General features: G+C 41.4%; 58 protein-coding genes (1 of these 58 running past the window's edge). 43 read left to right on the forward strand and 15 right to left on the reverse strand.

What is annotated here, in order from left to right; genetic code table 11:
- The 4 genes from T344_RS31025 to T344_RS0114425 form a co-directional block, all read left to right on the forward strand.
- A partial coding sequence (locus T344_RS31025; RefSeq protein ID WP_242842088.1) for a deaminase occupies positions 1 to 1,103 on the forward strand: 1,103 nt, incomplete at its 5' end.
- Positions 1,104 to 1,123: 20 nt separating this feature from the next.
- Positions 1,124 to 1,552 (forward strand): hypothetical protein, encoded by a 429-nt coding sequence (locus tag T344_RS0114415; RefSeq protein ID WP_027629298.1) that lies wholly within the window; start codon positions 1,124 to 1,126, stop codon positions 1,550 to 1,552.
- A gap of 556 nt (positions 1,553 to 2,108) precedes the next feature.
- Entirely contained in the window at positions 2,109 to 2,396 is a 288-nt protein-coding gene (locus tag T344_RS28355; RefSeq protein WP_051571895.1) for a hypothetical protein, read from the forward strand.
- A 37-nt stretch (positions 2,397 to 2,433) separates the two neighbouring features.
- Positions 2,434 to 2,769, forward strand: a complete 336-nt coding sequence (locus T344_RS0114425; protein WP_027629299.1) for a hypothetical protein — start codon at positions 2,434 to 2,436, stop codon at positions 2,767 to 2,769.
- Between the two features lie 294 nt (positions 2,770 to 3,063).
- Here T344_RS0114425 and T344_RS0114430 read toward each other — a convergent pair whose 3' ends face one another.
- Positions 3,064 to 4,320, reverse strand: a complete 1,257-nt coding sequence (locus T344_RS0114430) for a glycosyltransferase family 2 protein (RefSeq protein ID WP_027629300.1) — start codon at positions 4,318 to 4,320, stop codon at positions 3,064 to 3,066.
- 165 nt (positions 4,321 to 4,485) lie between these two features.
- Here T344_RS0114430 and T344_RS0114435 point away from each other — a divergent pair, with 165 nt between their 5' ends.
- The 4 genes from T344_RS0114435 to T344_RS0114450 all read left to right on the forward strand — a co-directional run bounded on the left by T344_RS0114435 (position 4,486) and on the right by T344_RS0114450 (position 9,171).
- Positions 4,486 to 6,420 carry a glycoside hydrolase family 15 protein gene (locus tag T344_RS0114435; protein WP_027629301.1) on the forward strand — a complete coding sequence of 645 codons (1,935 nt, stop codon included), beginning with the start codon at positions 4,486 to 4,488 and terminating at the stop codon, positions 6,418 to 6,420.
- A 183-nt stretch (positions 6,421 to 6,603) separates the two neighbouring features.
- Positions 6,604 to 7,983 (forward strand): DNA repair protein RadA, encoded by a 1,380-nt coding sequence (radA, locus tag T344_RS0114440; protein WP_027629302.1) that lies wholly within the window; start codon positions 6,604 to 6,606, stop codon positions 7,981 to 7,983.
- 92 nt (positions 7,984 to 8,075) lie between these two features.
- Positions 8,076 to 8,564 (forward strand): GNAT family N-acetyltransferase, encoded by a 489-nt coding sequence (locus T344_RS0114445; protein WP_051571897.1) that lies wholly within the window; start codon positions 8,076 to 8,078, stop codon positions 8,562 to 8,564.
- Between the two features lie 70 nt (positions 8,565 to 8,634).
- Positions 8,635 to 9,171, forward strand: a complete 537-nt coding sequence (locus tag T344_RS0114450; protein ID WP_027629304.1) for a cysteine hydrolase family protein — start codon at positions 8,635 to 8,637, stop codon at positions 9,169 to 9,171.
- Positions 9,172 to 9,273: 102 nt separating this feature from the next.
- On the opposite strand, the gene T344_RS0114455 is transcribed toward T344_RS0114450, so the two are convergent.
- Positions 9,274 to 9,669: a hypothetical protein gene (locus T344_RS0114455; RefSeq protein ID WP_027629305.1), complete on the reverse strand. Its 396-nt coding sequence runs from the start codon at positions 9,667 to 9,669 to the stop codon at positions 9,274 to 9,276.
- A 406-nt stretch (positions 9,670 to 10,075) separates the two neighbouring features.
- Here T344_RS0114455 and T344_RS0114460 point away from each other — a divergent pair, with 406 nt between their 5' ends.
- Genes T344_RS0114460 through ispD form a run of 3 tightly spaced genes read left to right on the forward strand, consistent with a single transcriptional unit; the run spans position 10,076 to position 12,367 of the window.
- Entirely contained in the window at positions 10,076 to 10,555 is a 480-nt protein-coding gene (locus tag T344_RS0114460) for a CarD family transcriptional regulator (RefSeq protein ID WP_027629306.1), read from the forward strand.
- 29 nt (positions 10,556 to 10,584) lie between these two features.
- A complete protein-coding gene (locus T344_RS0114465) occupies positions 10,585 to 11,622 on the forward strand; it encodes a PIN/TRAM domain-containing protein (protein WP_027629307.1) in 1,038 nt (345 codons plus the stop codon).
- Between the two features lie 34 nt (positions 11,623 to 11,656).
- Positions 11,657 to 12,367: a 2-C-methyl-D-erythritol 4-phosphate cytidylyltransferase gene (gene ispD, locus T344_RS0114470; RefSeq protein WP_027629308.1), complete on the forward strand. Its 711-nt coding sequence runs from the start codon at positions 11,657 to 11,659 to the stop codon at positions 12,365 to 12,367.
- A gap of 46 nt (positions 12,368 to 12,413) precedes the next feature.
- On the opposite strand, the gene ispF is transcribed toward ispD, so the two are convergent.
- Positions 12,414 to 12,884, reverse strand: a complete 471-nt coding sequence (ispF, locus tag T344_RS0114475; RefSeq protein WP_027629309.1) for a 2-C-methyl-D-erythritol 2,4-cyclodiphosphate synthase — start codon at positions 12,882 to 12,884, stop codon at positions 12,414 to 12,416.
- 223 nt (positions 12,885 to 13,107) lie between these two features.
- Here ispF and proS point away from each other — a divergent pair, with 223 nt between their 5' ends.
- Both proS and T344_RS0114485 read left to right on the forward strand, forming a co-directional pair.
- A complete protein-coding gene (gene proS / locus T344_RS0114480) occupies positions 13,108 to 14,544 on the forward strand; it encodes a proline--tRNA ligase (protein ID WP_027629310.1) in 1,437 nt (478 codons plus the stop codon).
- A 282-nt stretch (positions 14,545 to 14,826) separates the two neighbouring features.
- Complete coding sequence (locus T344_RS0114485; RefSeq protein ID WP_027629311.1) at positions 14,827 to 15,705, forward strand: CAP domain-containing protein; 879 nt, start codon at positions 14,827 to 14,829, stop codon at positions 15,703 to 15,705.
- Positions 15,706 to 15,768: 63 nt separating this feature from the next.
- On the opposite strand, the gene T344_RS0114490 is transcribed toward T344_RS0114485, so the two are convergent.
- The 4 genes from T344_RS0114490 to T344_RS0114505 form a co-directional block, all read right to left on the reverse strand.
- A complete protein-coding gene (locus T344_RS0114490; protein WP_027629312.1) occupies positions 15,769 to 16,674 on the reverse strand; it encodes an RluA family pseudouridine synthase in 906 nt (301 codons plus the stop codon).
- Between the two features lie 24 nt (positions 16,675 to 16,698).
- Positions 16,699 to 19,176 (reverse strand): mannose-1-phosphate guanyltransferase, encoded by a 2,478-nt coding sequence (locus T344_RS0114495; RefSeq protein ID WP_027629313.1) that lies wholly within the window; start codon positions 19,174 to 19,176, stop codon positions 16,699 to 16,701.
- Between the two features lie 195 nt (positions 19,177 to 19,371).
- On the reverse strand, positions 19,372 to 19,635 hold the full coding sequence (locus T344_RS0114500; protein WP_027629314.1) for a hypothetical protein: 264 nt from the start codon (positions 19,633 to 19,635) through the stop codon (positions 19,372 to 19,374).
- A gap of 101 nt (positions 19,636 to 19,736) precedes the next feature.
- Positions 19,737 to 20,144: a GtrA family protein gene (locus T344_RS0114505; protein ID WP_004627233.1), complete on the reverse strand. Its 408-nt coding sequence runs from the start codon at positions 20,142 to 20,144 to the stop codon at positions 19,737 to 19,739.
- 137 nt (positions 20,145 to 20,281) lie between these two features.
- Between T344_RS0114505 and T344_RS0114510 the strand changes: the two genes are divergently transcribed.
- The 5 genes from T344_RS0114510 (at position 20,282) to T344_RS0114530 (ending at position 25,580) form a co-directional block, all read left to right on the forward strand.
- Entirely contained in the window at positions 20,282 to 20,965 is a 684-nt protein-coding gene (locus T344_RS0114510) for a DUF2238 domain-containing protein (RefSeq protein ID WP_027629316.1), read from the forward strand.
- A 57-nt stretch (positions 20,966 to 21,022) separates the two neighbouring features.
- Positions 21,023 to 21,985: a UV DNA damage repair endonuclease UvsE gene (gene uvsE, locus T344_RS0114515; RefSeq protein WP_027629317.1), complete on the forward strand. Its 963-nt coding sequence runs from the start codon at positions 21,023 to 21,025 to the stop codon at positions 21,983 to 21,985.
- 118 nt (positions 21,986 to 22,103) lie between these two features.
- Entirely contained in the window at positions 22,104 to 22,241 is a 138-nt protein-coding gene (locus T344_RS31030) for a hypothetical protein (protein WP_004627266.1), read from the forward strand.
- 139 nt (positions 22,242 to 22,380) lie between these two features.
- A complete protein-coding gene (locus T344_RS0114525) occupies positions 22,381 to 24,534 on the forward strand; it encodes a Tex family protein (RefSeq protein ID WP_027629318.1) in 2,154 nt (717 codons plus the stop codon).
- A gap of 158 nt (positions 24,535 to 24,692) precedes the next feature.
- Positions 24,693 to 25,580 carry a hypothetical protein gene (locus T344_RS0114530; RefSeq protein WP_004627310.1) on the forward strand — a complete coding sequence of 296 codons (888 nt, stop codon included), beginning with the start codon at positions 24,693 to 24,695 and terminating at the stop codon, positions 25,578 to 25,580.
- Here T344_RS0114530 and T344_RS0114535 read toward each other — a convergent pair.
- The 4 genes from T344_RS0114535 to T344_RS0114550 form a co-directional block, all read right to left on the reverse strand.
- Positions 25,577 to 25,942: a hypothetical protein gene (locus T344_RS0114535; protein ID WP_004627252.1), complete on the reverse strand. Its 366-nt coding sequence runs from the start codon at positions 25,940 to 25,942 to the stop codon at positions 25,577 to 25,579. The two genes, T344_RS0114530 and T344_RS0114535, sit on opposite strands and share 4 nt — an antisense overlap.
- 41 nt (positions 25,943 to 25,983) lie before the next feature.
- A complete protein-coding gene (locus tag T344_RS0114540; RefSeq protein ID WP_027629319.1) occupies positions 25,984 to 26,400 on the reverse strand; it encodes a hypothetical protein in 417 nt (138 codons plus the stop codon).
- A 190-nt stretch (positions 26,401 to 26,590) separates the two neighbouring features.
- Entirely contained in the window at positions 26,591 to 26,908 is a 318-nt protein-coding gene (locus tag T344_RS0114545; RefSeq protein WP_004627307.1) for a hypothetical protein, read from the reverse strand.
- A gap of 162 nt (positions 26,909 to 27,070) precedes the next feature.
- Positions 27,071 to 27,265 carry a hypothetical protein gene (locus T344_RS0114550; protein ID WP_004627199.1) on the reverse strand — a complete coding sequence of 65 codons (195 nt, stop codon included), beginning with the start codon at positions 27,263 to 27,265 and terminating at the stop codon, positions 27,071 to 27,073.
- 165 nt (positions 27,266 to 27,430) lie between these two features.
- On the opposite strand from T344_RS0114550, the gene T344_RS0114555 reads away from it, so the two are divergent.
- Both T344_RS0114555 and T344_RS0114560 read left to right on the forward strand, forming a co-directional pair.
- The gene (locus tag T344_RS0114555) at positions 27,431 to 28,309 is read left to right on the forward strand and encodes an NAD(P)/FAD-dependent oxidoreductase (protein ID WP_027629320.1); all 879 of its coding nucleotides are present in this window, start codon (positions 27,431 to 27,433) and stop codon (positions 28,307 to 28,309) included.
- Positions 28,310 to 28,503: 194 nt separating this feature from the next.
- Positions 28,504 to 29,340: a GerMN domain-containing protein gene (locus T344_RS0114560; protein ID WP_027629321.1), complete on the forward strand. Its 837-nt coding sequence runs from the start codon at positions 28,504 to 28,506 to the stop codon at positions 29,338 to 29,340.
- A gap of 98 nt (positions 29,341 to 29,438) precedes the next feature.
- On the opposite strand, the gene T344_RS0114565 is transcribed toward T344_RS0114560, so the two are convergent.
- Positions 29,439 to 29,654 carry an FmdB family zinc ribbon protein gene (locus T344_RS0114565; protein WP_027629322.1) on the reverse strand — a complete coding sequence of 72 codons (216 nt, stop codon included), beginning with the start codon at positions 29,652 to 29,654 and terminating at the stop codon, positions 29,439 to 29,441.
- 166 nt (positions 29,655 to 29,820) lie between these two features.
- Between T344_RS0114565 and ku the strand changes: the two genes are divergently transcribed.
- The 3 genes from ku to ligD are packed head-to-tail and all read left to right on the forward strand — an operon-like array spanning position 29,821 to position 32,653.
- Positions 29,821 to 30,780 (forward strand): non-homologous end joining protein Ku, encoded by a 960-nt coding sequence (gene ku / locus T344_RS0114570; protein WP_027629323.1) that lies wholly within the window; start codon positions 29,821 to 29,823, stop codon positions 30,778 to 30,780.
- Positions 30,777 to 31,751, forward strand: coding sequence for an ATP-dependent DNA ligase (locus T344_RS0114575; protein ID WP_027629324.1), 975 nt, complete (start codon positions 30,777 to 30,779; stop codon positions 31,749 to 31,751). Before ku ends, T344_RS0114575 begins: the two co-directional genes overlap by 4 nt.
- On the forward strand, positions 31,751 to 32,653 hold the full coding sequence (ligD, locus tag T344_RS0114580; RefSeq protein ID WP_027629325.1) for a non-homologous end-joining DNA ligase: 903 nt from the start codon (positions 31,751 to 31,753) through the stop codon (positions 32,651 to 32,653). The genes T344_RS0114575 and ligD overlap by 1 nt, the downstream gene beginning before the upstream one ends.
- On the opposite strand, the gene T344_RS0114585 is transcribed toward ligD, so the two are convergent.
- Entirely contained in the window at positions 32,654 to 33,847 is a 1,194-nt protein-coding gene (locus T344_RS0114585; protein WP_027629326.1) for a helix-turn-helix domain-containing protein, read from the reverse strand.
- Between the two features lie 323 nt (positions 33,848 to 34,170).
- Here T344_RS0114585 and galE point away from each other — a divergent pair, with 323 nt between their 5' ends.
- The 4 genes from galE (at position 34,171) to T344_RS0114605 (ending at position 37,723) form a co-directional block, all read left to right on the forward strand.
- Positions 34,171 to 35,184, forward strand: coding sequence for a UDP-glucose 4-epimerase GalE (galE, locus tag T344_RS0114590; RefSeq protein ID WP_027629327.1), 1,014 nt, complete (start codon positions 34,171 to 34,173; stop codon positions 35,182 to 35,184).
- Positions 35,185 to 35,259: 75 nt separating this feature from the next.
- Complete coding sequence (locus T344_RS0114595; RefSeq protein WP_027629328.1) at positions 35,260 to 36,195, forward strand: nucleotidyltransferase family protein; 936 nt, start codon at positions 35,260 to 35,262, stop codon at positions 36,193 to 36,195.
- Entirely contained in the window at positions 36,188 to 37,300 is a 1,113-nt protein-coding gene (locus tag T344_RS0114600) for a phosphotransferase enzyme family protein (protein WP_051571901.1), read from the forward strand. Before T344_RS0114595 ends, T344_RS0114600 begins: the two co-directional genes overlap by 8 nt.
- Before the next feature lie 159 nt (positions 37,301 to 37,459).
- Complete coding sequence (locus T344_RS0114605; protein ID WP_004627242.1) at positions 37,460 to 37,723, forward strand: zinc-ribbon domain containing protein; 264 nt, start codon at positions 37,460 to 37,462, stop codon at positions 37,721 to 37,723.
- Between the two features lie 133 nt (positions 37,724 to 37,856).
- Here T344_RS0114605 and T344_RS0114610 read toward each other — a convergent pair whose 3' ends face one another.
- Entirely contained in the window at positions 37,857 to 38,882 is a 1,026-nt protein-coding gene (locus tag T344_RS0114610) for a LacI family DNA-binding transcriptional regulator (protein WP_027629330.1), read from the reverse strand.
- A 497-nt stretch (positions 38,883 to 39,379) separates the two neighbouring features.
- Between T344_RS0114610 and T344_RS0114615 the strand changes: the two genes are divergently transcribed.
- From T344_RS0114615 to T344_RS0114630, 4 genes are all read left to right on the forward strand, one after another.
- Positions 39,380 to 40,480 (forward strand): Gfo/Idh/MocA family protein, encoded by a 1,101-nt coding sequence (locus T344_RS0114615; protein WP_027629331.1) that lies wholly within the window; start codon positions 39,380 to 39,382, stop codon positions 40,478 to 40,480.
- Positions 40,481 to 40,521: 41 nt separating this feature from the next.
- Positions 40,522 to 41,400, forward strand: coding sequence for a carbohydrate ABC transporter permease (locus tag T344_RS0114620; RefSeq protein WP_027629332.1), 879 nt, complete (start codon positions 40,522 to 40,524; stop codon positions 41,398 to 41,400).
- A 1-nt stretch (position 41,401) separates the two neighbouring features.
- A complete protein-coding gene (locus T344_RS0114625) occupies positions 41,402 to 42,265 on the forward strand; it encodes a carbohydrate ABC transporter permease (RefSeq protein WP_051571903.1) in 864 nt (287 codons plus the stop codon).
- 178 nt (positions 42,266 to 42,443) lie between these two features.
- Positions 42,444 to 43,847, forward strand: coding sequence for an ABC transporter substrate-binding protein (locus T344_RS0114630; protein ID WP_027629334.1), 1,404 nt, complete (start codon positions 42,444 to 42,446; stop codon positions 43,845 to 43,847).
- Between the two features lie 24 nt (positions 43,848 to 43,871).
- On the opposite strand, the gene T344_RS31750 is transcribed toward T344_RS0114630, so the two are convergent.
- Positions 43,872 to 43,994 (reverse strand): hypothetical protein, encoded by a 123-nt coding sequence (locus T344_RS31750; protein WP_278246159.1) that lies wholly within the window; start codon positions 43,992 to 43,994, stop codon positions 43,872 to 43,874.
- A gap of 252 nt (positions 43,995 to 44,246) precedes the next feature.
- On the opposite strand from T344_RS31750, the gene T344_RS0114635 reads away from it, so the two are divergent.
- From T344_RS0114635 to T344_RS0114690, 12 genes are all read left to right on the forward strand, one after another.
- A complete protein-coding gene (locus tag T344_RS0114635) occupies positions 44,247 to 44,876 on the forward strand; it encodes a carbohydrate-binding family 9-like protein (RefSeq protein WP_027629335.1) in 630 nt (209 codons plus the stop codon).
- A 427-nt stretch (positions 44,877 to 45,303) separates the two neighbouring features.
- On the forward strand, positions 45,304 to 45,834 hold the full coding sequence (hpf, locus tag T344_RS0114640; protein ID WP_027629336.1) for a ribosome hibernation-promoting factor, HPF/YfiA family: 531 nt from the start codon (positions 45,304 to 45,306) through the stop codon (positions 45,832 to 45,834).
- 277 nt (positions 45,835 to 46,111) lie between these two features.
- Complete coding sequence (locus T344_RS0114645) at positions 46,112 to 47,062, forward strand: ROK family protein (protein WP_027629337.1); 951 nt, start codon at positions 46,112 to 46,114, stop codon at positions 47,060 to 47,062.
- A gap of 94 nt (positions 47,063 to 47,156) precedes the next feature.
- Positions 47,157 to 49,040 (forward strand): LTA synthase family protein, encoded by a 1,884-nt coding sequence (locus T344_RS0114650; protein WP_027629338.1) that lies wholly within the window; start codon positions 47,157 to 47,159, stop codon positions 49,038 to 49,040.
- 1 nt (position 49,041) lies between these two features.
- Complete coding sequence (locus T344_RS0114655; protein ID WP_242842089.1) at positions 49,042 to 49,572, forward strand: shikimate kinase; 531 nt, start codon at positions 49,042 to 49,044, stop codon at positions 49,570 to 49,572.
- Positions 49,573 to 49,704: 132 nt separating this feature from the next.
- Positions 49,705 to 52,110: a DNA helicase PcrA gene (pcrA, locus tag T344_RS0114660; protein ID WP_027629340.1), complete on the forward strand. Its 2,406-nt coding sequence runs from the start codon at positions 49,705 to 49,707 to the stop codon at positions 52,108 to 52,110.
- A gap of 441 nt (positions 52,111 to 52,551) precedes the next feature.
- Positions 52,552 to 54,870 carry an alpha-xylosidase gene (gene yicI, locus T344_RS0114665; RefSeq protein ID WP_027629341.1) on the forward strand — a complete coding sequence of 773 codons (2,319 nt, stop codon included), beginning with the start codon at positions 52,552 to 52,554 and terminating at the stop codon, positions 54,868 to 54,870.
- Positions 54,871 to 54,997: 127 nt separating this feature from the next.
- Positions 54,998 to 55,567, forward strand: a complete 570-nt coding sequence (locus T344_RS0114670; protein WP_027629342.1) for an RNA polymerase sigma factor — start codon at positions 54,998 to 55,000, stop codon at positions 55,565 to 55,567.
- A gap of 51 nt (positions 55,568 to 55,618) precedes the next feature.
- Complete coding sequence (locus T344_RS0114675; RefSeq protein ID WP_051571906.1) at positions 55,619 to 56,095, forward strand: anti-sigma factor family protein; 477 nt, start codon at positions 55,619 to 55,621, stop codon at positions 56,093 to 56,095.
- Positions 56,096 to 56,119: 24 nt separating this feature from the next.
- Positions 56,120 to 56,824 carry a DUF2953 domain-containing protein gene (locus T344_RS0114680; RefSeq protein ID WP_027629344.1) on the forward strand — a complete coding sequence of 235 codons (705 nt, stop codon included), beginning with the start codon at positions 56,120 to 56,122 and terminating at the stop codon, positions 56,822 to 56,824.
- Positions 56,794 to 57,174: a GerW family sporulation protein gene (locus tag T344_RS0114685; protein ID WP_004627323.1), complete on the forward strand. Its 381-nt coding sequence runs from the start codon at positions 56,794 to 56,796 to the stop codon at positions 57,172 to 57,174. The genes T344_RS0114680 and T344_RS0114685 overlap by 31 nt, the downstream gene beginning before the upstream one ends.
- A gap of 248 nt (positions 57,175 to 57,422) precedes the next feature.
- Positions 57,423 to 57,671 carry the 5' portion of a DUF5695 domain-containing protein gene (locus T344_RS0114690; protein ID WP_027629345.1) on the forward strand. The gene runs 3,828 nt beyond the window's last position, so 249 of the gene's 4,077 nt are visible here — the first part of the coding sequence; the start codon lies at positions 57,423 to 57,425; its stop codon lies off the right edge, out of view.

Consider the following 57,671-nt stretch of genomic DNA (forward strand, 5'->3'; position numbering starts at 1 on the left):
TACAAGGCATAATGAAACCCCTGGAGGGACCTGTAAAAACAGTGGGAGGAATGATAGACCAGGTCACAGACCAGACAACAGGAATGGTGGACAGTGCCGAGAAAACAACATTATCCAGCATGGGCAGCGGAGCCAAACTCATGACAGCCATGGGAATAGGCGGCCAGAGCAAAAACGAAAGCAAAGCAGGCGGCAAGGAAACCGGACAGGCCCAGGGAGGCAGTAAAGCAGAAGGCGGAGGAGACATCTTCGGAACCGTCAGGAGCGGCATACATAATAACCTCATGACACTAGGCCTCATAAACCTTAAGAAGCTTGGAATGCAGATATTGGCAGCAGGAGCAGCCAAAATATCAGGAGCCATACGGAAAATGCTCACTCCGAAGGTCAAATTCAAGCTGGGCAGCGAAACCCATGAACTGTGGGTGGAACAGGATAAAACCAGAAACTCAGTAATGATGGCCAGCACAAAAGGAACAGAAGTTGAAGAAAATTCAAAAGCGAGCAGGATTTTGGCAGAAAGTGGAGAATTAAGAGATAAGCTGGAAAAAACCAAGAAAAAGCAGAATGAATCACAGGCTAACGCAAATCTTCAAGATCTTGCTCAGGGTATACAAGCGGCTGGTCAGGGAGAAAGTAAGGCTGCTAACAATGGTCCTTGGGAAGAGATTGACCGTTTTAGGAGTAAGACAAAAGGGTTGGAACCCCTTGGGGATAGAATTCCAGAACGGTCAGATGGATTAGGTACAGTAGCATATGTGGAACTAAATGGTACAAAAGTGTTTGGAGTGAATTCATCTGTTTTAAGTGATGAATCTAAGGATTTAGGTCGTGAGTTTTTGAAATCTATGCAAGCTAAAGGCTTTTTAAATGAAGTTAAAAGTTATGGGCAAGGCCATTCTCAAGTGCTGACACATGCTGAAGGACATGCGTTAATGAGGGCTTGGAAAAAAACAGGAGGGAATTTAGGTAGTAATGTTGTTATTTATGTTGATAGGTTAACTTGTGGAATATGTCAAGAAAATTTACCTAAAGTTAAAGAGTTTATGAATATAAAGACATTGCAGGTAATATGCAAAAATGGAACGAAATTTACATTTTAGTTTATTAGGAGGGGTAGAGTGTGCACAGAATAGTTTTTCAATCGCCAAGTGGCTTAGAAATTGAAAATCCAGAGATGAAGCAGCTAATGGGGTATATTATAGAACAATTTCCACAATATTGGCACCAAGGGCATGGAGGTGGGATTGTTGATTTTTACGATGGAAACAATAGACATTTGCGATTGCTTATTTTACCACACGATGAATATGGTATATACCTTCAGTATGTGAAAAAAGGTATCAATGAGGAAACTTGGCTTTCACTATTCGACCATATGAAATTGAATACTACTGCTGAATGTGGTGATGAATTATATGCTTCAATAGGGCTGTTCTTACCCAAGGAAAAAGCATGGCTAGCGGTTGAAGAATTCTGTAAAACAGGGGAAAGAACAGAAAAGATAGATTGGGTTAGTCCAAGTGATATACCAGAAGGTGGCAATTGGTAATGTGTTATAAAAAGACTAAAGTAGGTTGTTAATAGATATTGGAAAGATCTACAGGATAGGCAGACTAACCATACAACTTACACACAAGGGCGGTTATCTCAATATAGGTAGCTGCCTTTCTTCATGCTTTTATGGGTTGAAGCATATTATCCGAAAAGGTGTACCTTTCCGAGTATATTGATTAAAAGCGAAAATGTATATTCTTTGTATTCGTAAAAGCCTGAAAATATATACGGTTATATACAGGTATCAGTGATGACCACCTTGTCACCTCTTGGCAAATGCAGTAATTCTAAGACCGAATACAGGCCGTTTAAAAAGTTGGTAGATTGATGTTGTTTGAATTGTCATTATGGTAAAATAGAGTTGTAAAAAATGTAAATAAGCTTCTGTAAGGAGGCTTCATATAGAGCGTGATTTTCAGGGGGTAAGGAAAACAGCAGGATAACAATAGAGTATAGAGCTTCTATAATTCGGGAGTAAGTAAGACTATACCAATAAAAAACTATACTGAAATCAGTGAAAGTGCAGCACATAATGGATATAGCAATAAAGTATGCTTGGAAAATATGATGGTGGGGGTTCTAATAGTTATGTTCAAAAAGTAAAGGATGGAGGATATAGTTACTTTGATTTAGGTGAGGATTGGGGCATAATAAAGACAAAATACAATTTAACTGATGATGATATGTTCAAAGTATTTAATGAGCCATTCCTAGATGATGGGATTAACGGAGGAAAATCGTTTACATTTTCTCATAATCCTGTCGGAGATACTGGAGCATTAGACAAGGAATATAATTATCAAAACAAAACGGTTATGTATATAATTCGAGTACAATGACCATGACTCCTAAAGAGTAAACGAATGAGGTGAAACAATGGATATTAATAAGCTATATGATTTGGTAGAAACTTTTTTTGGATACAAGGCAAATATGTTGTATTTAGATACAGAGAAAAAAGAAGTGGCATGCATATTATATAATGCCTTCTTGTTTAAGTGTAATTTAGATGACCGATATGGGAGATTTGGAGCTGAAATTGTATTTGGAATTCAAGAAGCTACTATAACAGAGTTTCTTGGAAAAAGATGTTCTCTTAATAGTGATGAAAAATCAATTAGAGATAGTCTACAAATAGTCGATGATTATTGTAGATTACGGTTACCTGATAAATTTTTAGAGGCATATAATAAAGCATATTTTACAAATTAATGCGAAGAAAGTAGAACATAAAGTAATAAAAACTTGTAGAAAACCAAAATGATTTAACTAATGGGTCGTATAGTTTCGGCTGATGTGGCCCTTATTTATGTTTTCAAAGTATGGTAGATTGACACTGGCGCAACTGGCGAAATAGGGAAATTACCGGTGAAGAACGGCATATGTTTTAAAAAACAGGCTCCGACAGTAGATATCCAGGTTATAGTAATTTTTTCAGTGAGATATATGGAAAACGGCAGGCATTTCTAAAGGACCTGCCTATTAAAAAAAATGTTCAGTTAGGTTCTAATTCCCATTTTCCACATCGCCTATACTTAGCTGCCTGGTGTGGGCCGTATGACTCCACTCCTTGTTGTTCCTTTCCAGGAACCCCTGTAACGCTATGGGTGCCCAGGTGAGGCAGTAAAACGGGTAGATCACGAAGCCTAAAAGAACCTTTATATTAAATTTCTTCTCAGCCAAAATAACAAGAGGTCCATAGAGTATATCAAACAGCCCCATCACATACCAGACCTGTACAGGGAATACATATTGTACGCTGAATAAAGGAAACTCAGGATAAACTGTCTGAATCCACATCATTATTGTCATCATACCTACAAATATCAGGCGTATTGGCTGAAAAAGGTAAAGGGCACAGTCAAGAGCTATTAAATCTCCCTGGGAAAAAGCCTGCCTGAAAAGCGGTCCCAGATATTTGGAGGCGCAGTCGGCATGGCCTTGCATCCAACGCTTCCGCTGTCTCCAGGATTGTTTAAGAGTAATAGGTTTCTCATCATAGACTACGGCCTTATGGGACCAGGCTATTTTAATTCCGTTAAGAGCCAGTTTCATTGTATATTCCAGGTCTTCCGTGAGGCAGGTTGCACCCCACTTCAACTCGCTGAGTACATTTGTATCCACACAGAAACCTGTTCCGCACAAACCGCAGCTAAGTCTGAGATAATATCTGGGCAGCTGGAAAATACGGTTGGAAAGCCAGAAAGCAATGGAATAGGAACAGGTAATCCAGCTGTCAAAAGGATTTTTGCTGTCAATATAGCCCTGAACTACCTTATGACCGCGGCAAAGCTGGATATTCATTTCAGAAAGAAAATTCGGAGATACCAGATTATCGGCATCAAAAACAGCAATGGCATCATATCTGATATCCATTTCGAATATTCTTTCAAACATCCACTCAAGAGCATGGCCTTTACCTCGTTTTGCAGTATTCTCACGGATATGTACCTTGGCACCATGGGCTTCTGCAATCTTAGCGGTATTATCGGTACAATTGTCGGCAATTACAAATACGTCAAACAATTCACCGGGATAATTCTGTTTAAAAAGACTGTCGATTATATGGCTTATGACCAGTTCTTCGTTATGGGCCGCCACAACCACCGCAAATTTTTTTTCAGGTTTTATATCCGAAACGTTATCTTTTTTCTTGATCCAGCCGAATATTGATATTCCGAAAAAATAACAGCCGGCTATGAATATAATTACCTGAATCAATTCACTGAAATAAAATATTGTGTAATATATAATAGTTTCCATTTGATCATCCCTTCCCAGATAGTTTGTACAAAATCGAATAAAAATATTTATTTTGATCTAATTTGACCGAAACTTAATATGCTATAATAAAAGTTATTAAAAAGATTATTGACCGGGTATTTAACAGTTAGAAACGGCGAGGAAATATTCAACTCCGGAGGGTATATGCAAAAGTCCTACTATAACAATGCTATAACAGGCAATTCAGCCATGCTGGCCACTTTCAGCGACAGGGCGGAATTGCTCAGGCTGTTCTGGCCCAATATTGATTTTATTCAGCAATTTGATAAACTGCTTTGCGGAATCTATATAAAAAACATTAACGGCAGTACCGTATGGCTTAACGATCACAGGTGTGATCACAGCCAGGAGTACCTGCCCGATACAAATATAATAAAAAGTACTGTTACCAATTACTTTGACGGTTACAGGACAGTGATATATGATTTTGTTCACCCTGACAAAGATGTACTGGTCAGAAAATGTGAAATTGAAAATTTGTCAAATGAGCCCAGGGAACTGGGGTTTGTCGTTTTTTCAGCCTCAGCCGATGCCAATCCCGATGTAGCGGGAGTTATGTTTGATTTTAAAAATGAAGCACTGCTCCACTATAGGAACAACAATTACATATCCGTTTATTCAGATATACCCGTATGTGGGTTTCAGCTGGGAAGCAATGCCAATGACGCTGCTGTCAGCACATATCTCTTTGGCAAGGATCATATAGGGATGATGAAGGATGCGGCAGTATGCTGGGAATTGGGCAGTTTTACAAAAAATCAGGTAAAAGCTTTCAATTTGTTTATATCAGCTGCTCACAGCCTGAAAGAAGGCAAAGCTCTGGTCAGAGACTGCAAAAATCTCGGAGCGGCACAACTTTTCAGCGCCGCCCAAAAATACTGGAGGGAATATATTAATGGCGCGAGGCAGGTCAATACCGGCAACGGTTTGCTGGACGACCTTTATAAACGGTCTCTGCTGGTATTCAAATTAATGTATGATAAAAAAAGTGGAGGTTTGATGGCAGCCCCCGAACTTGACGAATATTTTACCAAATGTGGAAGATACGCTTACTGCTGGGGCAGGGATGCTGCCTTTATTACCGAAGCCCTTGACAAGGCAGGCTTAAATGCTTGTGTGGACAAATTCTATAACTGGGCGGTGGCGGTACAGGATGAGGACGGAAGCTGGCACCAGAGATATCATATGGATGGAAACCTGGGGCCATGCTGGGGACTTCAAATCGATGAGACGGGTACCATATTATGGGGTATGCTCAATCATTACAATTACATAAAAAAGACCGAATTTTTTCATCAAGTATGGGATAGTGTCAAGGCAGGCGCAGAGTTTTTAAAGCAATTTCTGGATACCGATACAGGTTTGCCAAAACCAAGTTTTGACTTGTGGGAGGAAAGGCTGGGGGAACATGCATATTCTTCGGCGGCGGTACTTGCAGGACTTGAAGCTGCTGCGGAAATAGCCCGGATACTCGGTAAGGAGGATGAAAACAGTCAGAGCTGGAAAAAGACCGCTGATAATATTAAGCAATCTATAATTAACTGCTTCTGGAAGGAAGATTTCAACAGATTTATCAGAAGTGTGAGAGTGAAGCTGAATGGTTATGGAGAGGAACCTTCACAGCATACGGTTCAGCTTGAGGTAAATGAGAAAGGCTATGTCCGGGATTTCACCCTTGAAGATTGGATAGTCGACGTCAGTCTGGTTGGGCTCTGTGTTCCATTTGAAGTATTTTCCGCCGATGATGAAAGAATGAAAAACACGGTGGAACTGGTTGAGCAAACGCTGACCTCACATGGGACAGGCGGCATCAAACGCTATGAAAATGACAGTTATATCGGCGGCAATCCATGGGTACTTACAACTTTATGGGTTGCGCTATACCATGTAAAAACAGGTAATTACGGCAGGGCAAAAGAATACCTTTTCTGGGCAGCCAACTGTAAAACAGAGCTGGGGCTGCTGCCTGAACAGGTAAATAAGGAGACAGGCAGGCCTGAGTGGGTCATTCCGCTCACCTGGTCACATGCCATGTTCGTTCAAGTACTTTTAGAGCTTATCGATGCTGGAGTGCTTTGAGTTTAAAATAGTTGTAATACTAATTCCATGGTTGACCATGAGATTAAGATAAAATAACATTTTCTTAAGCCTTGAAACCATATTGATCTCCCAAACACCTTTGTTGACTTTACGTCCCAATACTAATATAGTATGAAAATCCAGTCATAATGTGTGAATCTTAAATAACAGGAGTTGATTAAAATTAAGAGCAAAACCATATATAAATGCGGCAACTGCGGCTATGAGGCGTCAAAATGGGTTGGGCGCTGTCCTGATTGTAGCAACTGGAATACGCTTGAGGAAGTTTTGGTGGAGGCTAAAAAAAGCGGAAGAGCGGCTGCACCCCGCGCAATAAAAAAAATAGCCCGGCTGAAAGAGGTAAAAGCCAGCAACAGTGACCGCATTGTCACCGGAATAAATGAATTCAACAGAGTTATGGGCGGTGGGATTGTAAGGGATTCCATAACAATTATTACCGCCAAGCCCGGCGCCGGAAAATCGACACTGCTGCTGCAGGTTGCCGCCGATGTTGCTGCCGGCGGTTTAAAAGTATTGTATGTATCCGGCGAGGAAAGTGAAAGTCAGATCAAAAGCAGAGCCGACAGGCTTTTTGAAAGTATAGAGACCGGAGTATGGGTATATTCCGATAACAGCATGGATAATGTCCTTGAGGTTGTGGGACAGATCGACCCTGATCTTCTGATTGTTGACAGTATCCAGACCTTTGTGCTTGAGGGCTTTCCAGGTTCCCGTGCAGGATCTCCCACCCAGACAATGGAGTGTGCAAATGAACTGCTTAAACTGGCAAAAGATCCGTCGAGACCACGCGCGGTCTTTTTGGTGGGGCAGATGAATAAAAACGAGGAAATCGCCGGCCTGCGTTCCCTTGAGCATCTTGTGGATGCAGTATTGATACTGGATGGAGACAATGAGGAGGAACTCAGGGGCTTGTCGGTGTCCAAGAACAGGTTTGGAAGCACCTGGGAGAGAGGATATTTCTCAATGACCGAGAGCGGATTGATTTCTATAGACAATCCCTCGGAGTTCTTTATGACCGTCAGGGACAAAAACGAGCAGGTCTCAGGAAGCGCACTGACCGTGGTAAAGGATGGTTCCCGGCCTATAATAGTCGAAATAGAAAGTCTTGTATCAAAAACCTTCACTCCTTTCCCTTCGAGAATCGGCGAATGTGTACGCAGGGAACAGCTGAGTACTTTGATATCCATTCTGGAGCAGAGAGGGAAGATCTCCCTGTATGATAAGGACGTGGTGATAAAGACCACAGGAGGCCTGAAGTTTAAAGAGCCGGCGGTAAATCTGTCAATCATAATGAGTATTGTGTCTTCCGTGTATGACAAAGACATACCCAATAGCACTGTGTTTATATCAGATGTGGGCCTGACCGGTGAATTAAAAAAGGTACCTTCTCTTGAGCTCAGAATACGAGAGCTGGACAGAAGGGGTTTCAAACAGGTTTACATAGCCAGGAATGCGCTGTTAAGATCCCAGGATATTAAGAACATAGAAATAGTTGAATGCAAATCGCTCCAGGAAGTGATAAGGCGCGTTTTTCAAAAATAGCGGATATACGTTTTAGATGATACATGCCATTAGCTTCACCAATGTAAGAAAACGGAGCACTTAATTCATATAATTTTCAGAGAGGTGAATATATGCCCGGTGATTTAAAGCCCGAGCTGTACATATCCAAGGTGGACAGCAGTGACGGTGAATTTCTTAAACTGATAGCCCTGCTGGACAGGGACCTGCAGGAACGGAACGGGGAAGAACAGCAGCGATATGATAAATATAACAAGGTTGACTATATAAAGGATGTCATATTAATCTATTCCGGCGTTTCTGCCGTGGGCTGCGGAGCTTTCAAAAAATTTGACGGCGGCACAGTGGAATTGAAGCGTATTTTTGTCAGGAAAGAATATAGAAAACAAGGCATTTCCAGATTGATTCTGAAAAGCCTGGAACAGCTCGCAGAGACCCAGGGATACAAGGCCTGCGTCCTTGAGACCGGCTTGAGGCAGGTGGAAGCCATAAATCTATACAGGAGCAGTGGTTATCAAATCATAGATAATTACGGTCCCTATATAGGTATGGAAAACAGCCTGTGCATGAAAAAGGACCTGGAAATTTCAACTGAAGGTTGAGTTTTTACAAATATAAAATGCATAGGCACGCAATGAATAAAATTTTAGCACAAAGATTGGAGGGAGAAATATGAAAGAAACAGCACTGCTGATTATAGATGTGCAGGTTGCCATGTTCTCATATGAAAATGAGTATCCTCATAATGGAGATGCAGTTTTGAACAACATCAGGGAAATGCTTTTCAAAGCCAGAGAAAACAACATCCCGGTAATTTTTGTTCAGCACACTGCGGCAGATGAATACCAAAAAGATACGGCAACCTGGCAGATATGCCCTGAAATAACGCCTTTAGAGCAGGAATATGTGGTACAAAAAACTCAAAGGGATTCGTTTTATAACACAAATCTGAAAGAAATACTGGATGGGCTGGGAATCACAAAATTGATTATAGCGGGCATGCAAACAGAGTTTTGCGTTGACACCACCTGCAGGACAGCCTATTCGGCCGGATATGAACTTACTCTTGTCAGGGATGCCCACACTACCTTTGACAGCCCGGTACTGCCGGCAGAACAAATCATCAGTCATCATAACGGTGTATTAAAAGGAATAGCCGGTCTTAAAACTACAAAGGAAATCCTTCAGCAAATGGCAGAAATTGATTAATAAAGTCGGATGTGATGTAAAAGTGATTTGAATTAAATTTGTTGAATTAATAAAAGGATTGGATAAATAAAGGCCGGCGAATATAAGCCGGCCGGCCTCGAATCATCTCAGGTTATACTTCCCAAGCATACGGATTCTATCATTTTCTTTTAAAATAATATCATATAGGTTTAAGTCAAGTGCATTACACAGGGATGCCAGATAAAAAACATTTCTGCCCATGTCTCTTTCTATAGCGTCACGGCAATTTTCACAAAGGGTTCCGTCAACATGTGCGTCGGCAGAACTTTTCATCTCATCGAAACTGGCATCCTCCGGGATATCCTGTTTATGCGCCGATATAGTCAGACAGCCACATTGAGTAACTGACTTAATAATTGCTCTGTTTACTCTGGAATTTGAATCTTGAAATTTTGTAATCAAATCAAGAATACTTTTATTTCTAACCAACAACTCCTGTGCAGTATATTGAAAATCATCAATAAGTATATCTTTCATGCGATTCACCTCAATATTTGGATGTCTATTTTTATTATACTTTCATTTACAAGATACTGTCAAACAAAAACAAGAAAATTGGAAAAATTAAATTTTATTCCCTGGAGCTTTTGACAAGGCCTATCGTTTGTAGTATACTTGTCCTTAAGAGAATTTAATATTGAAAAGGACAATCAAACGCACTCAACACATTATGGTGCGTTTTTAGTATTTTACCATTAATAATGAACAATTTTTTGAGAATTGTAACATAGAATGAACGATTTTTTTAGAATTGTAACATAAGAGGAATTTCCAAAAATATTACCGGGAATTGAAAGCGGTAGCCATTCAATTCAAAGTTTTAGTTTCCATACTGGATATACAAAAGACAAATATTATTTGCATTGGTTTTTTGGAGGTTACTATGTATAACGTAGGAGACAAAATTGTATATCCTATGCACGGTGCAGGAGTTATTGAGTCAATAGAGGAGCGGGAGATACTTGGTAAGAAATGCAGCTATTATGTGATGAAAATACCTATTGGTGATCTGAAAGTAATGATACCCACCAATAATGTCAATGATATCGGCATCCGTGATGTTATAAGCATTTCCGAGGCCGACAGGGTTTTCAGTGCTCTTGGGAGCAGCCAGCATGAATTTTCCGCAAACTGGAACAAACGTTACAGAGAGAATATGGTAAAAATAAAAAGTGGAGATATCTTTGAAGTTGCCGACGTTGTCAGGTCTCTTATGCAGAGAGAGAAAGAAAGAGGACTTTCTACCGGTGAGAGGAAGATGTTAACAAGTGCAAAACAGATATTAATAAGCGAACTGGTTCTTGCAAAAGGATTGAATCAGCATGAAGTTGAGAACAAGATTCAGGAATATCTTTATGGCTGAGTAAAAATACCTTTTGAAGGAGATTTAATGTGCTGAACAGGATTATAAAAATTTCTTTTTCTATTCTAGGTGCTGTTACCGGTTTTACAATATTACGAACAGTTTTATTAAGTAATCACATTGCCATGAGCGAAAATTTAAGAATTTTGATTTTCGTTTTATTTTCATTGGCATTTTGTACACTATTTTATTTTATGGCCTCTAAAATCATTGAATTTGTCGGAGTTTTTATTGACAGGATAGAAAACGGGATTCAGAATATTACATTGTCCGAAATGCTGCTGGGTGCGCTAGGCCTTATAGTGGGCCTGATTGTGGCAAATCTCATAAGCATACCCATAATCAAAATTCAAATAATCGGGGTACCCTTTGCCGTAATAATAAATATTTTATTTGGTTTTACAGGTGTGGGAATTTCGCTGAGAAAAAGAAACGAAAATTTCTTAGATATATTCAGAGACGGAAAAGTAAACTCCAATATTCCCAAGATAGTGGATACAAGCACCATCATCGATGGCAGAATACTCGATATCTGCTCGTCGGGTTTTATAGACGGAGAGCTTATAATACCTTCCTTTGTTCTGGAGGAGCTCAGGCATATAGCCGATTCGGACGACAGTCTGAGAAGAGCGAGAGGACGAAGGGGGCTGGACATCCTGAATATGCTCCAGAAGGACAGCTGTCATACCGTTAAAATAGAAGAATTTGACTATCACAACATGGAGGCCGATGAAATGTTAATGAAGGCTTCCCATAAGCTCAAGGGGAAACTTGTCACCATTGATTACAATCTCAGCAAGGTGGCAGTTTTGAAAGGGATAAAGGTTTTAAACATAAATGAACTGGCAAATGCCGTTAAGCCGATAGCCCTGCCCGGTGAGGAAATGAATGTGCAGGTGGTGAAGGACGGCAAGGAGGCAGGTCAGGGAGTGGCATTCCTGGAGGATGGCACCATGATAGTTGTAGAGGGCGGAAAGAAATATCTTGGAGAGACTGTTCCTGTTATGGTTACCAGCGTACTTCAAACATCGGCCGGCAGGATGGTGTTTGCAAAGCCCAACAAATAGGCAGCAGAGTATATACATGGAGGAATATTACATTTTGGATATAGATAATAGATTGACCGGAAAAGTTGCGGCTGTCATCACGGCTGCCGGTAAGGGTACCAGGATGCATTCAAAAATAAACAAGCAGTATTTGGAGCTTGGAGGCATTCCCGTACTTGCCAGGACAATAGCAGCTTTTCAGCAGTGTTCCGAAGTTGATGAAATTATTGTAGTTATAAATGAAGAAGATATAAATTTCTGTAAAAATAATATCATTGAAAGATTTCAGTTCTCAAAAGTGAAGTGTTTGGTCAGCGGAGGAGCCCAGCGACAGGATTCTGTGTATAAAGGTCTCTGCGCAATAGGAGATAACTGCGGAATTGTACTGATACACGACGGTGCCAGACCCTTTGTGGCAGTTGAAAATATCAGTGAAAGCATCAATGCAGCCAGAAAATTTGGTGCCTGCGGTGTAGGTGTCAGGGTGAAAGATACCATAAAAATATCCGGTCCGGACGGTTTCGTAGCCTCTACACCAGACAGAAGTTTTCTATGGAGTATACAGACGCCTCAATGCTTTGATTACAGCATAATTATGAGAGCCCATGAAACCGCTGTCCAAAACAATTATATCGGAACCGACGATATGGTTCTGGTGGAGAGATTGGGGATTTCCGTCAAAATCCTTGAAGGAAGTTATAATAATATTAAGATTACAACTCCAGAAGACCTGATAATTGGTGAGTCTATTCTGACAAACCTGTGACAGGCCAAAGCTCTGAAAGCTGACAAACTGTAGCTGTGTTACTGCCCTACAGGGCCGTAACACAGCAGAAAGCCTGAATTCCCTGGCCCTGTCCGAATTGAGTCAGACCTTCTCCGGAGGTGGCTGTTATTCCAACACTGTTTTCGGGAATACTTAACAGATTTGAAATCACTTTACGCATCTCAGGTATCTTTGGTGTGATCCTTGGATATGAACATTCTATTGATATGGACACATGTACTATTTTGACATCCACGAGATGTTTCAGCGCTTCTTTCAGGTATTCCGAACTGTCTGTTATCCCTTTTTTAATGCACATTTCATCTGCTACTCTTCCCAGTATATTGACACAGGTAACACCTGAAACCGCATTGGTAATTGCGTGCAAAACCACGTCGGCATCACTGTTTCCCGCTAATGGAGTAACTCCCTCAAAAATTACTCCGCCCAAAACAAACTTTTTATTTTTATTTTCAAAGTCAAATCTATGACTGTCCTGACCGATACCGACCTTCATTTGCGAGTCTCCTTAAAAAATTAATTGATAGTTTTAATATTATTGACCTGCAGCTGCAATTAATATTTTGCCACTCACATTATATTATACCTGCCAGGTGTCTTCAAGTGTATTGACATTACCTGATACATATATTATATAATATTAATTGGTGCTTTTTTGTGTTATTCAAATAAAGCATTGAATGTTATTCGTTTGGCTTTTGCCGGAAATGGAGTTTCAAATGTCTAATGATAAGAAATTAGTTGAAGCCATTACATCTATGAATGATGACTTCGCACAATGGTATACCGATGTTATTAAAAAAGCGGAACTTGTTGATTATTCAAGTGTAAGAGGTTGTATGATTATAAAACCATATGGTTATGCCATATGGGAAAACCTTCAGAAAGCATTGGATTCAAGATTTAAGGCAACAGGGCATGAAAATGTCTATATGCCCATGTTTATTCCGGAAAGCTTGCTTCTGAAGGAAAAAGAACATGTTGAAGGCTTTGCCCCTGAGGTTGCATGGGTAACACACGGCGGGGATGAAAAACTGACTGAAAGACTGTGTGTAAGGCCTACATCAGAGACATTATTCTGCGAACACTATGCAAATATAGTCCATTCCTACAGGGATCTTCCGAAGCTGTATAACCAATGGTGTTCGGTGGTAAGATGGGAAAAGACAACAAGACCGTTCCTCAGAACACTGGAATTCTTGTGGCAGGAAGGTCATACAGCCCATGCCACTGCTGAGGAAGCACAGGAAGAGACAATTAAAATGCTCAATGTATATGCCGATGTTTGTGAAAATGTTCTGGCTATTCCTGTTATAAAAGGCAGAAAAACCGACAAGGAAAAGTTTGCCGGTGCCGACGCAACCTATACAATTGAAAGCCTGATGCATGACGGAAAAGCATTGCAGTCGGGAACTTCACATAACTTTGGTGACGGTTTTGCCAGAGCTTTTGAGATTCAATACACAGATAAAAACAATCAGCTCCAGTATGTGCATCAAACCTCCTGGGGTGTTACAACCCGCCTTATTGGTGCCATTATAATGGTACACGGGGATGACAGCGGCCTGGTGCTGCCCCCTGCGGTGGCACCTACACAGTTGGTGATAATACCTGTCTCCCAGCATAAGGAAGGGGTACTTGAAAAGGCAAATGAACTTTTAACCGGTCTGTCTGCAAAATTTAGAGTTAAAATTGATGACAGCGACAAGATGCCTGGCTGGAAATTTGCAGAATATGAAATGAAGGGTATTCCCCTTCGTCTGGAGGTTGGCCCAAAGGATATAGAGAAGAATCAGGTAGTGCTTGTAAGAAGAGATACAAGAGAGAAGATATTCACTCCTATGGACAATCTGGAGGAGACTGTGGAAAAACTGCTTGCGGATATTCAAAGCTCTCTTCTTGAAAGAGCGAGAGAGCTGAGGGACAAAAAGACTTATGCAGCAACCACACTTGACCAGTTCGAGCAGATCATCAACGCTACTCCCGGTTTTGTAAAAGCCATGTGGTGCGGAGACCAGGAATGTGAAGACAAGGTCAAGGAACTGACCGGTGCAACTGCAAGGTGCATGCCTTTTGAACAGGAAGAGCTGTCGGATAAATGCATGTGCTGCGGAAAGCCGGCCAAAACCATGGTTTACTGGGGAAAAGCATACTAATATTGAATTAAGGCATAGTACCAATTAAACATACGTTTGAAAAGGGGCTGGCGTACCAGTGGTTGAAAAATCGCTTATATTCAGCTCCTTCATTTTTTTCTCAAAAAATGTAAATAAATATGTAAAACCTGTCAATACTATAGCATATGGGTTGTTTTCCCATTGCAGGTCATAAAGTCAATTGCGGTTAAAACCTTCGCCTTCAGGCGGAGGTCGTTTTCAACCCATGTTAATTGACTTTGGGATGCTGTAAGCAGCACTTATCTATGTAGGAGGGGTTTTATGAAAAGAAAAAGGATTTATACCATAACGGCGGCCCTTTTGGTGTCGGTTTTTACATTTTTACCCGTAAGAACCGGACAGTATATGGTCGCCGCTTCAGAAGCATACCAAAAGGTTGACAGCAGCTCGGGTGTTATTACTGCTAATGAGGTTAATTTAAGGACGGGTCCGGCAACTACTTTTGATATTCTATGCAAATTAAAGAAGGATCAGAAGGTCACGGTAATGGGTAAATTGGGAGACTGGTATGCCGTATACGTCGGCGCAAGCGGCAATGTAGGCTCGGTTTCCTCGCGTTACTTAAAGCTTGATAAAGCCAAGACTACCACCGGCACCAAACAGGTGACAGCAAAGGAAAACAGCGGCAAGTCAACCGCCGCAGCCACTGCAAAAAACAATCAATCCGGTTCAAAAGCGGCAGTACCGGGCAGTGCTGACAAAACGAAAGCTACGGCCGAAAATACCTCTTCCAAGGCAACAGTATCAGAAAAGCCGATAAACATATCCTCAGATGAACAGGCCTTATTTGATGCGGTAAACAAAGCGAGAAAGGAAGAGGGTCTCAAGGCTTTGCAATTTGATGCCCAGCTGGTTACGGTTGCCAGGCTGAAGGCTAAAGATATGAAGGACAATAACTATTTCAGCCATACATCAAAATATTACGGTACACCTTTTGACATGATGAAGAAATATGGGATCAAGTTTAGTACCGCAGGTGAGAATATTGCCGGGAACCAGTCCATTGACAAGGTTGTCAAGGCATGGCTGAAAGAGAATGGCAACAACATATACAATGACAAATTTACTCACACAGGCGTAGGGATTGTTGACAGTCCAACCTATGGGAAGTTGTTTGTTCAGATGTTCATTAAAAAATAGCATAAGATTTTCAGGAAAAGCTGCAGCCGGGAGACTGCAGCTTTTTCGCATATCGGAACAATTTCAGGACTTTTTACCGGTAATCAAACTTTCCAGGCTAAAGGGAGGTTCAATGGCTATGGTTTTTCCATTGAGATAGTTCAGAGGCCCGGCAGAAGTTTTGAAATCAAAAATCAGCCTGCTGGCACATAGCATTTGATATTTTGCACCGTACTGCTTATTTTCGGGATTTCTGCCATATTTGCCGTCACCAATGATGGGATGGCCGTAGTGGGCCAGGTGAGCACGGATCTGATGGGTCCGTCCTGTTACCAGTTCAACCTCCAGCATGCTGAGATTCTCCAGGGTTTTTAAAACTCTATACCTGGTAACTATTTCAAGGGAATCTCTGGTTTTTTTATCTGAAATAAAAACCTTGCTTATTTTATCGTTCTTTTCCAGGTAATCAACAAGCTCTGCCCGGTTTTTTTCCATTATACCCGAAACAATGCAGGTGTAATATTTATGAATTTCTCTTTCTTTTATTTTTTCAAGCATTGTATCAAGTGCGGCATTGTTCTTTGCCAGAATCACCAGGCCGGCCGTATTCCTGTCAAGCCTGTGGCATAAGGCCAGGTGCCGGCCGTGGAGTTTCTGAAGCTTATCGATCAGTGTGGCTTCGGTCTGGTTTCTGTCAGGATGCACGGGAACTCCCTGTGCCTTGCTGACCACCATTATGTTATTGTCCTCATAGACAATGGAATACCCTTCATCGTTTTTTCCAAGCAGATAGTCATCAATAATGTAAATATCTATTTTATCGCCTTCAAGTACCTGGTAATCCTCCCTGACACGTATTCCATTCACTTTTATATCTTTTTTTCTAAGGGTTTTGAACAACATACCCGAAGAAAGGTTGGGGAAAAAATCCCGGATCACTTTGTCAATCTTTTTACCGCTATGTTTCTCTTTTGCAATAATTGTTCTCATTTTATCTCCATCAGGTTAAATATCCTATGTATTTGTTATGATTTTTTCCAAAAGGCCGTAATACCTGGAAGACAGCTCAGCTGCCCCATTTTTTGAAGAACTTTCAACCACCACTCTTAAAATGGGCTTATCTGCGTCGGGTGCAATCAGAACCCAGCCTGTTTCGGTATACAGCTTGATTCCATCCAGCAGCTCCAGTTTTTTATCCCTGTACTCGCTGATTATTTTCCGCATAACAGTGCCTTTTGATTCCCAGGGACATTTAATGCTTTTCTTATCCATAAAGAAGTCGGGAATATCTGCTAAAAGCACACTCAGGTCGGTATTTGCATAACACATGTACTCAATTATTCTTATAAGCCCTTCGATGGCATCAAAGCCCAGGGTAAACTGATCCGGCCTGAAAGAATCAAATCCCGATGATATAGGGCTCTCATCATTATACCCGTATTTTTTATTATAGGACAGTATTTCATCCATTATTGCCTGGGAGAAGTTCTTTGTACGCTTAACCGAGCCATTATATCTGGCGGCAAGTTTTTCTATGACTTCAGAGCATGTAATGGGTACAAAAAAAGTAGCACCGGGTGAGGTTTTAAATATAATTGATGCAATAAGGGCCTGGAACAGGTCATCTTTAACTACCTTTCCAAACTTGTCCGCCAGGATGAGCTGTTCTGCATTCTGGTCTATTATGGCGGCAAAATCCGAACTGGTTTCTTTAATTACAGCTGTAACCGACTCCGGAGCTTCATAATCGGTAAAGCGGTTAACGGTACAGCCCAGTCCTGTCAAGAGAGGTACTGTTATTGAGATTACGTAATCGGATTTTGAAAAGATGCAGATTTTTGGATTTTTCTCCCGGATGACCTGCATGTTGGTCTTGCTGCTTAAATTCCGGGTATAGTAGCTGCTGAAGTCGGTTATATTATTCAGCCTGCTTATCTGCTGGGCCGAGCATCTGTTAAAATCCTCCTTGAAAAAGGAGTTTTCTATCTTTCTTTCTGTCAGCCGGCTGATTGAAGCACCCCTGACATCCATAAAGTCGACCTTGATCCTGTTAACGTCATGAATATCATTTTTTATGTGTATCCCGCCTTCCACTGAAAGGAAGCCTATGGCGGTTCTGGCTATGGGGGTGAGCAGGCTGCTCATGTTGTAGACTTCAACTCCTACCGACAGCATACCTGAAATAAAGGCATGCTTGAACATTCTTGCCGAGTTGGAATTGGTTGAACTCACTACAACTCTGGAGCCCGTTTTAAACTGTGAACCGTATGCGGCTCCCAGCCTGGTTGCAAATTCAGGTGAAATATCCACGTTAACAATACCTGATATACCGTTGTCACCGAATATCTTGTTGGAGTGCTTGGACCCCCAGATCATATTTCTATCGATGATGGCAAAGGGCTGGATGATCTTTTCAGGCCAGATTTTTATATTGGGTTTAACAATTACACGCTCATTAACCTTACAGCCTTCACCCACAACGGCATTCTCGAACACCGAGACATAATGCTTGAGATTCACCCTGTTGCATATTACGGCTCCCCTGAGTTCACTGCCGTACTCAATATAGCTGTTATCCCAGACAATGCTCCTGACAATTGAAACATCGTCCTCAATTGTAGTATTATTGCCTATGACAGTGTATTTATCAATAACCGAGCCATTGCCTATCCTGCAGTTGGAACCGATTATGCAGGGGCCGTTGATTTCTGCATTTGCTTCAATGACCGTTCCTGCACCGACCCAGACATTATCCTTCAATTGAATACCGTTGTGTCCCAGATTTATTTTTTTATCCAGAATGTCACAGTGTACCTTGATATATGACCGGATATCACCCATATCACACCAGTACTCCGGTGCCACATAGCCATACATTTTTTTTGATGCGGACAGCAGGCGGGGAAATAAATCACGGCTGAAATCAAGATTTTTATCAGCATCAATATAGTTCAAAATTTCGGGTTCAAGTATATATGTACCGGTATTCACCGTGTCGCTGAACAATTCGCCCCAGCTGGGCTTTTCCAGAAAGCCGGTTATCCTGCCTGTTTCATCTGTCAGCACCACTCCGTATTCCAGAGGGTCATCAACCTTTGAAAGAATGATTGTCGCAAGGGAATTCTTCTCCCTGTGATATTCAACAGCCATTTCAAGGTTAAGGTCTGTTATGGAGTCACCGCTTATAACAATAAAGGGCTCATCCAGAAAGCTCTCGGCATTTTTTATGCCGCCGGCGGTGCCCAGGGGGGATTCTTCGATAAAATATGTAATTTTGACACCCAGGTTTTTACCGCTTCCGAAATAATCCTTTATAATCTGCGGGTGATACATCAATGTAATGCCGATCTCTTTGATTCCGTAATTTTTCAACAGCTCGATTGTGTGTTCCAGAACAGGTTTATTTAAGACAGGAACCATTGGTTTTGGTAAATCACATGTAAGCGGCCTCAGTCTGGAGCCTTCTCCGCCGGCCATAATAATAGCTTTCATCCTGACCTCCCTCTGCGTGCAGGCCAGCCGGGCTCCTGAGTATGCCCGGCATGGACACGCCGGTAAATGGTATGAAAAAACTAATCCCACAATACTGGTATTTATCAAATAACTTATATTTATTATATTCCATACCCGGCGTAATAATCCTCTTAATTGGAGGACCACATGATTTATACAGATATTTCTTTAATGCTATTCTATAACGCCAAAGCTTCCCTCCAGAACAGAAAGAGCATTTTCCCGGTTACCGGTGTCAACATCTACTTCAAGCTTGACCATTGTTGAAGAAACTGCCCCGGGAAATTTAGTGATTCTGTGTCTTGGATTTATCCCGTAATGAAGTCCGCACTCAGAAGTATTAAGGCATGCTTTGCCGATTCCGCTTGTTTTTAAGGTACCCATTACACTGTTTGCGTCATATATGTTTGTATACAGCGCAGTAATTTTTTCACTCATGATGCTTACCTCCATTGATCGAAATATACGATGATAAATACCAGCTGTGAGATTCAAAGTTAGTATTTACATATATCAATGGAAATAAGCCCTATTTCAATTTATTTTTTAAATGTAAAAAGCTTGTTGAGGATATAACTTACCCCTGTATAAAAAACCATTCCAATAAGGGCAGATATGTTTTTCCCAAGGAGAAGCTTTTCGGCCAGCAGTATTACCAGGCCGTGCTGGAGCAGGAAGCACACTCCGAAAACCGCTGTAAAACGTATGAATTGTGACAGGGTGGAGGACTGTTTCCCTTTAAACGTCCATAACTTGTTAAGTATGAAACTGTTTATAAAACCTGCCACATATCCGACTATGTTGGATAATCTGAGGGAAACTGAAAATACGTTCATTAAGGCAAACATGATCAAGCCGGTTATGAGGGTATTTATAACGCCTACCAGACCATATTTGACAATACTTGAGTTCATTAATCTGCCGAATAATATCTTTAGTTTATTCATTTGCTTCTCCTTTTACAGCTGTTTAGCAATAATAAAGTCAACTGCCGTACTTTTGACATATTTGCACATTTTTAAGTATATATAATAATATGAAATTTTACCATAAGCCATTATAAATATTACTTTAGGAGGCTAATATGGCGGTAAAAAAAAGAAAATATTCGCTGATATATGTATCAAAACAAGCGGTGCCTTTTAAAAAAGACAGACCGCTTCAATTTATGCTGACCTTATATATTGTTGTATTTGTGTTTTTCGCGCTGAAGCCTGTAGATTACCTGGAGTGGTGGTTCCTAAGCCTTCCTTCGGCAATTATGATAGCCTGTATGATGATGTTTTACAGAAAAGGCAGGCTTACCAATTTATCATATTTAAGTGTCCTGGTTTTTTTAATACTCAATACACTGGGAGCTCATTATACATACGCCCTGTGTCCGGTAGGAGAGTGGATGAAGGGGACCTTCGGCTTCATCAGGAATAATTATGACAGGCTTGTATATCTGGCCTTCGGGCTGCTGATATCAATACCTGTCATGGAGATACTTTACAGGCGATTCAGGCTAAAGTATATTGAAGCATGTTTCTTAGCGGTTTTTATCATAGTAGCTCTGTGTGCGCTCAATTCTCTGACCGGAATGTTGATTGCGGCAGTGAGCCGTTCACAGCAGCTGTTCATTCTGACCCAGGCCCAGGGAGATATCTGGGATTCCCAGAGGGATACTGCCATGGGATTGCTGGGGGCTGCTCTGAATATGGGTTATTGCATTTTTGTAAAGATAAGGCGAAATCAAAGAATTCACATGGTGAAGGTATCAAAATAGTCAAACGGTCGAATAATAAACCTGTCTTTTTAATAACATCAAAAGCGGGGGATAGGTTTGATATTCAGATTGGGATATGTTGCTATGACCTTGAGTCTTGAGAATTGTTCACCCTCGGGTACCGTCACTTATGCCGTGTACAGCAGGCTGAAGGACGACCAGGCAAAAAGTATAAGGCTGGACAGGGTGTCAAAGCTTAATATTGAAAATACCCTGAGAATTCTCAAGTACAACCGCGCTATGAATATTCAGGTGTACAGGCTCACATCGAAGCTGATACCGCTTGCAACCCACCAGGAGCTGGCAGGCTGGGAATATCAGCGCCAGTTTGCCAGCGAACTCAAGCAACTGGGGGAATTCGTGAAGCAAAACGGTTTTCGCATCAGTGCACATCCTGACCATTTTACAATTCTCAATCCGGTTAAGCAGGAGGTGCTGCTGGCTTCTGTAAAGGATCTGGATTATCATGTCAGATTGTATGAAGCAATGGGGCTTGAGGATTACAGGTACAAGCTGGTGCTTCATGTAGGAGGCCTCTATGGGGATAAGTGCAGTTCAATAGAAAGATTCAAGGTTAATTTTTCAAAGCTGCCCGACCGTATACGGAAGCGTATAATCATAGAAAATGACGACAAATGTTTCACTGCAGCCGACGTACTGCAGCTTTGCAAGGATTTGGGCGCTCCCATGGTGCTGGATGTTCACCATCACAAATGTGCAAACAATGGTGAAAGGCTGAGCGAGCTTTTGCCGGAAATATATAAAACCTGGGATGGGGAACCTTTTCGGCCCAAAATACATTTCTCAAGTCCAAAAAGCCAGAAGGAATTCAGAAGTCATGCCGATTATATCGACCATGCCGGTTTTATGGAGTTTTTGAATACGGCAAAAGCTCTTGACTGCGATATGGATATCATGCTTGAGGCAAAAATGAAGGACAGGGCACTGCTGGAGCTTTCTGAAAAACTGAGGGCCGAGCCGGGTTTTGAGGAACTGACCAAAGCTTCCTTCCGGATTTGAGTGCAAACACAAATGAGCACCAAAAACTGAGCATAGCGAATTTTCTTGAGTTAAAGTGTAAAGAATATATATGAATACCTGACACAGGTACAATTATCTTTTAGAAAGGATGTTTTGAATGGCAAAAAACCCGAACAAGGACCAGAATAATGATGTGTCCTTTGACAATGATCAGCTGGGAGAAAACAAAAACAGCAACAGCGGCGGAAAGAAGGGCGGCAGCGGTAAACCCAAGCCTACCAGCAGAATTATATAAGAATATGTTTCTATTTAAAAAATAAGAATTGGGGTGTGCCCCGGTTCTTATTTTTTAGAGTAATTTTCTTGTGACCGGCAGCAGAATTAATGTTATAATAAAATACGATTTACAAATTTTTGGACATGGAGAATGTAAGATGGATATTATAGATCAGCTGATAAAGGAATTTAACCTGAAGCCCTTTCAGGTGCAAAATACTGTAAAACTTGTAGACGAAGGAAATACCATACCTTTTATTGCCCGCTACAGAAAAGAAGTGACCGGAGAATTGAACGACCAGGTACTGAGAGAACTGTACGAGCGTTTATTATATCTTAGAAATCTGGAGGAAAGACGGGAAGATGTCAGAAGGCTTATAGACGAACAGGGCAAACTGACCGAAGAGCTTTCCCTCTCTCTTGACAGGGCTGTCACTCTTCAGGAAATAGAGGATATATACAGACCCTACAAGGTTAAAAGAAAAACCAGAGCCTCGGTGGCCAAGGAAAAGGGGCTTGAACCCCTGGCTGCAATCATATTTGCCCAGATGCCTTCAAAGACACCTGTACTCCGGATAGCAGCAGGCTACATTGATCCTGAAAAGGGAGTAAACACTGAGGAGGAAGCCCTTGCGGGAGCCATGGATATCATTGCCGAAGAGGTATCCGATAACGCTGAATACAGAAAGGCGCTCAGAGAGACAATATTCCGTAATGCGATGATAGTATCGGCCGCCAGGAAGGAAGAGGATTCCGTTTACAGGATGTATTATGACTTCAGGGAGCCTGTCTCTAAAATTGCAAATCACAGGATTCTTGCAGTGAACAGAGGTGAGAAGGAGGAATTCCTTCAAGTAAAAATAGATGTTGACAGTGCGCTGTGCCTGGCATATTTGAAAGGCAGGACTGTCAAGAACACAAATCCTGAAATGGCAGGATATGTTGAAGCCGCCGTAGAGGATTCCTACAGCAGGCTTATATTCCCCTCGCTGGAAAGGGACATTAGAAACCAATTGACTGAAACTGCCCAGGAGCAGGCTATGAAGGTATTTGCAGAAAATCTGAGAAATCTTCTTCTCCAGCCTCCGGTAAAGGACAGAGTTGTTCTGGGCCTTGATCCTGCCTACAGGACAGGCTGTAAGATCGCTGTGGTTGACGAGACGGGAAAAGTTCTTGCAACAACCGTCATATACCCGACACCTCCCCAGAGCAAAATTGAAGAGGCAAAGTCCAAGCTGAAGCAATTGATAGAAAAGCACAAGGTGGATATCATATCAATAGGAAACGGTACTGCTTCAAAGGAATCCGAGCTTTTTGTGGTTGAATTGCTTAAGGAAATTGACCGGAAGGTTTATTACATGGTGGTCAGTGAAGCGGGAGCATCGGTTTATTCGGCCTCCAAGCTTGGAGCAGAGGAGTTCCCCGAGTTTGATGTGGCCCTCAGAAGTGCGGTATCCATTGCAAGGCGGCTGCAGGACCCTCTTGCCGAACTGGTAAAAATAGATCCGAAGGCCATAGGAGTAGGCCAGTACCAGCATGATATGAACCAAAAAAGGCTGGACGAGTCCTTGGGCGGAGTGGTTGAGGACTGTGTAAATAATGTAGGTGTGGACCTCAATACGGCATCGGCACCATTATTATCCTATATTTCAGGGATTTCTTCGGCTATAGCGAAGAATCTTGTTGAGTACAGGGAAGAGAACGGAAAGTTTAAGAGCAGGAATGAAATAAAAAAGGTCAAGAAACTGGGCAATAAGACCTTTGAACAGTGCGCCGGCTTTTTAAGGATTACCGATGGTGACAATATTCTGGACAATACCTCTGTGCACCCCGAATCATATACGGCGGCAGAGAAACTTCTGAAAAAGATGGGCTATACCCTGTCGGATGTTAACGGCAGGAATCTCCGGGAACTGGACAAAAAAGTGGAACAGAACGGAAGGATAAAAGTGGCAGAGGAGCTGGGAATCGGCCTGCCGACTTTAAAAGACATTGTAAATGAACTGCTGAAGCCTGGAAGGGATCCCAGGGATGAATTGCCCAAGCCCATTCTCCACACTGATGTACTGCATTTAGAGGATCTCAAGGCCGGAATGGTCCTGACGGGGACTGTGAGAAATGTGGCCGATTTCGGTGCTTTTGTCGACATCGGCGTCCATCAGGATGGCCTTGTTCACATTTCCCAGCTTGCCGACAGGTTTGTCAGGAATCCGATGGAAGTGGTTGCTGTAGGGGATATCGTAAAAGTGAGGGTAATGGAGGTAGACGCCGGAAGGAAGAGAATATCCTTAAGTATGAGGGAAATTAACTGAGTATATTGATTTATCATCCCTGTACTTTATTTGAAGGGTTAATTGTGATATTATTTATGTTATGATTTCCCATAATCAAAAATACTGCTTATTATTTAAACGGTGCCTGGGAAAAACATTTAGAGATTAAATTGAAATATGAAGGAAGGACCTGACCAATGGGAACTATAAATAATGCTGTGCGCTTACTTGCCAAAAGGCCGTCTATACTTATTCTTACAATCATAACCAGTACGGTTCTTTCTGTTGTGGAATATCTGCTGATGATGCTTTTTTATAGCATAACAATGTTTAAAACCGGAAGCCCCTTTGATGATTATGTAAATATAATACAATTTGTTATAGATACAGTACTTGTTCCGCAAACGGCAGTTAAAATCATTATGGCACTTGCTGTTTTAGTGGCAGCTGCAGCATTGATATTCGGCCTGCTGCTTTCAGGCTGTTTCAATATACTTACCAATGCGGTCCAGGGCAAGGAAAAAAAGCCGGGAAGTGAGTTCCTGGCCGGAGTGAAGAAATATTTTCTCAGAATGGTTTCGGTCAATTTGTGGACCCTCAGTGCGGTTATACTGTTTGTTATCTACGTCATTGTTGCCTCAATACCGGCTGCTATTTTTATAGATAATGCCTTGAACGGGGAAGTAAATATCGTAGCAGGTGTACTGTTATTTGTAGTGACAATAATTGTTTTGTTCTTCAGTTTCGCTTTTTTCAGACAGTATATAACCTTTTGGTATCCTTCGGCCATTGTAAACAGCAAAAATCATTTTAAGATAGCAAAAAAAATATCAGACAATGATTTCTGGACTTTGTTGTCCAAATACATTGTTTTTGATATTATACTTGTTCTATTTGATGTTATATATGTTATAGCTAATTTTTCAATGGCAAACGCCCAGGTGATATCCAATGTTACCAGTTATGTCCTATTGATTGTCAATATAGTGTTTAAAACCATATTTATTGCAGTAATTGTATGTTTTGTATTTTCCACTTTCCATAAACTGAGTGAAAAAAGCCGGCTTGAAAAGGCTAATCACTAAAAAATGTCCAATAGCAGGTAGAGAAGAACAATAATAAGTATTTCGTCCTGGACTTTGTCTGTCAGCAGAAGTACCAGTAAACCTGCAAGGAGTAAATCATCCAGATAAATATCAAAATCAAAAATTGTAAATAGTGGATTTCCCGATCTCTCGGATTTATCCCCGCCAAACAGTGAGGACAAAAAGCCCAGAGGTTGGGATTTTTTCCGTTCCTGACTTTCTGCCGGGGCAGGCAGGGACAGTATGGGTTCTTCTGAAAGAGCAGTTTCGGCTGACGTGGTGTTCTGCTCCACATGATAGTTATTCTGGGTATTTGTTTTTCTATATCTGCGAGATTTAGAAGAACGCTTCCTGTAAGCCATTATTCCATTCACTCCAATTCCAGTTATTCATAGGGTGCTCCTTATACAGGCCGCTCTTCCGAGTCATCCAGTACTTGAGTAAGGCTGCCGATTCTCATAAGTTTTAAACAGGTTTGAAGCTTCCTTTGCCGGCTTTTATTAAGATATGGCCTGATTGCATTGAGCAGGTTTACTCTCGGGTCGTTTGCCACATTGAGCTTGCTCATGGCTTTTTTCATCTTTCTGGCCATATCGGCAAAGTCATCTGCTTCATTACTGTTAGAACTTGAATTTGAATTCTCATTACTCCTGGATGTCTGAGGCGGATCCTCTTGTGTGTCTTCGTCTTTAGAACTGTTACCGGTATTGGACATGAGCATGTTGAGCAGACCCTTGACATTGTCAGGGATATTGGGGTTTGAGTTCTGCCCCAGCATATCCGCTATTTGCTTGATTTTGTCACCCATGTCGTCACTCATCTTAACCTCCATGCCCCCACATGTGCATAGTCAATTATGTTGACCTCAATAAATTGTCCAAGAGCGCTCCTTGAGCGCTTTTGGTATGACAAAAAGTATTGTCCGATACTTTTTTATGGGGTTAAATTAATTTTAAAAGTGCCCATGCCGGGCACTATGTACCTGCCATAAGACATTGATGAAATTGAAGCTATGAATTCAGATATTCATTAACTTTTTTCATAATATCCTTGCTGTCTTTTCCAAGAATTTTTTCAAGTTTATCCAGATCGGTTTTGGTGATCTTCTTCTTTATTTCTTCCTTGTCTATTTTCATGTTCTTGATTTTCTCGTCGTCAAACTCATTGATTTTTTCCATTAACTCATTTTTATCAATCTTCTCCAGTTTTTTTGCCAAATCATCGGAATTATCTTTTTTCAACATATCAATTGCTTGATTTACTTTAGATTGAACCATTTTATCACCTAACAGCTCCTGAATTTTTTTGCTTAATGAATTTTCACCCATATTATACCTCCAATATGTAATTTAATGTTTGGTCGTTATTACAGTTTATGCACACTGACAAGCTTATTATGTAAAAACAATTTTTGTTAATTTGAAATAGAAGCTTGGATATTACCCAAGCTTCTATTCAAATACATTTGCTATGGACGATCCTTAGTTTGATTAGCAATCATCGCCACAACGGTCACTGTTGCAGAGGAATAATAACAAAAGAACTATTGCAAGCCAGACTATTCCGCAATCGTCAAATATGTCTGAGAAGCAACCGAATCCATCGTTACAGCAGCAGAAGAAAATTATGGCCAGTATTATAAGCCATTCACATCCAAAACCTTCACTTCCACCAAAACATCCCATAACTTTACCTCCATAAATATTTAAGATAATGCATACTATGATGTTTTAGAGGGAGTTGTTACATTTAAAATTTTTATTTTTGAAAAAATATATGGATGGTATATTATATAGTAGTACATGTACATTTTAAATTTTAAGTGCTGCAAATTACAACGGGAGGTTATCATGTTTGATGTAATTATTATAGGAAAAGGGCCTGCAGGTCTGTCTGCCGCTATCTATACTGTCAGAGCCGGACTCAGGACAATGGTAATCGGTCAGGACAAAAGCGTGCTGCTGAAAGCAGACCGGATAGAGAATTATTTTGGTTTTGCGGAACCTGTTTCAGGAAAGTATCTTCTTGAGCAGGGGGAAAAACAGGCTCTGAAATTGGGGGTTAAATTTGATAACAACGAGGTTGTTGCCCTTGAAAAAGGGGAATACTTCGAGGTTTATACCACCGGTGAAAATTATTCGGGCAAGGCCGTACTGCTGGCCACGGGACAGCAGATTGCAAAGGTTAAGGTTGAAAGAATAAGTGAATTCGAAGGAAATGGTGTAAGCTACTGCACCACCTGTGACGGTTTCTTTTACAGGGGTCTGAAAGTGGGGCTGCTGGGATACAGGGATTTTGTCATACACGAGGCCATGGAACTGGAACCGCTTACCGGGGATATTACTATTTTCACCAATGGCAGGCAGCTTGAACTTTCGGAAAAGTATAAAAATATAGCTCAACGGTTTAAGATAAATACCAATATTATTAAAGCCATTGACGGAAAGGACTCCGTGGAGCATATTGTTTTCGACGATGGCTCCAAAGAGAGGCTGGACGGATTGTTTGTGGCATATGATTCGGCTTCGAGTATTGATTTTGCCAGAAAGCTGGGGGTTATCACCAGCAAGAACGCCATAGTCGTGGATGAAAAACAGGGAACCAATCTCAAAGGCTTATATGCGGCAGGAGATTGTACCGGCGGGCTGAAGCAGATTTCCACCGCAGTGGGACAGGGAGCGGTGGCGGCAAGGCAGATGATTGAGTATGTAAGAGGACTGAATAAGTAAATATATATATAGTTTAAAGAGGGGACTGTCTGATTTTGGGACAGTCCCTTTCTCATATACTTTGATATTTTTATTAAAAATTATAAAAAAATCTGACAAGGTAGAATACTTGATAAAGCTTGGGCATAGAAATAGTTGTGTAAGGATGAATATTCATATTATTTGCTTTAACATTTTTATGTGAGGTGTCAAAGATGCGAAAAATATTTAGTTTAATCTTAGTGTGTGTAATCACCATGACTTTGTTTGCCGGATGCGGCTCTACCGATGAAAGCTCGGGTATTGATGAATTAACTCCTGCAAGTAGTGTTTCGCTGGGTGAAAATCAAGCCGGTGAATTAAAGGATAAAACTCCCTGTAAACTGTATTTTATAAATGAACAAGGTAAACTTGCACCTGAAACCAGATATATAGATAATGCCGAAGTGGCAAAAGGAAATGACAACCTGGCAACAGTTCTTGTTAAAGAGCTTATCAGCGGACCTGCAAAAGGAAGTCTGCTTCAGGCCACAATTCCCCAGGAGACCAAAGTCCATTCAAATGTATCGATAAAAGAAGGCATTGCTACTGTGGATCTGTCAAAGGATTTCATAGATAAGCACAAGGGCGGAAAGAAAAATGAGCAGCTTACATTGTATTCCATTGTAAATACTCTTACAGAACTAAAGGATGTAAAATCAGTCCAGTTTAAAATTGACGGAAAGGTCAATAAGGAATTCAAAGGCAGCTACCAGCTGGATGTGGCCTTTCCAAGATCGGCTTATCTGATCACTTCCCAACCGGAAGAACAGGATGTAATTAAGCTTGACGAGGATAGTACATCAAAGGGCAACTTAAATCAATCCGATATAAATAAGAACAATACGGAAAATAAAAGTAATACAGAGAAAAGCAATATGGATAAGAATAATTCCACAAAGGAAAACCCTGTAAAAGAAAATCCAACTAAAGAAAATCCGACTAAACAAAACCCTGAAAAGGATCAGAAGACCAATTCCGATATAGAAATAGATTCTGAATTGCTTGAATAAATACACACCCTTATCAGATATACCAGGGTATCTTATTAGGATTTAATTATCCGGCAGTTATCTGCTATAATAAGATACCTTGTTTTTTTGTGTATATATCAATGGCTGCAGCAGCCTCCGCACACATGTCTGTTGGGGCAGTCGGCACTGTCCGATTTTCTGGACTGTATTATATTTACACTCTTAAAAACCGTTTCCAATTGATTGTTACCGCAGTCGGGACAATTTATCTGATTATTCTCACGCTCACTCATTTTAGCCATAACATTGAATTCACTACCGCATTTGGGACATTTCAGATCATAAAAAGGCATTTCATATAACTCCTCATGAATTTAATTTATATTTGACTAAATTATAGCATATGCAGCGGCCGTCAGTAAAATATTAACGTGAATAATAAAATTTTTTATACGAAAAATACTGATAACAACAATGAAGTTCATTTTGTGGCCGCTATTGCGGCTCATGGAGGTTAATATGCACACAGTATGGAAGGGTTCGATAAGCTTCGGACTGGTAAATATACCTGTTAAAATGTTTACGGCCACCGAGGACAAGGATATAAGGTTCAAATACATCCATAAGGAATGTCATACACCGGTGAAGTACAAAAAAACCTGCCCGGCTTGCAACAAGGATGTCCAGCCCGAAGATATAGTCAGGGGCTACGAATACGAGCCGGGCAAATTTGTAATTCTGACCGAGGAGGATTTTGAATCCATAGAGGTAAAAAGTGAAAAAAGCGTAGAAATACTGGATTTCGTTAAGCTTGAGGAAATCGATCCCATATATTTTGACAAGACTTACTTTTTAGGTCCCCAGGAAACCGGAGGAAAGGCCTATACTCTTTTAAGGGAGGCACTCAACGGTAAAAAGAGGATCGCGGTTGCAAAAATAACCATCAGAGACCGTGAATCCCTTGCGGTAATCAGGGTATACAACAATGTTCTGGTTCTGGAAACCATATTTTACCCCGATGAGGTAAGGGATTCAAAACAGGTGCCGGGAGTGCCTGAAAATCTCCAGACAACAGAGGCGGAACTGGATATGGCTGCTCAGCTGATTGACAATCTGACCACGGCATTTGACCCGGATAAGTACCATGACAATTACCGGGAAAGACTTCTGGAAAAAATCAATGCAAAGGTTGAGGGCAAGGACTTCGTTGTTAAGAAGGAAACGGATAAGGAAAACATTGTCAGCCTGATGGAGGCCTTGAAACAGAGCATACAGATGTCAAAGGACAATAAGGACAATACCGAAGCTGTTGACGGGACCGGTAAAAAAACTGCTGCCAGGGGCAGGAAAAAAGCAGAGGCTATGGACCAATCTAAAGAAAATACAGATCTGTCCGGGACACAAGAGGGATCGGAGGATACCGGAGAAGAAAAACCTAAGAAAAAGCCAAGAAAAACAAAGGAAACTGTCAAGTCGTGAATTGGATAACCCCTATGGAACCTGTCAGCATTCCCGGAGTCAAACAGGGACCTGGGTATATTCACGAAATCAAATGGGATGGCATACGTGGAATGATATACCTTCAATCGGGAAGTATGAAGGTATATACAAAGAAAGGAAATGAAAGAACCGATTTTTACCCTGAACTCAATATACTTGAAACCGCACTTGGAGAAAAAGACATGGTGCTGGACGGAGAAATAGTTGTTCAGGATAACCGGGGGCACCCCAGCTTTCATAACATTCTTGTCAGAGAAACTGTAAAAAATAAACGCAACCTTGAGTATTACTTAAGGAATTATCCTGTAAAATATATGCTTTTCGATATATTGATGTACAATGGCCGGCAGCTTACCAGGACAGCCTTGCAGGAAAGAAAGGATATCCTGGAAGAGGCGGCGGCTCCTGTCATACAGAACAGCAATACCGTGTTTTTATCCCGGGTTTTTGAAAATGGAAATGAACTCTATGAAAATATGAAACTTGAAAACATGGAGGGTATAGTTTCGAAAAAACTAAACAGTTATTATCTGCCGGGAAAAAAGCATGAAGAATGGTTTAAGACAAAATTTACAAAGAAAATGCTGTGTGTCATAGGGGGGATTCAGTGGAAGGATAAGCTTCCCAATTCGCTCCTGATGGGCATAAGGGCCGGGGCAGGCGCAAAACTTTTCTACATGGGAAAGGCTTCACTGGGCTTGAAAGGCCAGGACTTGCAGCTGCTCAGGCAGTATAGGGATGAACTGGTACAGAGGGAATGCCCTTTTGAACCGGATGGAATTACAGATATTGATATGACCGGAACCGAACTGACCTGGACCGTACCGGCAATAACCTGCTGGGTAGGGTTTCTGGAACTGTCAAATGACGGGCATTTCAGGCATCCCAAGATACTGGGATTCACTAATTTGCCTCTGGACGAGGCTGATGGAAAGGTGTTGACTGACTGATGGAGACAATTACCGATATTAAGGTGGAAATTGAAGGCAAAATAATAAATGTTAAAAGTCCGGACAAGCTGTATTGGCCCGAGGCCAATGTTACAAAGCTGGAATTTATTGAGACCATGACAAAGCTGGCGCCATACGTAGTAAGGCATGCCAAAAACCGGATGCTGACCTCCATACGGTATCCCCACGGGATTGGTGACAAAAGCTTTTTTCAGAAGGAGAAGCCTGTAAATACGCCTGAGTGGATTAAAACTGTCAAATTCAACGATAAGAACTATATCGCTTTGAATTCTGCCGCAACCCTTGTATGGCTGTGCACTCAGGCTGCATTGGAGCTGCATACCAGCTTTAATGTACATGAAAAGCCCGACCACCCGTCAAGCCTGGTTTTTGACCTGGACCCGGATGAGGGCAACACCTTTGACGATGTAACCGAGATAGCTGGAAGTATACATGAAACCCTGCTGGCCCTTGGTATAAAAGCCTTCATAAAAACTTCCGGCGCAACCGGCCTTCAGATATTTATCCCCACAGGGGCAAGGTATGATTATGATACTGCCAGAATGCTCAATGAGTTCTTTGCGGAGTATTTTACCCACAAACTCAGCAGCAAGGTCACAATTGAGAGAATGAAGAAAAACAGGGAAGGAAAGTTATACTTTGACTGGCAGCAGATGTGGCATGGGAAGAGTATGATCACGGCATATTCGGCCAGAGCGGTGAAAAGCGCTGCGGTGTCGACCCCGATTGAATGGAGCGAACTGGGAAAAATACGGCCTGAAATGTTTACGCTGAAGAATATTGCGGCGCGGGTTGAACAGAAAGGCGACCTGTTCGAACCCATGCTGCGGTGTGACAATAAAAACCAGCTTGATGAAATACTCAAGCAGCTGAAAAAATAGTTATCTCTTGATGGACCGGGCATATTCCGACGGACTTATGCCGTACTTCAGCTTGAATTGCCTGGAAAAGTAATGAATTGACGAGTAGCCCAGTTTTTCGGATATCTGCGAGAAATTGAGGCTGCTTGTATTTATCAGGTCCTTGCTCTTTTCCAGCCGGAGGTTATTTATATAGTCAATAACCGTAATGCCCATTTTTTTCTTAAAGATCAGTGAAAGATAGGATGGGCTTATAGGAATACTTCTAGCAACATCGGGAACAGAAACCCTTGTTTCAATATGTTTATTTATATAATCCAGACATTTGTCAATGATGGTATTATCAATCCTGCTCCGTATATCACTGTCCTGCTGTGTAATTACTTTTTCCAAAAGGAGATTTCTTACCAGCTTGATGATAAATTCCTTGAGGTAGCACAATATCAAATCTTCGGAATATAAAGAGTTATTCTCCCTTTCAAATATGATTTTCTGGAGGAGGGCCTTCATATCATTGTCAACAGCATGGCTTTTATTGAATAGGACCGGAGCCGACAGGTCCATATCAAATGTGAGAGTGATAAAAGATACGGTCTGATCATTATCGGACCATTGGGAATGAAACTGATCCCGGCCGTAGAATACCACTTCACCCTGCCCCACCTGTAGGGTGCTGCCGTCGATGGAAGTATACATCCTACCCTTGTCTATATAAGTGAGTTCCAGAAAATCATGGGCTTCACCCTTGAAATTAAAGCCTTTCTCCTTCTCCTGATAAAAGAGGGTATGTATTTTGGATATATTTATTTTGGAGGACATTCCCAGGGGGCCTTCTATGGGAGCTGGCAGCCGGACTTTTTCTCCCTGGCCGGAGCAGGCCAGCTTACAGCAGCAGCTTCCGTAGAGTGAAATTATACTGTAATAAATTCCCGGATTCAATACAATGGGTTTATCCAGTAAATAGAAGCAGCCTCTTTCTTCAGGCGAAACTGTCAGGTACAGGAGAGCCAGTCCGCTTACAATATCAATTGCGACTTTGCCTTCATTCCGGTAAAGGCTGTATATGTCCTTGATATTAACGGTAACCTGGTGAACGGAACAGCCGGACCGGCAGCCGCAATTGTCAATATCATTTATTGCGCTGTCAAAACCGCCATAAACGATGGTCCCATATTTTAATATGCTGGTGTAATTTATATTTTCTATTAGATTCATAATAGGCCCCTGTCTGATTTATTACCGTGAGGTTGTTTTATTCAACCATATTGTATAAAATATTTACTGTGCAATTTAGTAGTCTGTGACATCTAAATCCATATATTGCCGACGGTTAAATTTTCCTCGCCGGACAATATAGGTTTTAGATGTTACAGACTACTAGTTGGTATTTATATGATTTATTATAAGAAAATGATTAAAAATTATAAATACATTTTGCTCAATTAATTATACACTATAAATACAGTAAACAATTTCATTATTATTTTTGTGGCCGCTATTGCGGCTCAAAGCCATAGAATGGCTCATGGAGGTTAAATATGGGAGTATTAGTTACCGGCGGAGCCGGGTATATAGGCACTCATACATGTGTCGAACTGCTTATGGCCGGTTACGAGGTCATTATCGCAGACAATTTATGCAACAGCAAGGAAACAGCAGTTGAAAGGGTAAAAAAAATAACCGGTAAGAATGTTAAGTTTTATAAACTGGATTTGCTGGACAGGGAATCCCTTGAAAAAGTATTTATTGATGAAAACATTGATTGCGTTATCCATTTTGCCGGCCTAAAGGCGGTTGGGGAATCGGTTTCGATACCTTTGAAATATTATCACAACAATTTGACCGGAACCTTTGTTTTATGTGAGTTGATGCAGAAATACGGAGTGAAAAATCTGGTGTTCAGTTCATCGGCTACCGTTTACGGTGATCCGGTCAGTGTGCCCATATCCGAGGATTTCTCACTGTCGGCAACCAATCCCTATGGTAAAACTAAACTTATGATCGAAGACATATTGAAAGATCTCCATTTTGCCGATAATACCTGGAATATTGCCCTTTTGAGATATTTTAATCCGATAGGTGCCCATATAAGCGGTACAATCGGTGAGGATCCCAACGGAATACCCAACAATCTGATTCCGTATATAACGCAGGTTGCAGTTGGAAAGCACAGGGAAGTGCAGGTGTTCGGGAATGACTATGATACTGCGGACGGTACCGGAGTCAGGGACTATATACATGTAGTGGATCTTGCAAAAGGTCATGTAAAGGCAATTGAAAAGCTTGCGAAAGATCATATAGGGATCAGGCCATACAACCTGGGCACCGGAACCGGGTACAGTGTACTTCAGATGATCCGGGCGTTTTCAAAAGCCTGCGGAAAGGATATCCCCTATAAAATAGTTGAAAGAAGGCCCGGTGATATAGCAGCCTGTTATGCTTGCACCGACAGGGCAAGAATTGAATTGAACTGGGTTGCTGAAAAGGGGATTGATGAGATGTGTGCAGATTCCTGGAGATGGCAGTCGCAAAATCCGGAAGGGTACAAATAAACAGTTGTACCGAATTTCTGCAGGAACATATTTATTTACCCAAAGCAACCGCACAGGTCAAAGGAGGAATAGCAGATGAACAATAAAACAACTTTAGTAATAATGGCTGCCGGCATGGGGAGCAGGTATGGCGGATTGAAGCAGATCGATCCGGTTGGGCCCAACGGTGAAATCATAATGGAATATTCAATATATGACGCAATAAAGGCCGGTTTCAGCAAAGTAGTATTCATAATAAAAGAGGAAATCGAAGAAACCTTCCGTGAAGTTATCGGTAAAAAAATTGAAGGACTCATTGACGTTGAATATGTCTATCAGAATATTGACAATGTTCCCCCGGGATTTGCAGTGCCGGAAGGCAGAGTAAAGCCATGGGGGACGGGACATGCGGTCCTGAGTGCAAAATCGGCGGTTAAAACACCGTTTGCCGTAATAAATGCAGATGATTTTTACGGAGCCGACACTTACAGGCTTCTAAACAATTTCCTGTCAAATAATGATGACCGGGAAGACAAATATAAATACTGCATGGTAGGTTTCATACTTGAGAACACATTGACCGAGCACGGACATGTGGCAAGGGGGGTTTGCAATGCGGATGCCTCCGGAAATCTTGTAGATATCCATGAAAGAACCAAAATCATGAAATTCGGAAGTGAGACCAAATATACCGAGGATGACCGGAATTGGATATTGATACCTGAGGGAAGCATTGTTTCAATGAATACCTGGGGATTCAATCCCAGCTTTTTCAATGAGCTTGAAGAACAGTTCCCCATATTCCTGAAAAACAGCAGGGAGAATATTATAAAAGCAGAGTTTTTCCTCCCGACTGTTGTAGACAGTCTCATCAAATCGGGAAAAGCTGATGTCAAAGTACTTTCTACCCCTGACAAGTGGTACGGGGTGACCTATCAGGAAGATAAGCCTGTTGTTAAGAAATCCATAGGAGATATGGTTCTCTCCCGCAAATATCCGAAAAACCTCTGGGAGGATTTAAAAAATGCCTGATAAAGCAGAAATTGATTTCAAAGGAATAGTTGCCCGCTTCCGGTTTGACGGTGAATTCACAGATGCCGTTCCCTATGGCTTCGGCCACATCAATGATACCTATGCGGCAAGCTTCAGGAAAAATGACGGTACGCAGCACAGGTATATACTGCAGAGAATCAACAATAATATATTTAAAAATCCTGAACAGCTCATGAGCAATATTGAGAAGGTTACCAACCATCTCAAACAGAAGCTCATATCAAGGGGGGGCGATTACCGGAGACAAACACTCAATCTGGTATATACAGTCACCGGGAAAAGCTTTTTAAGGACAGGAGATAACAAGTACTGGCGGGCATATGAATTTATCGAAGGTGCGAGAACTTATCAGATAGTTGAAAATGAGGAGCACCTGTACAATGCAGGCAATGCTTTCGGCAGGTTTCAGAATCTGCTGGAGGATTTTAAAGCCGATTCCCTGTATGAAGTAATACCGGATTTCCATAATACAAGGAAAAGGTTCCAGGCTTTTTCAGAGGCTGTAAAAGCCGATGCCTTCGGCAGAGCAGCAAAAGTAAAGACAGAAATCGAGTTTGTGAACAAAAGGGCAGAAGAAACCGGTAAAATAGTTGAATTGCTTCAAAACGGCAAGCTTCCGGTAAGAGTTACCCATAATGACACAAAATTCAATAACGTAATGATTGATGATGAAACAGGAGAGGGTATCTGCGTAGTGGATCTGGATACCGTAATGCCCGGTTCGGCCCTCTACGATTTTGGGGATGCCATACGTTCGGGAACAAATCCGGCCGACGAGGATGAACGGGATCTGTCAAAAGTATGTATGGACCTGAGACTTTTTGAGAAATACACCAACGGTTATCTGGATGCAACCCGGGAGGTACTGACAGATACCGAAGTTGAGCTTTTGCCCTTGAGTGCAAAGTTAATGACCCTGGAATGCGGTATGCGTTTTCTGACCGACTATCTCAGCGGTGATGTTTATTTTAAGATACACAGGGAAGAGCACAATCTGGACAGATGCAGGACACAGTTCAAGATGGTTGAGGATATGGAAAATAAATGGGATAAAATGCATAGCATTGTAAATTTATACAGGTAATCCGGCTGTAACAGTCTTTTTTACCAGGCGGGCTTTTTTTGCTTAAATGCCCATAAAATCACCGTTTTACGCCTCTCATAAAAAATTGTTATTGAATAATGGTAAAGTATGTAATATAATGTAAAATATTAAAATACCTGTTAAGTGAGGGGCGATACAATGTATAATGACAAAACCTTGGTTTGCAAGGAATGTGGTGAGGAGTTCATTTTTTCTGCAGGGGAACAGGAATTCTATGCTGAAAAAGGCTTCCAAAACGAACCTACAAGATGCAAAGCATGTAGAAGTAAAAGAGACCATTCAACAAAAAAAGAGTTATATGACGCAGTATGTGCTGAGTGCGGGCAAACTACAAGGGTGCCTTTTAAGCCACATCTGGACAAACCTGTATATTGCAGCAAATGCTATTCCAATAAAAAATAATAGTTGAAATTTATGATATATTATTAAAAAACTGGTAGGCTGACTTAGTATATAAATTACTGAGACAACCTACTTTTTTTGTTCATATACAGGGTAAATCCAATTTGCAAACCATCCTCAAACCATTCTCAAATCATGTTGAGTTTCTGGCTATCAGACTGGTTGGCAAAATGATCTTTTTGGGCAGGGACTGTTCTCCCTTGATGCGTGATATTAAAATCTCGGCCGCAATTTCCCCGATTTCGGTGGTGGGGACATCAATTGTGCTCAGTGGAGGATTTGAATATTTGGACATATCAATATTGCTTAATCCTATTACTGCAATATCATCAGGGACTTTTAAGCCGTGCTCGTATATTGCGTTGACCGATATCATAGCCATAAGGTCACTGGCCGCAAAAATTGCAGTGGGCCTTTCAGGAAGGTTCAGCAGCTCCATTGTCTTTGAATAGCAAAGCTTTGAGTCCCATTCACAGTTCTTTACAATGGTTAAATCCTCGGGAATATTATTATCCTCCAGTACGCTGAGGTATCCCCTGTATCGCTGTTCCTTCCTTATGGAATCAATGGCGTCGGTTCCGCCTATGAAGGCTATTCTCCTATGTCCCTTTTCGATAAGGTGCTGGACTGCCTTTTCGGCGGCAGCAAACCTGTCATAGCATACATTGTCAATATCCTGGTGTTTTGTATCTATACCGACTATAAACTCCACCTTGTCCTTTAACTGTGAGTATATTTCATCACTCAGGGTTTCCATTATAATGAGACCGGTAAGTGATTCACTTACGGTATTAAAAAGGACGGTAGGATCCTGAAGTTCATTTTTTGTTCTGATAACCGATAAGCTGTATCCGTTCTCTATAAGTTTTGATTCCACACCCGACAGAATGGACATAAAATAAGGATCGGTGTATTTTTCACGTGTTACGCACAGGATGCAACCGATTTTCACCTTATTAACCGTTGGATTTTTTATATCAACCCTATTTATGGATTCTTTTCCGCCCTGGTTCCTTACATAGTTCAGTGCCTTAACTGCCTGCCAGACACGTTCCCTGGTTTCGTTGGTCACCTTGTAGGTCTTGTCGGCATTTAAAATTCTTGATACGGTAGCTGTCGAAACATTGGCCATTTTTGCCACATCCCTGATTGTAGCCATATTAACCTCCTAAGCCATGTGATGGCTTTGAGCCGCATAGCGGCTGCAAATTATAATGAAATTTGTTCAATAAAATTCAGTAAAACTTGTTTGAATATAGTATAACATGGCAGTAAACGTTAGTAAACAAATTCCCTAAACAAGTCAATAAACATTGCTTTTGTTACGTAAAACCAAACCTATTATTAAAAAGTATTTAAGTATTTACAAAATAGATTTCAGGTGGTAAAATTAGTTCATAACATGTTTGGTAAACAAAATAAATAGTTTACGTGTCCGCAGTACAGGCGAAATAATTTGTTCTTTGGACATTTTAACGTAAATTATATTAATAAATTCATATACTTTTGTGATAGTTGTACAATTATTGCTTTTTATACCTATTCTGATCAGATAAATATAGATAGAAATTTACTAAAACGTTGCAGCTGTTTACGTTACATAAACATTTTAGTAAACAAAAAAGTAAACTTTAGATTACAAGCGGGGGATAATTAATGGAAAAGGCAAAAATTGCAATCATCGGTTTGGGTGATATGGGAATGGGTCACTTTAACGGTTTCAGTGCATTAAAAGAGGCTCAGGTAACGGCTGTCTGTGACAGGGAGCAGGCTGCTGTCAACAGGGCGCTGGATGCTGTCAAGGGCAGTAATGCAAGGCAATATACCGATTATATTGAAATGCTGGACAAGGAAGAACTGGATGCGGTGGTTATTGCAGTACCCGGATATCTTCATGAAGAACTGGCTATTGAATGTATCAAACGTCAAAAAAATATATTCCTTGAGAAGCCTGTTGCAATAAACTATGAGGGCTATAAGAGGATAGTCGGGGCAAAGAAAAGCAGTAGGTCAATCATTCAGGTGGGACTTGTCTATAGATACTCAAATCTCTACAGAACAATCGGAAAAAAACTCAATGAACAAAACGAGCTTGGAAATGTAATGATGGCGTGGTGCAAGGAGTATCGCCAATGCTTTCCCCAGGAGGAGTGGTTTTATGATGAAACCAAATCCGGAGGAACAATAGTTGAGAAGGATTGCCACCATTTTGACATATTTAACTGGATGATAGGCTCAAAGCCGAAAAAAGTTTTTGCCATGGGCGGACAGCATGTATATAAGAATGGGCAGGACAATCTCATAGATTGCAGCTATTCGATAAAAGAGCCCAAAATAATCAGCAATGTAAGTATTGTTGATCATGCCCTGGTGTCCATTGAATATGAAAATGGAGCAAAAGCCCAGCTGGGACTCTGTATGTATCTGAAACCGCAGAACAACTCGGGTGACGGACTGGAAATCGGCTTTATTGGAGATAATGGTAAACAATTGATAGCAAGGCGTGATGAATGCTTTGGAATTTATGGCGGTGAATTTAACGACAGGGTTGAATATAATCCGGATATAATATCGGACAACAACGGTTTTGGTCATATCGGCTGCCAGACTCAAAGACTTGAATTTATTGATTGCATCACTCATGGGAAACAACCTATTGCAAGCATAGAGCAGACTGAGGACGCACTGCTTATTGCCCTGGCAGCAGAAAAATCCATAAAGGAAAACAGGCTTGTCTCCATATCAGAATACAAATAAAACCGCAGGTGTCAATAAGGGGGTGGAAGGCTTTGATAAAAATGAGGCAGGAAAAAAGAAATGAGATGTACATGTATTTGTTTATTCTTCCCGGTATTTTAGGATTTCTGTTCTTTTGGCTGATCCCAATCGTATATACCTTTGTACTGAGTACCTTTAAAACAAATGGAATGAACAATATTTTTGTTGGAATTGAGAACTATATCAAACTTTTCGGGGATAAGGAATACAGGAAAGCAATATTTAACACCGTATACATGGTGATACTGGGAGTGCCCATAAATATGCTGGCTGCGCTGATACTGGCCATGCTGCTGAATACAAAAATAAAAGCCCTGGGACTTTTCAGAACTATTTTTTATATTCCCACCATATTGCCGGGGGTGGCCACGGCAGTATCCATGTTTTTCATATTCAACACCAGGTATGGTCTGTTAAACAGAGTGCTGAGCCTGGTGGGAATTGAGGGCATAGACTGGCTGGGTGAACCTGGTATGGCCAAACTGACCTTTATAATCATAGGTGCCTGGGGTGTGGGCCAGACAATGATCATATTTCTTATGGGGCTTCAGGGTATCTCCGAGACTTATTTCGAGGCTGCATATGTTGACGGGGCCAATTCGTTTCAAAGGTTCTGGTCTGTTACACTGCCAATGCTGACTCCGACCATACTGTACAACTTTATTCTGCAGTGTATTGCCCAAATGCAGATATTTACACCGGCATACGTAATTACAAACGGGGGACCCGACCAGGCTACATATTTCTATGTTTACAAGCTCTACAGGGATGCCTTCCAGTTCGGAAAGTTCGGTTATGCCTCGGCTCAATCGGTAGTCTTATTCATTGTTACATTGATACTGACCTTCCTTGTAATGAAATCATCCAATTCCTGGGTGCACTATGAAGGAGGAGAATAACTTGAATAATTATAACAAATACAAAAAAATAATAGGAAAAATATTAATTTATCTGGCGCTTTTACTAATTTCGTTTTTATTCATTTTACCCTTTTGGCAGATAGTATCAACATCTTTAAAAACTTTTTTGGAGACCACTGAGTACCCACAAAAGTTTTTCCCTAAAGTACCACAATGGAAAAACTATTATTACGCCTTTGTAAAAAATGCTGATATATGGCCGGTTTTTCTATGGCTTAAAAACACTGTATTTACCACAATGATGGTAGTTATAGGCAATGTTCTTTCGGGCCTGCTCATTGCATACGGTTTTGCCAGGTTTAACGGAAGAGGAAAAAACATCTGGTTCATGCTGATACTCTCAACCATGCTTATTCCGGTTCACAGTACGCTGGTCCCACTGTTTATGGTATATAAGGTTTTTAACTGGTATAACACTTTCCTGCCTATAATCGTACCGCCCTTCTTTGGATTTGCCGTATACATATTCCTGTTGAGGCAGTTTATCATGGGAATTCCCAAAGAGCTTGACGAAGCGGCAACTATTGACGGAGCTTCACCTGTAGGCATCCTTTTCAGGATCATTGTTCCTCTGGCCAAACCATCGGTTATTGCAGTGGGTGTTATGTGTTTTATTGCAGCATGGGGAGATTTTTTCACTCCTTTGATCTTCTTAAGCGATATAAAGAAGTATACAATTTCAGTCGGTGTAAGCATAATGCAGAGTCAAATGAGAATGAATCTGACGGATACACACCTGATTGCATGTGTAATCACGGTAGTAACATTGCCGAGTTTAATAATTTTCTTCGCTGCACAGAAGTATTTTGTAAGCGGGTTAACATTAGGGGCTGTAAAAGGATAGTAACTTTAAATCAGGAACGGGGGGAGGGCGGCAGTGCAATAGTTTACCTGGAAAAGGCGGTGGTGCTGGAACGATTGACATGGAAAATATAAAAAAGGGTAACTTTCAACAATGCATTTAAGCAGGGAAAGAAAGATTGTTAAATGTCGAAGAGTTTATAATTAAGGGGGATTTTTAAATGAAAAATCTTAAAAGATTTAAAATTATATCATTGGTACTTTGTTTGACAATGTTAACTGTTCTGTTTGCAGCCTGCGGCAGCAGCCAGACTTCAGATTCCGGAACCTCCGCTGCGGCAGGGACAAATGCGGCTTCAACAACTTCAGGCGGTGATTCTGCAAAAGCACCGGTTACAGGTGAAATCAAGTATAATTTCTGGGGAAATGCCGATCAGGCAAAGGCAATTCAAACTCAAATAGACAGCTTTACCGCAAAGAACCCTGGTATAAAGGTTAACCTGGATTTTGCAGATTGGGGAAACTATTGGACAAAGCTTGCCACCCAGAGTGCGGCAGGAAGTGCACCTGATGTGTTCGCAATGTCAACAACCCTGTATCTTGCCGACTATGCCAATAAAGGATATCTGGTGGATGTGGGTGAATTGGCCGGTAAAGATAATTTTGACTTGAACAAATACTATAAGTCGGCTCTTGACCTTTCATCCTATAATGGCAAGGTTTACGGACTTCCACAGGATATTAACACAATAATACTGGCCTACAACACCGATATGTTTGAAAAAGCAGGTTTATCGGCACCGGCGGCAGATGCTACCTGGGATGATATAATGGCAATGGCAAAGAAACTGACATTGGACAAAAACGGAAAGAATGCCGAAGATCCGGCTTTTGATTCAAAAAATATCGTGCAGTGGGGATTGGCTAACTATTCCACCTGGATAGACGGCTTTGTAGATCCCATTGCCAATTCATACGGTGAAGGACTTGTATCCCTTGACGGATCAAAATCCAATTTATTGGGTGATTCCTCCAAAAGGACATTCCAGTATTTGTATGATGCGATATGGAAATACCACGTAGCTCCGGATTTCGATACCGTTCCTGCATGGACTGATATATTTGCCCAGGGCAAATGTGCCATATATCCTCTGGCATCCTACCTGCTTTACGGATATGCCGACGAATCAAAGGGAATCAACATAAACTATGACGTAATGCAGATGCCGAAGGGCACCACAGGCAAAAACTTCAACCCTGTTCAATCCAAGGGCATATGTATATCACCTTCGTCAAAGAATATTCCTGCAGCCTGGGAATTTACAAAGTTCATAGCCAGTGAAGAGAATTACAAGTCGGTAGTTTCAAGTGGTGCGGGCCTGTCTCCTATAGATTCCATCAATAAGGAATTGTTCCTGACTGCAAAATTCGGACCAAAGAATACAAAGCAGGTTTATCTGGATGCGCTTCAAAATCCTTGTCCTCTGTGGCAGACAGTAAGAGCGGGAGATGCCAATACCAAAATCGGTGAAATATCCGAATATATTATGAAAAACAAGGTTTCAGTTGATGAAGGTTTGAAGAAGATGGATGAAGCAGTTCAGCAAATTCTCGATGATAAATAAAAAATTCTTCTTTTTTACCCTCTATTAGCAATGTACAATACGTTTTTGAGTGGTTAATTTGCCCTGCGGCTGCGTTGAAGCCGCTTGCAAGGCACAAAGCCTTACTGCACGCCTTTGCCTTGCCGCAAGCCCAATTATCTCACTCAAAAATCACCGACCTCCCGCTGAGATATTTTGGCAATTTTCGAGGAGGATGGACGCAGCCTTGCTGTGACGCAAGGCAAGGACGACGACAAAGAAAAGCGGCAAAATAGCCGGCGTGAGGCGTGTTATACAATGTCAATAGAGGGTATTAATATTTAATTTAAAATAAGAGTTATAAATATTAATTACTGAAAAGGGCTGGTCCGGATATGAGGTTTATCCGGGACGGCTTCTGCTCGGTTAAAGGAGAAAAAATTGAAATATATATGCAAAAGGACCAATGAATATCTAGAGATTGACGGAAGGCTTCACAAGCCGGTATGGGGCAATGCTGTTGAGGTAAGCCTCAGAGATAATTCCACCGGCAAAGCTCCGCCGAGAGATACCTTTGTCAGGCTTATGTGGAATGACAGATTTCTTTATGCAGGCTTCCGGTGCCAGTATGAAACCATAAATGCCACTTTAACGGAATTCAATGACAAGCTTTATAATGAAGACGTAGTAGAAATATTTATAGACGATGACAGGGACAAAAAAACATATATTGAAATTGAGATCAATCCGCTCAATGCAGTTTTACATTACAGCATACACAATAATCCCGGCCGAAGAATTGTGGCATTCGCAAGAACAGAACAGGTAATACAATCGGCTGTGATAATTGATGAGATAAACAAGACTTTTTTTGTAGAAATGGCAATCCCCTTTACTGAATTTGCAACAGCCGGGAGTATCCCGCCAAATCCATATGATACATGGCTTTTCAACCTGTACAGGATAGACAGGGAAGTCAACGGCCCAATACGGTATTCCGCCCTTTCTCCCACAGGGCAGGATAATTTTCATATGCCTTCTGCGTTTATAGAAATTGAATTTGGGATTTAACATATTACTCTGAGTTCTGTAGAAATTTGAAAACACATATAATTCATTATGAACAATAATAAGTAACTGAAATAAACAGGCAAAATTTTGGTAACAATATCAAAAATGGGGTATTAATTATCAATATAGTATATCCACAGGCCAAATTCCTTAAAGGAGCAGTTATAAACAGGGTTATTCACATTATCCACAGAAAACTATACACAAAACAGGTGTTTTGTTGAAGATATGTGTATAACTCATGCAATTATTGTGAATTCAATATTTAGAGTTATTGAAAATTTAACATTAAAATAACACTAAAATGATTGCAATATTTTGAAGGATTTTGTCCGGGTGGTGTAGAAGTACTATTTCATAACAAGTACCACTGTAAAAAAACTCAAAGATTTAATTGCACAAAAAACTCAGAGAGGGGCTGTTATTTATGAAAATAATTATTACAGGAAAAAATATCGAGGTTACCGAAGGTCTAAGGGAGAGAGTAACCAAGAAAATTAACAAGCTTGATAAATTTTTTACCAAGGAAACAGAAGCGCATGTTACTTTGAGTGTTCAAAAGGCAAGGCAGATAGTGGAGGTCACAATACCGTTCAACGGGATTGTATTGAGAGCCGAAGAGTCAAACGACGATATGTATAATTCAATAGATAAAACAGTGGATCTTCTTGAAAGACAAATCAGAAAAAATAGAACCAGACTTGAAAGAAGACTCCATGAACAGTATTTTTCATTTGAAAATGCAAAATTTGCAGAAGATGTTCCTGAAGAAAAGGAATTTAAAATTGTGAGATCAAAGAGATTTGCCGTCAAACCCATGGATGTTGAAGAGGCGGTACTCCAGATGAACCTGCTGGGCCATGAGTTCTTTATGTTCTTCAATGCCGACACAAAACAGGTAAATGTTGTGTATAAGCGTAAAGACGGCAATTACGGGTTGATTGAACCTGAATTTTAAGAATTGTCAGGATTATTCCTTACCTTAAATGAAAAAGCTCCTTTTTTCTGTAGATAATTACGGGAAAAAGGGGCTTTTAATAAATAATACAAAGCCGGGCCGATGAGTCGGAAGCCTTTGAGGCATTACATTATTACATCAATAACCATTGAATATGCCGGAAAAATATAAATTTATAATAGAATAGTATAAATACAGCGGAGCCCTTAAAAATATATAATAGTAATATTTAATGAATTTACAGGTCGATACAATTGACCTTTCCAGGAGGTTTAAAATGTACTATATTGGAGTGGATTTGGGCGGTACAAATATTGCGGCAGGCCTGGTAGACGAGAATGGAAAGATATTTTCCAAAGGCTCGGTCCCGACCGGAAGAGGCAGGGAATATCAGGAGATAATCAAGGATATGGCTGCCCTGATACTGGAGCTGATAAAGGGACAGGGACTTGAAGTCACCGATTTTAAAAGTATCGGTGTGGGCAGCCCCGGAGTTCCCGACTGCAAAGAGGGAAAAATAGTATATGCCAGTAACATAAAGCTCAGGGATGTATCTTTGAGAGAGGAACTTGGAAAATATATAGCCCTGCCTGTATACGTCAACAATGACGCCAATATTGCCGCGTACGCAGAGAGTGTGGCCGGGGCGGCAAAGGGATATAAGACTTCTGTAACAGTAACCATCGGTACAGGCATCGGAAGCGGAATAATCATAGACGGAAAGATCTTCAGCGGCTTCAACAACGCTGCTGCCGAACTGGGGCACATGGTGCTTAAAATGGATGGAGAACCGTGCAACTGCGGCAGAAAGGGCTGCTGGGAAAGCTATGCCTCAGCTACCGCATGTATACGCCAGACCAGAGAGGCGGCAGAAAAGCACCCTGATTCGCTTATAAACAGACTTGTTGACGGTGACCTTGATAAAATAGATGCCAAAACGGCTTTTGATGCCGCAAAACAGGGTGATAAAACAGCAGTTGCGGTGGTTGACACCTATATCCGTTATATAGGAGAGGGTTTGGCCAATATAGTCAACAGTTTCCAGCCCGAGATTATTGTTATAGGAGGCGGAGTCTGCAAGGAAGGGGAATTTCTGCTGGAACCCCTGAGAAAATATCTGAAGGAAAATACCTTTGCACCTGCTCATAATATTAAAATTGCCGGGCTGAAGGCGGCCGAAATGGGAAATGACGCAGGCATAGTGGGAGCTGCAATGCTGAGGGAATAGTGAGATAATTCATGAATTGACTTTTTGTCTCCTAAAGTAATATAATTACTACGAATTTGATTTTATTTTGTATTTCTATGGGAGAAAATAAAATATGATGGCTAAAACTTCTTATGGTATTACCGTAGCTCATAGAAGAGGCACTAAACGGGGGGATGGATTCCTTGGATACCTTGCCCAGGAGTGGTTATTGTTTTTGACATTCGGTATGCTGCTTATCAAATCCATCATTCTTATGGGTTTTGTTTACAGCCATAACCAGTCTCTGATCGACATGTCCCGTGGAATTAAGAATATTACGTATATGCCGGTATGCGCAGCATTTTTACTGATAGTTACGGCCTTCAGCTTCCTGGCAAAGAACAGGGGAAGACTTTGGCTCTTGCTGATACTCAATCTTTTTGTGTCCTTTCTGTTTGCCTTTGATGCGGTATATTTAAGGGCCAGCGGCAATTTTCTCTCAACCCAGCTGCTAAGGCAGACCGGGAATCTTAATAATCTCTGGGACAGCATCTTTGCCATGTTCAGACCCTGTGACATAGCTTTCTTTTTTGATATTCCGATTATTGCTGTTTTGCTGATCATATCAAGAAATTTGGTGTACTATGACTCACCGCTGTTTACCAGTCTTAAAGCCAGATTAACTGCATTCTTCGCAGTTATTATACTATCTGCCGGATATCTTGCTGCAAGCCATATAATTATTGATGTATACGGCCATAACAAAAATAACTACATTTTTTATACCCATTGGAATCCTGCTCAGACAATCTGCAATACATCACCAATGGGATATCATGTTTATGACTGCTATGTTTTTTTCTCGGATTTTAAGCCGTACAGGCTGTCAATAAAAAACAGGAATGAAATCCAGGCATGGATAAATCAAAAAAACGAAAAACTCCCGCCCAACGCTTACAAGGGCATTTATAAAGGAAAGAACCTGCTGGTTCTGCAGGTGGAATCCCTGGAAAACTTCGTTGTGGGACAGTCGGTGGACGGGCAGGAAATAACTCCTTCACTCAATAAACTGCTGCCCAACAGCATTTACTTTGACAACTATTATGCACAGGTGAATGAGGGAACCAGCTCGGATGCCGATTTAATGACAAATACATCGGTATTTCCGGTCAGAAAGGGAAGCACCTTCTTCAGATTTCCATATACCAGCTACAATTCACTGCCTGCCATAATGGGAAGGCACGGCTATAATACAAAGGCCATCCATCCTGACAACGGCGAATACTGGAATTGGATGAAAGCCCTGGGCAATATGGGTTTTCAGGAGTGCATCGACGCCAGGAGCTTTAAAATGGATGAGATTATCTTCCTTGGACTGAGTGACGGATCCTTTCTCAGGCAGGTCAAGGATACCGTAATCAGTCAGAAAACACCGTTTTATAACTTCATGGTTACCCTATCCAGCCATTCACCCTTTGAAATGCCTGTCTGGCACCGGAAGTTAAAATTGGATCAAACACTGGGAGAAACCAAACTGGGCGGTTATTTCCAAAGTATAAACTATACCGACGGCTGTATTGGGACCTTCATTGATGAACTTGATAAATCAGGGGTGCTGGATAACACCGTACTGGTAATATACGGGGATCATGACTCGGTCCATAAATATTTCGATGATGAAATTCAGAGTATAAAGCCTTCTCAGGCCTGGTGGCTGGACAATGACAAGAGAATTCCCCTGATCATTTACAGCAAAGGCCAGAAAGCCCGGACAATCCATACCAACGGCGGTCAGATAGATCTTATGCCCACATTGCTGTACCTGTTTGGAATTGACGAAAGCGAGTATGAATCAACAGTGTTTGGAAGAAACCTTCTAAATACCAGGGAGGATTATGTTCTCCTTTCCAACGGAGAATTCCGAGGTAGTATAGGGGAGACAAAGAAGGCCGAGGTGTTAAAAGGTCTTGAATATGCAGATATGGCCATCAGATCGGATTTCTTCAGGAATAAGTAATATGTACAGAAAGGATTTACAAGTGAGAAATATCGTATTGATCGGGATGCCAAGTGCGGGAAAAAGCACGGTTGGCGTAATCATAGCAAAAAATCTCGGAATGAATTTCATAGATACCGATGTATTGATACAAACCCGGCAGGGCAAGCTTCTCCAGGAAATACTGGACACCGAAGGCACCGAGTCATTCCTGGAAATGGAGGAGGAGGCCATCCTGTCCATGGACTGCAGCAATACGGTCATAGCCACCGGCGGAAGTGTCGTATACAGCGGAAGGGCAATGGAGCATCTAAAGCGGAACGGTCTCGTAATATACCTCCATATTGCCATGGAGACGGTATATACCAGGCTGAGAAATTTAAAGACCAGGGGAGTGGTTCTGAGCAAGGGGCAAACTCTTGAAGACATATACAGGGAGAGGGTTCCTCTTTATGAGAAATACGCCGGCATCAAGCTGGACTGTTCAAACAATTCCATTGAAGATACTCTTGAAGATACCCTGGAAGCGGTTAAACGGGAATTTAGCCGGTAAAAACCGGCTGCCTTGATATAAAACGGCATATGAAATATAATTAAAAAGGGGTGTTAAAGGTTTCACATATATTTAAATTGTGTTGGCTTTGCGGCACGCCTTTTAACTTTGGTTTAAATTACGGAGGAAAAAATGGATTTATTGAACGGGTTGAATAAGGAACAAAAGGATGCTGTGCTTCACAACGAAGGACCGCTTTTGATCCTGGCGGGCGCTGGTTCGGGTAAAACCAGGGTACTGACAAACAGAATAGCATACCTTATCAGGGAACAAGGGGTTTTCCCTTCGAATATACTGGCAATTACCTTTACAAACAAGGCTGCAAGGGAGATGAGAGAGAGAATAGACAATCTCATCGGAGACCTGAGCAACGACATGTGGGTAGGGACCTTCCACTCCATATGCATAAGAATATTGAGAAGAGATATAGACAAGCTGGGCTATGACAAAAGCTTTGTTATTTATGATACGCAGGATCAGCAGGTAGTGATAAAAGAATGCATCAAAGAGCTGAATATAAATGAAAAGAATTTCCCTCCAAAATCGGTGCTTGAAGCAATAGGCAAGCAGAAGGATGAGCTTATTGATGCCGCGCATTTTGAAAAGCTGTATGCTTCGGATTTCCGCATGGGTAAAATTTCGAAGATGTACAGCCTGTACCAGAAAAAACTGAAAAACAACAATGCACTGGATTTTGATGATATCATAATGAACACTATCAGGTTGTTCCAACAGAATCCCGAGGTTCTGAACTACTACCAGAGAAAATTCAGGTATATCCTGGTGGATGAGTACCAGGATACAAATACGGCACAGTATACTCTGGTGAGGAATTTGTCCGAGGCCCATGGAAACCTTTGCGTCGTTGGCGACGACGACCAGTCCATCTATGGCTGGAGAGGCGCAAATATCAGGAACATCCTGGATTTTGAAAAGGACTTTAAGGGTTGCAGGACAGTAAAGCTTGAGCAGAATTACAGGTCGACACAGCATATATTGGATGCTGCAAACCATGTTATCAGGAATAACACCGGCAGAAAGAGCAAAAGTCTCTGGACCGACAACAAGGGCGGCAGCAAAATAGTCATGTGTGAAAACGACAATGAACATGAGGAGGCTCTTTATACTGCCAGGGAAATTCAGAGGCTTATAAGTGAGGATGACCGGAAGTTCAAGGACTTTGCGGTATTATACAGGATAAATGCCCAGTCCCGTGTACTGGAAGAAATGTTTATGCGTGAGGGGCTTCCCTATAAAATCGTAGGAGGTCAGAAGTTCTATGACAGAAAAGAAATCAAGGACATAATCGCATACCTTAGATTGATTCAAAACCCAACTGATAATGTCAGTTTGAAAAGGGTCATAAATGTTCCGAAGCGGGGCATCGGTGATGCAACTGTTGATCTTGCAGAAGATCTTGCACTTGAGAGCGGAGTCTCCATATTTTCAATAGTATCAAATGCCGATGAATGGCCGGCCCTGAAAAGAGCGGCAAATAAACTCAACAGTTTCTCCGCCATGATAATGAAACTCAGAACCATGAAGGAAAACATGGGGATTGCCGACTTGCTTGAAATGGTTGTGGACGACACCGGCATTCTCAGGGAATATGAGATAGAAAATACTGTTGAAGCCCAGTCCAGAATTGAAAATATAAAGGAATTGAAATCTGTTGCAATGGAGTTTGAAAAGCAGAGCGAAGACAACAGCCTGGAAGAATTCCTGGCGCATATCTCACTTGTATCGGACCTGGACAACCTTGAAGAGGAACAGGATTACGTCGTATTGATGACAATGCACAGCGCCAAGGGACTGGAATTCCCTGTTGTCTTCATTCCGGGTATGGAGGAGGGCGTTTTCCCCGGCTACAGAGCTATAACAGAAGGCCCGGAACAGCTGGAAGAGGAGAGAAGGCTTTGTTATGTGGGCATAACGCGTGCCAGAGAAAAACTTTATTTATCCAACGCCCGTTTCAGGACTCTATTTGGAAACTCCAGCTATAACAAACCATCCAGGTTTTTATCGGAAATTCCAGAGGAGTTGATAGAGTTTCCTTTCGGTCCTTCCAAAAGTTCCGCGCAGAAGCCACAGGAAACCGTAGGTTGGAGTAAAGCTCAAACCTGGAGTTCAAATCAAAGTTGGAGTTCTGCTCAAACCCGCGGAAGCTCCAAAGATTCCACAGTTAAGTCTGTGACAGCCGGAACAGGTTCTCTGAAGGATTTGCTCAACTCAAACCTCATATCGAGGGGATTCGGCGGAAATGGGGCTTCAGGCGGTGCCCCCGCCGGCAGGAATACTCCTCCGGCAAGCGGCATGCCGGGGAATAGTGCCGGAGCTGGGAGAGCTCCGGTGCCGGACTTCACAGCAGCGGGTACTGCCGACTACAGTGTCGGGGAAGAAGTGGAGCATAAGAAGTTCGGAAAAGGCACAATAACCAAGGTGACAGATGACAGGGGAGATCAGATGCTGGAAATCCAATTTGAAGGAGCCGGCATGAAAAGGCTGATGGCCTCAATGGCAAATCTAAAAAGGATATAGCCCAAGGTGCAAGCCGGAAGGCAGCCGGTGTTCATGATTATGTCTTAAAAAAGGAGCGGTGGAGCTGCTGCCGCTCCTGATATAATAACCCTTGTAAAATCGTGTTTACGAATGAGGGAAAGAAAATTATCTCGCATGATAGAATAAATTTATTATGAATTAACTTTTACCGTGCTAATCCATAGCTTGAAGTTGTACTCGCTACCTGCATAATCAGCATAAACTGTGCCGCTGGAAAGTTGAGCGACAAGTTAACCGGCTCAACGAGATAAACTATATTTAAATTTACCTGTTGTGCTAGTTGAAATTTTTGTTTTGGGTGCGCTCTTATTTTATGAAGTTAGTACGGAAGTCACCAGTTAATATAAAAAAATACACAGGTAAAGCAAAATTTAAATTAATTAACACAATGTGTTAAATTAATAGGGCGGAGGGATATTAATGAAGTTTACAGACGGATTTTGGCTTAAGAAGAAAGGGGTAAGCATTTATTCACCGGCAGAAGTAAGGGATTTCGTTACAAATGAAAAATCAATAATACTGTATGCTCCGGTGACAAGGATTTCAAACCGCGGACAGACCTTGCAGGGCCCCATGCTGACCATTGAAATAAGTTCGCCCAGCAGTGACATAATCAGGGTCGTTTCCAGGCATTTTATAAAGAAAATAATAAAGCAGCCTGAGTTTGAGCTCAATTACAGTAAAGGTTTTGTGCCGGAGATTTTGGATGAAGAAGGCCAGTTGGTTTTAAAAAGCGGAAAAACTTCGGTACGGGTGAATAAAAAGGATTTTTCCATAAGCTTTTATTATGAGGACAGACTCCTGACCAGGAGCGGCACAGGTCAGATGGGCTATATCACAACTGAAAACAGCGGTGCTTATATGCGCGAACAGCTGGATCTGTCCATTGGTGAATGTGTCTACGGCCTTGGAGAGAGATTCTCGGCTTTTGTCAAAAACGGACAGAGCATCGACATATGGAATGAGGACGGAGGAACTTCATCGGAACAGTCCTATAAGAATATCCCCTTCTATATCACCAACAGAGGTTACGGTGTATTTGTAAACCATCCGGAAAAAGTGTCTTTTGAAGTGGCATCGGAAGCTGTATCAAGAACGCAGTTCAGTGTTCCCGGCGAAAAGCTGGATTATTTCGTAATAGGGGGAAGTGACCTGAAGGAGGTCATACATAACTATACCGCAATGACAGGCAGACCGGCGTTACCGCCTGCATGGTCCTTCGGCCTGTGGCTGACGACATCCTTTACAACAAATTATGATGAGGATACGGTTTCAGCCTTTGTGGACGGCATGGCCCAGAGGGATATCCCCTTAAGAGTGTTCCATTTTGACTGTTTCTGGATGAAGGAATACGAATGGTGCAATTTTGAATGGGACAGGGAGGTATTTCCTGATCCAAGGAATATGCTGAAAAGGTTAAAGGAAAAAGGCTTAAAAATATGTGTGTGGATAAATCCGTATATATCACAGAAATCCCGGCTGTTTGAAGAAGCTGTGGAAAACGGTTATCTGCTGAAGCTGGAGGACGGAGAGGCCTGGCAGTGGGATTTATGGCAGCCCGGCATGGGGATTGTTGACTTTACAAACCCGGCCGCATGTAAATGGTATGGGGATAAACTGGAAGCGCTCATTGATATGGGGGTTGACTGCTTCAAAACCGATTTCGGAGAGAGGATACCAACCGATGTGGTATATCATAATGGTGCTGACCCTGTGAAAATGCACAATTTCTACACTTACTTATATAACAGGGCAGTGTACGAGGTACTTGTCAAAAGATTGGGAAAGGAGGAGGCAGTATTATTTGGCAGAAGTGCAACAGCCGGATCACAGAAATTCCCCGTACATTGGGGCGGTGACTGTGTATCCAGGTATGAGTCCATGGGTGAAAGCCTCAGAGGGGGACTGTCACTGTGCATGTCGGGTTTCGGTTTCTGGAGCCATGATATCAGCGGTTTTGAAAATACTGCATCCCCTGATCTGTATAAAAGGTGGTCGGCCTTCGGTTTATTGTCAACTCACAGCAGACTTCACGGCAGCAGCTCATACAGGGTGCCCTGGTTGTTTGATGGAGAAGCGGTTGATGTAGTGAGATATTTCAGCAAGCTTAAATGCTCGATTATGCCCTATTTGTTCAGCACAGCCTGCAATACCGCAGAGACCGGCATACCTGCAATGCGTCCCATGATTCTTGAGTTTGACAGGGACAGGGCCTGCGACTATCTGGACACCCAGTATATGCTGGGGGATTCCCTGCTGGTCGCTCCTGTTTTCAATCCGGAAGGCAGGGTGGATTATTACCTTCCCGGCGGAAGCTGGACCAATTTTATAACAAACCAACAGGTGACAGGCGGTACATGGCAGTATGAAAAGCATGATTTTATGAGTCTGCCCCTTATGGCAAGACCCAATTCAATAATTGCCGCAGGAAATAATGAAAATGTCCCCGATTATGATTATCTGGACGGGACGGTTCTTCATGTTTTTGAACCGAGGGAAAATGAACCTGCTTCTGCAACCATTTATTCAGTTAAGGGAAAACCAAAGGGGACTGTTCAGGTTCTCAGGAATGGAGATCAGGTATCGGTGGCTGTCAGCGGTTTAAAGAATTACAGCATAATAATGAGAAATATAAATCATATCTGTGATTTAAAAGGTGCAGCCTTTGAAGCCAATTCCATGGGCTCAAAGCTCGTTCCTCTGGAAGGTGCTCATAATATCACGTTTAAAATAGTATAGTTTGAAATTAATAAATTTTATTAATATACAAGTTGATTTTTTTAAAAAAGTTTTAGATTTTCTAAAACTTTTTTTGTTTTTGCGTGTATATATGTACAAGGCACAAGAAAAAGGTGGGATAAGGTAATTGGAGGTTTCGGATTTAAGTATATTTAGGGAATATGAAAAGAATAACCGAAGAGGTCTGGAACTTGTATATGAAAGATACAAAAAGTATGTCTATTCAATTGCCTATCACTATTCAGGAAACAGGGAAGATGCTCTGGATATAACGCAGGAAGTATTTATGTCGGTATTTAAAGCCTTTGGGAGCTTTAAGGAACAATATTCGATCCTTCCCTGGATAAAGAAAATAACTGTGAACAAGTGCCTGAATTTTTTAAGAAGCCGTAAGGAAAGTATTTCTTTAAATGAAACCACCGAAGGCGGAGACGAGCTTCAGAATATTATCAGCTCAAATGAGTACACCGAAGCCTCCATATTTTGCAGGGACACAAAGAAGGCGCTGGAGGAGGCTATAAGCAAACTCCCGGAGAAACAAAGAATTGCCGTGCTGCTAAGGCATATGAAGCAGATGAAGTATGAGGAAATAGCCGGGACAATGAAGGTTCCTCCGGGCACTGTAAAAACGCTGATACATAACGGAAGAGCAGCAATCAAGGATAATTTGATGAAACAGGGCATTTGGGAGGTTTAGCAGGTGCATAACATAAATATATCAGGCAGAAACTTAAAGCAGGAGGCTGGCATGAAGGAAAAATCAATCCTGAATCTTAACAGTGAAAATAACATCTCCATAAAGTGCGGAAAAATGGATGGAGCTTTGCTCCAGGATTATCTGGAAGGAACCATCGATCCCATTGAAAAGCTTTTTGTAGAAGCTCATTTAAATACCTGCAAGGACTGCAGAAGAGAATTATCCGAACTCAAGCTTATGTTTTGGGAGCTTGGGAACAAGAGCAATTACAGGGTGGAATATCCGCAGGAATTGGATGAAATGGCTGGAACCCTGATTGACAGGGTTTTGGGGAAAGAAGAAAAAAGCACTGCCAGAAAGCTGGTTGATTTGCAAGTTGGCAATTTAAAAGGATCAACGAGGTTTCTGGACTATCTTCCCGGGGCCAGGAGAACTCCGGAGGTCATAAAAAAGGCTTCCAGGAGTCTTGCAAAAGGGGTAGGAAAGGGAGTAAAAAAGGGAGTTGAAAGAATGCTGACAGCCAGGTGAATTCAGCTGTTAAGAGGAGGTAATATGCTGGTACTAACCGTTTTGGGGTATTTATTTATATATGTATTGTCAATATTGCTGGCGGTACTTCTGGTGATTTTATTAATCCCGTTCCAATATTATTTTACCGGTGAAAAAATGGAAAAGGAGTGGTTCAAGGTATCGGTTGCCTGGCTTTTCGGAGGCATTAGATTCAATATTTATTACAACTCCGGGAAGCTTTCCTCAAATATCAGAATCCTGGGAATTCATAAAAGCATTGAAAAAGGCCCAGGTAAAAAAGATACAGATGAAAATAAGGATAAGGAGCAAGAGAACGGGAAAAAGTCCAAAAATAAAAATCCTTACAGCTATTTAAATTATGAGGTAATGGAAAAAGGATTTCAATGTATTCTTAAATTACTAAATCATTGCAAACCGAGAAGATTCGTGCTTAAGGCCAGAGCCGGATTTGAAGACCCCATGTACACAGGTCTGCTGTGCGGCATACAGGGGATATGGAGTGCAATTTTAGATAAATATGATATTCATCTGCAGCCTGATTTTGAGGATGAAGAAATAAAAGGAAGCCTGAGCACCGGAGGCAGCATACAGTTATTCTATCTATTACTGGTTGTGATGGAATTTGTACTGGCCCGGCCGGTAAGAAGCATCTGGCTTAAAAATTTAAATATTAAAATAAAAAGGAGATTGAAAACATGGCAGACTTTGATTTTAAAGAGAACATAGGAACTATTTTTGACAAGCTGGAGAATTTTTTAAAGACTAAAACCGTAGTAGGCGAGCCCATTAAAATAGGCGAAACTACAATCGTACCGTTTATCAACCTGACCTTTGGTCTGGGAACCGGAGGAGGAAACGGCACCGATGAAAGAGGTAACGGAGGTATCGGCGGAGGCGGCGGAACAGGAGCGAAGATAGCCCCCACAGCAGTTCTGGTACTCCAGGGAGACAGGGTTGAATTGCTTCCCATAAAGAAATCAGGAGGACTGGATAAGCTGTTGGATTTGGTTCCGGGCATTGTGGAAAAAATAAATGAAAAGAAAGAAAAAGAAGTGGAAGAAAAACTTGAAGAATAGTAATTTATATTTATAACTGTCGGTATTTATACCGGCAGTTTAATTTTTTTAAGTAAACCATTAAAAAATTGGAATAATATGTAATAAATGGCATGATATGATTAAGGAAAGCAGGCAATAGGACAAACCTATGCAATAATTTACACATGAAACGGCGATTGGAGGTGAAGCAAGTACATATATTCTAAATTTCGCAAATCGATACCTGAAAAATGCTTTATATTAGAGTTGAAAGGAGCGAATTAGAAATGGGCAGTAATACCAAAGCATCAAAAGCACTTCTGTTTTTGGGGGTGGCAGGTTTTATCCTGTTATTGTCACTCTTTGTATTTCCGGCAGAATCATATGCATACAGCCTATCCAACAATTATTTTCAGGTTGAAACAGGTTCCTACGGTGAGATATCTTCATTAAAACTGACAGGCGACACATTTCCAACAAATTATGTTATGAATACAGTTAATGCACCGAAACAGAACACAGCCGGACACCAGTGG

It is taken from the genome of Ruminiclostridium cellobioparum DSM 1351 = ATCC 15832, assembly GCF_000621505.1.
In the GTDB taxonomy this organism is placed as follows: Bacteria; Bacillota; Clostridia; order Acetivibrionales; family DSM-1351; genus Ruminiclostridium; species Ruminiclostridium cellobioparum.

Excerpts from the sequence above, each read along its gene's own strand:
- T344_RS0114485 (WP_027629311.1), top strand. The coding sequence starts at position 14,827 with ATGAAAAGAAAAAGGATTTATACCATAACGGCGGCCCTTTTGGTGTCG.
- T344_RS0114510 (WP_027629316.1), top strand. The coding sequence starts at position 20,282 with ATGGCGGTAAAAAAAAGAAAATATTCGCTGATATATGTATCAAAACAA.
- T344_RS0114655 (WP_242842089.1), top strand. The coding sequence starts at position 49,042 with ATGTACAGAAAGGATTTACAAGTGAGAAATATCGTATTGATCGGGATG.
- T344_RS0114555 (WP_027629320.1), top strand. The coding sequence starts at position 27,431 with ATGTTTGATGTAATTATTATAGGAAAAGGGCCTGCAGGTCTGTCTGCC.
- T344_RS0114535 (WP_004627252.1), bottom strand. The coding sequence starts at position 25,942 with ATGGCTTACAGGAAGCGTTCTTCTAAATCTCGCAGATATAGAAAAACA.
- T344_RS0114645 (WP_027629337.1), top strand. The coding sequence starts at position 46,112 with ATGTACTATATTGGAGTGGATTTGGGCGGTACAAATATTGCGGCAGGC.
- T344_RS0114560 (WP_027629321.1), top strand. The coding sequence starts at position 28,504 with ATGCGAAAAATATTTAGTTTAATCTTAGTGTGTGTAATCACCATGACT.
- T344_RS0114620 (WP_027629332.1), top strand. The coding sequence starts at position 40,522 with ATGAGGCAGGAAAAAAGAAATGAGATGTACATGTATTTGTTTATTCTT.
- T344_RS0114435 (WP_027629301.1), top strand. The coding sequence starts at position 4,486 with ATGCAAAAGTCCTACTATAACAATGCTATAACAGGCAATTCAGCCATG.
- T344_RS0114505 (WP_004627233.1), bottom strand. The coding sequence starts at position 20,144 with ATGAATAAACTAAAGATATTATTCGGCAGATTAATGAACTCAAGTATT.
- T344_RS0114425 (WP_027629299.1), top strand. The coding sequence starts at position 2,434 with ATGGATATTAATAAGCTATATGATTTGGTAGAAACTTTTTTTGGATAC.
- T344_RS28355 (WP_051571895.1), top strand. The coding sequence starts at position 2,109 with ATGCTTGGAAAATATGATGGTGGGGGTTCTAATAGTTATGTTCAAAAA.
- T344_RS0114610 (WP_027629330.1), bottom strand. The coding sequence starts at position 38,882 with ATGGCTACAATCAGGGATGTGGCAAAAATGGCCAATGTTTCGACAGCT.
- T344_RS0114540 (WP_027629319.1), bottom strand. The coding sequence starts at position 26,400 with ATGAGTGACGACATGGGTGACAAAATCAAGCAAATAGCGGATATGCTG.
- T344_RS0114650 (WP_027629338.1), top strand. The coding sequence starts at position 47,157 with ATGATGGCTAAAACTTCTTATGGTATTACCGTAGCTCATAGAAGAGGC.
- T344_RS0114595 (WP_027629328.1), top strand. The coding sequence starts at position 35,260 with ATGAACAATAAAACAACTTTAGTAATAATGGCTGCCGGCATGGGGAGC.
- proS (WP_027629310.1), top strand. The coding sequence starts at position 13,108 with ATGTCTAATGATAAGAAATTAGTTGAAGCCATTACATCTATGAATGAT.
- pcrA (WP_027629340.1), top strand. The coding sequence starts at position 49,705 with ATGGATTTATTGAACGGGTTGAATAAGGAACAAAAGGATGCTGTGCTT.
- T344_RS0114490 (WP_027629312.1), bottom strand. The coding sequence starts at position 16,674 with ATGAGAACAATTATTGCAAAAGAGAAACATAGCGGTAAAAAGATTGAC.
- T344_RS0114545 (WP_004627307.1), bottom strand. The coding sequence starts at position 26,908 with ATGGGTGAAAATTCATTAAGCAAAAAAATTCAGGAGCTGTTAGGTGAT.
- galE (WP_027629327.1), top strand. The coding sequence starts at position 34,171 with ATGGGAGTATTAGTTACCGGCGGAGCCGGGTATATAGGCACTCATACA.
- T344_RS0114565 (WP_027629322.1), bottom strand. The coding sequence starts at position 29,654 with ATGCCTTTTTATGATCTGAAATGTCCCAAATGCGGTAGTGAATTCAAT.
- T344_RS0114455 (WP_027629305.1), bottom strand. The coding sequence starts at position 9,669 with ATGAAAGATATACTTATTGATGATTTTCAATATACTGCACAGGAGTTG.
- T344_RS0114600 (WP_051571901.1), top strand. The coding sequence starts at position 36,188 with ATGCCTGATAAAGCAGAAATTGATTTCAAAGGAATAGTTGCCCGCTTC.
- T344_RS0114685 (WP_004627323.1), top strand. The coding sequence starts at position 56,794 with ATGGCAGACTTTGATTTTAAAGAGAACATAGGAACTATTTTTGACAAG.
- T344_RS0114450 (WP_027629304.1), top strand. The coding sequence starts at position 8,635 with ATGAAAGAAACAGCACTGCTGATTATAGATGTGCAGGTTGCCATGTTC.
- T344_RS0114675 (WP_051571906.1), top strand. The coding sequence starts at position 55,619 with ATGAAGGAAAAATCAATCCTGAATCTTAACAGTGAAAATAACATCTCC.
- ispF (WP_027629309.1), bottom strand. The coding sequence starts at position 12,884 with ATGAAGGTCGGTATCGGTCAGGACAGTCATAGATTTGACTTTGAAAAT.
- hpf (WP_027629336.1), top strand. The coding sequence starts at position 45,304 with ATGAAAATAATTATTACAGGAAAAAATATCGAGGTTACCGAAGGTCTA.
- T344_RS0114460 (WP_027629306.1), top strand. The coding sequence starts at position 10,076 with ATGTATAACGTAGGAGACAAAATTGTATATCCTATGCACGGTGCAGGA.
- T344_RS0114500 (WP_027629314.1), bottom strand. The coding sequence starts at position 19,635 with ATGAGTGAAAAAATTACTGCGCTGTATACAAACATATATGACGCAAAC.
- T344_RS0114585 (WP_027629326.1), bottom strand. The coding sequence starts at position 33,847 with ATGAATCTAATAGAAAATATAAATTACACCAGCATATTAAAATATGGG.
- T344_RS0114615 (WP_027629331.1), top strand. The coding sequence starts at position 39,380 with ATGGAAAAGGCAAAAATTGCAATCATCGGTTTGGGTGATATGGGAATG.
- T344_RS0114630 (WP_027629334.1), top strand. The coding sequence starts at position 42,444 with ATGAAAAATCTTAAAAGATTTAAAATTATATCATTGGTACTTTGTTTG.
- ku (WP_027629323.1), top strand. The coding sequence starts at position 29,821 with ATGCACACAGTATGGAAGGGTTCGATAAGCTTCGGACTGGTAAATATA.
- T344_RS0114525 (WP_027629318.1), top strand. The coding sequence starts at position 22,381 with ATGGATATTATAGATCAGCTGATAAAGGAATTTAACCTGAAGCCCTTT.
- T344_RS0114445 (WP_051571897.1), top strand. The coding sequence starts at position 8,076 with ATGCCCGGTGATTTAAAGCCCGAGCTGTACATATCCAAGGTGGACAGC.
- T344_RS0114530 (WP_004627310.1), top strand. The coding sequence starts at position 24,693 with ATGGGAACTATAAATAATGCTGTGCGCTTACTTGCCAAAAGGCCGTCT.
- ligD (WP_027629325.1), top strand. The coding sequence starts at position 31,751 with ATGGAGACAATTACCGATATTAAGGTGGAAATTGAAGGCAAAATAATA.
- T344_RS0114430 (WP_027629300.1), bottom strand. The coding sequence starts at position 4,320 with ATGGAAACTATTATATATTACACAATATTTTATTTCAGTGAATTGATT.
- T344_RS31030 (WP_004627266.1), top strand. The coding sequence starts at position 22,104 with ATGGCAAAAAACCCGAACAAGGACCAGAATAATGATGTGTCCTTTGAC.
- T344_RS0114550 (WP_004627199.1), bottom strand. The coding sequence starts at position 27,265 with ATGGGATGTTTTGGTGGAAGTGAAGGTTTTGGATGTGAATGGCTTATA.
- yicI (WP_027629341.1), top strand. The coding sequence starts at position 52,552 with ATGAAGTTTACAGACGGATTTTGGCTTAAGAAGAAAGGGGTAAGCATT.
- T344_RS0114605 (WP_004627242.1), top strand. The coding sequence starts at position 37,460 with ATGTATAATGACAAAACCTTGGTTTGCAAGGAATGTGGTGAGGAGTTC.
- T344_RS0114680 (WP_027629344.1), top strand. The coding sequence starts at position 56,120 with ATGCTGGTACTAACCGTTTTGGGGTATTTATTTATATATGTATTGTCA.
- T344_RS0114495 (WP_027629313.1), bottom strand. The coding sequence starts at position 19,176 with ATGAAAGCTATTATTATGGCCGGCGGAGAAGGCTCCAGACTGAGGCCG.